The following is a 56,081-nucleotide window of genomic DNA, read 5'->3' as shown; positions in this document are numbered from 1 at the left end:
ACCGATCGACATTGACTGGCAGACAGAGCCAACGGTTGACGGGTTAAAACTGACGAAACAGAGCAATTCGGTGAGTAACGCGCAGGGACAGGTGACGGCGACCTTAACCAGTACGGCGGCGGTGAAGGATGTGCAGGTATCGGCGAAGGCGGCGGCGAACCCGTCGTGGGTCGAGGCTGATCGAAAGGTGAGCTTTGAGGAGCTGAGCCTCAGCTATCAAGTCACCGGCGTGACGGTGGAAGTGGATAAAGACGAGAAGCGCTATAACAACGGTAGTGACAGTTATACCTTCACGGCGACGGTAGTGGATGCGCATGGCAAGCCGGTAGCGGATAAGCCAATCGACATTGACTGGCAGACAGAGCCAACGGTTGACGGGTTGACCTTGACGAAACAGAGCAACTCGGTGAGTAACGCGCAGGGACAGGTGACGGCGACCTTAACCAGCACAGCGGCGGTGGAGGATGTGCAGGTATCGGCGAAGGCGGCGGCAAACCCGTCGTGGGTCAATGCTGATCGAAAGGTGAGCTTTGAGGAGCTGAGCCTCAGTTATCGGGTTACCGGCGTGACGGTGGAAATGGATAAAGACAAAGAGCACTACAACAACGGCACTGACAGTTATACCTTCACGGCGACGGTGAAGGACGGGCACGGCAATCTGGTGGTGGGTCAACCGGTCGACATTGACTGGCAGACAGAGCCAACGGTTGACGGGTTAATCTTGACGAAACAGAGCGATTCGGTGAGTAACGCGCAGGGACAGGTGACCGCGACCTTAACCAGCACGGTGGTGGTATCTGATGTGCAGGTATCGGCGAAAACGGCTACCCAGAAGACGGCGGAGAACGCGAATAGAAAAGTCAGTTTTACGGAGTACAGCGCCAGCTATTATGTCGCCAGCGTGACGGTGGATGCGGATAAAGACAAGGCGCACTACAACAACGGCAGTGACAGTTATACCTTCACGGCGACGGTGAAGGATGGGCACGGCAATCTGGTGGTGGGTCAACCGGTCGGCATTGACTGGCAGACTGACCAAACGCCAGCCGGGTTAAAGCTGACGAAACAGAATAACTCGGTGAGTAACGCGCAGGGACAGGTGACGGCGACCTTAACCAGCACGGTGGTGGTATCTGATGTGCAGGTATCGGCGAAAACGGCTGCCCAGCAGACGGCGGAGAATGCGAACGAGAAAGTCAGTTTTACGGAGTACAGCGCCAGCTATTATGTCGCCAGCGTGATGGTGGATGCGGAGAAAGACAAGGCGCACTACAACAACGGCAGTGACAGTTATACCTTCACGGCGACGGTGAAGGATGGGCACGGCAATCTGGTGGTGGGTCAACCGGTCGACATTGACTGGCAGACAGAGCCAACGGTTGACGGGTTAAAACTGACGAAACAGAACAATTCGGTGAGTAACGCGCAGGGACAGGTGACGGCGACCTTAATCAGCACGGCGGCGGTGAAGAATGTGCAGGTATCGGCGAAGGCGGCGGCGAACCCGTCGTGGGTCAAGGCCGATAGTCCGGTGAGCTTTGAGGATCTGAGCACTAGCTATCATGTTACCCATGTAACGGTGGACAAAGAGGGTCCACTCTACAACGGAGGCACTGATACTTACACCTTCACGGCGACAGTGGAAGATGCATATGGCAAGCCGGTGGTGGATAAATCAATCGATATTGACTGGCAGACAGAGCCAACGGTTGAGGGGTTAACCTTGACGAAACAGAGCAATTCGGTGAGTAACGCGCAGGGGCAGGTGACGGCGACGTTAACCAGTACGGTGGTAGCGATTGATGTACAAGTGTCGGCAAAAACAGCTACTCAGCAGACGCCAATGAATGCGGATAAAAAAGTCAGTTTTATCAGCCCTGATGAGCTTGCTTCTCTTACTGTTAGCCCAGATCACGTAACAGAAGGAGAAGGCGAGGGGCATACTTATACCTTCACTGCCACAGTAAAAGATTTTTCCGGGCAGGCGAAAAGCGGTGTTGCGGTGGCCTGGAGTGTAACAAATAGTAAGGGAGTTACCATCACTGATAAAAACCTAGTTACTCAGGTAGTGGGTGATGGTAAAACAGATGCTGATGGGAAAGCGCAATATCGGGTATATAGCAAAAGCGGCGGATTTGTTGCTGTTATGGTAACGACCAAAGTGAATGATTCATCTGTTGGTTCTAAGAGTAAAACGGTAGAAATTAAGGCTAATGAGCAGGATGTTACTGGCTTCTTTATAATGGATTATGACTCTACAGATGGAAAACCGATCGGGCCTTCGGTTCCAAAAGAAAGAATGAATTTTGCCTGGACAAAAATGCAGTTTAAACCCGAGTATTTACCTGGAAAAGTAAAAATATCTGATGATTATTTTGGAGTATATGACTCAAGTAATAGGAACGTAATTGATGTGAATGAAGAGTATTTTCAAGTTAAAAAAGCAGGAACGGCTACATTAACTGCGACGTTTACACATCCAGGATCTGGTCGGTATTTAAAATATGTTATTCCTGATGTGAAAATTAACCATTTTATAATTTTTGATCCTGACCCGATAGGGCCGGGGATTGGTTACCCTGACCTGAATAGTCGTATTGACGAGAGTCTACCTTTACCTCGTTGTACAAGAGGAAATAGAATAAAGGAGAGTGCTCTTGGTCGTTCAATTGATTATTTGGTTAAGGATTTGGATTTAAATCTTATTCAAAAGGGTATATTAGGTGATCCAACTAAGGGATTTAGTAATAACGGAATAGGAATGGGGGGGCTACAAAAAGATAATACAAGAATTCAGGCTCATTTGTTGAATAAGAGAGATTCAACTTCAAATGCTTATGTGGTTTTCTGTGAGGAGTAGGGAGGAAATAATAGGTAGTAAGCATTATTGTTGAAGCGCATTATTTTGATAGAAAATTAGGTGTTTATTGCTTATTGATGTTTAATTCTAATATTAGGTTTAATATGTTAACACTTACAGCAGATATAATTTCAGGAATGACGATTTTAGAAGAGTGCCCAGTTGCCATTACTGTGACTTATAGTGAAAACATAGCCCTACCTTCTCGTTATTTTAAGCGATTCAGTCCCTAATGAGCGATCACAGAGGTTTCTCGTGCATTAGCTGTAGCTAGAATTTTTACTCACAAAGGTCATTTAAAACTTGGATAGCGAGGCAAAATCAATTATTTAATTGTTAACTGAAATCAATATAGATGATATTATTAATGTAAGTGTTTACGCTGATGGTATTGTGTGAGAGGAGTTGGATTAAGTATTTATTACTATTGATCCTCATACATTAATCAAGGAATATGTGGAGAAAGCACTGTATCCCACTTTATGATACCTTTTGGATAAAGAATACATTGCTATTACAGTAATGGCTAAAGTAAATAGTTTATTTATGTGAGAAGTAGGGAGGATATAATAGATAGTCAGCATCATTGTAGAAGAACATTATTTTGATAGAAATTAGGTGGTTGTTACTTGTTGGTGTTTAACTTTAATATGAGGTTTAATATGTCGACACTTACAGCAGATATAATTTCAGGAATAACGGTTTTAGAGGAGTGTCCAGTTGTTATCACTGTGACTTATTCAGGCGATGATACTCATAAAGTAACGGATTCGACTGACATAGTGTACGATAACCCGGAAAATACCAGTTTCGATGAGATCCCTCGTATTTCAAGAGATGTTGAAAAAAATACCTGTACTGCGAAATTTGTTGTTACTGCTAATTCCGGTGCTGGTGATTTCACCATAACATTTTCAATGGATAGGGCTACGGACCCCGATGCTAAATTGGAAATTGCATTTCATTCTATTGATAAAAACGGTTTTTCATATGCAGCATTTGAACCTATCATTATTGGCGATGCGTTGATAAAAGATTTATCTCCGGCAGCGGATAATGAGAAACCTTCTGAATCAAATGGTAGCCTCTTTGTTAATCTATATGCGCTGAGTAGAACAAATGATCCATTACCCTATTTTCAAATTCCTCTGGTAACTGATCAGTTGGTGCGTATTTTTGGGTATGATGGAAAGAAACTTACGAAAGAAATATTTCCTTTTATTCAAGAGCTCAATAATAATAAATACTATATTAATACAGATGATAAAGGTTTTGTTGCCTTAAAGATTTTTCCCAGTCAGGAGGAGGGGAACTATGCAGTTAATATGTTCACCGAATTGCAGGGTTTTTCAAGGAAATCTTCATCAAATATTCTGTTTATTACAGAAGACATTGCTCCAACGCTTGTGATGCCAGATATAGAAGAGTTGGACGGTGATAGATTAACGCCATCAACAGGATATAGCAATACAGGTTTTCATGTGAGTATCCCGTTCTATGAAGGTGTTAAACCGAGAGATAGAATTTTCTTAATGATCAGAGAAGATAATAATGAAACGCCAAGTGCGTCCGCTGTCATTACTGATCTGAGTCAGTTGGATATACCATCTATTTTAGTTCCATATGCCAGTATTCCAAATATTGGCAATAATGGGTTATACTATTACGTAGCTGATGTAATAGGAAACATAACTATGTCATCTGCCCTCTATTTTAATTTAACGAGATCAACACCAAATATACCACCAGAGATTAAGCGTATATTAGCAAGACCTAGAATCTTTAATCATAAACGACAGAAGGAATTTAGTTGGCCAGGTAAGATTAGTTTTAAGTATATTTTAGGTGGAGGGTTGGATGCCCATATTGCTGTGGGTAAAAATAGTGAAATAGAGGTAAATAGTGTTATCAATATACGTATTTACGTCAATGGTATTGTAAATGATAATCCATTTTCGAAAATTTATTCTATTGATCCTCATACGGTAACTGCCGACGAAGCGGCGGCAGGAGAGACTATTATTCCGCTTGGTCAGGCCCCTTTTGCTAATGTAGACTCATATAGTGATGGCACGCCAGGCTTGGTTTATATCACTTATAGCGTAGGCAAAAACGAATCTAAGATTTGGTTTGGACATATTGATACTGTTCCACCTAGGTAATAAATTTAACTGATTGAGCTTTTATCTGTTTGTTGGAAAATGCTCACGCATTTTCCACTTTTCTGAACATATTTCTTATTGATGAACTGGCGATTCTTCATTACCAAGCTATAATATTTTATTAAGCGTTGTCATTTTACTTTCAACCAATGAATCACGGAGTTAATGGTGGCAGTATGAATAATGGTCAATATGGCGAAAAGTGATTTAACAATTATCGTAGTTTTAGCCCCAGATATATTTTGACTATATAGTATATACTTGGATATAAAGCTTATGTTATGAGTAGTGGGTTTATTGCTATTACATTAATAGCTAAAATGAATACTTATTTGTGTGACAAACAGGAAGGAGGTAATAGGATAATAAATAGTAAGTATCGTTGTATAAACGCATTATTTTGACAGAAAATTAAGTGTTTGTTACTTATATACCCTATGGATTTCAGGATGCATCGTGGCGGCAAGGGAGTGAATCCCCGGGAGCATAGCAAACTATGTGACCGGGGTGAGCGAGAGCAGCCAACAAAGAAGCAACTTGAAAGATAACGGGTATAGGCGTTTAACTTTAATATGAGGTTTAATATGTCAATACTTACAACAGATATCGTTTCAGGAATAACGGTTTTAGAAGCGTGCCCGGTTGTCATTACTGTGACTTATTCAGGTGATGATACACATAAAGTAACGGAAACGACTGACATAATGTACAGTCACCCAGAAAATACCCGTTTTGATAAGACCCCTCGTATTTCAAGAGATGTCGAGAATAATACCTGTACTGCAAAATTTGTTGTTACTGCTGGTTCTGACGCTGGTGATTTCATCATAACATTTTCAATGGATAAGGCTACGGACCCCGATGCTGAATTGGAGATTGCATTTCATTCTATTGATAAAAATGATTTTTCACATGCAGCGTTTGAACCTATCATTATTGGCGATTCGTTGATAAAAGACTTATCTCCGGTAGCTGATGATGAACGACCTTCTGAATTGAATGGCAGCCTGCTTATTAATATCTATGCGTTGAGTAAAACAAATGAGCCGTTACCCTATTTTCAAATCCCTCTGGTAATTGATAATTTAGTACGTATTTTTGGGTATGATGGAGAAAACATTACGGAAGAAATATTGCCTTTTATTAAAGAAATCAATAATAATAAATACTATATTAATACGGATGATAAAGGTTTTGTTGCTTTAAGGGTTTTCCCTCGTAAGGAGAAGATTGGTAATTATACCGTTGATATGTTCATAGAATTGCCGGGTTTTTTAAAGAACGCTTCATCAAATATTCTTTTCATTATAGAAGACACTGCTCCAGCGCTTTCTGCGCCAGACATTGAAGAGCTGGATGGAAATAGATTAACGCCATCAGTAGGAAATAGTAGCACGGGGTTTCATGTGAGTATCCCATTTTATAAAGGTGCTAAACCGAGAGATAGGATTTTTTTAGTAATTAGAGAAGATAATGACGAAACGCTAGGTGCGTCTACTGTCATTACTGATCTGTATCAGTTGAATAATCCATTTATTTTAGTTCCATATGCCAGCGTTCCAAATATTGGCGACAATGAATTATGTTATTATGTGGCTGATGTAGTGGGAAATGTAGCTATGTCTTCTGCTCTCTATTTTAATTTAACAGGGTCAGTACCGAATGAACCACCAGAAGTTAAGCGGACATTAGCAGTACCCAGAATCTTTGCTCATAAACAGCAGTTAGAATTTGAACAGTCAGGTAGGATCAATCTTGAAAATATTTTAGGAGGAGGGTTGAATGCCCATATTGCTGTGGGTCAAAACAATGGAATAGATGTGGATAGTGTTATTAATGTACGTATTTACGTTAATGGTATTGTAAATGATAACCCGTCCTCACGACTTTATTCTCTTGATCCTCATACGGTAACTGCCGATGAAGTGGCTGCTGGAGAAGCTATTATTCAGCTTGGCCAGGCACCTTTTACTAAGGTAGGTTCGTATTGTGATGGTACACCAGGCTCAGTTTATATTACTTATAGTGTAGACACGAAGGAGTCTGAGATTTGGAGTGGGCACATTAATACTGTTCCAGTAGGATAATAAATTTAACTGATTGAGCTTTTACCTGTTTATGGAAAATGCATAAGCATTTTCCATTTTCCCGGACATGTTGCTTATTTTGTGAATTGGCGATTTCTTCATTACCGAGCTACAATATTTAATTGAGTGTTGTCATTTTATTTTCAACCAAGGAATCATGGCACTAATGATGACAGTATGAATAATGGCAAACATGGTGAGAAGTGATTTGACAGTTATCCTAATCTTGACCAAAAAATAACGGATGAAGTAAATAATTTATTTTTGTAACAAACAGGAAGGAGGTAATAGACAGTAAGCATCGTGGTGTAAACGCATTATTTTGGTAAGAAGATTAGACGTTTGTTACTTATTGATGTTTAACTTTAATATGAGGTTTAATATGTCGATACTTACAGCAGATATCGTTTCAGGAATAACGGTTTTAGAAGAGTGCCCGGTTGTCATTACTGTGACTTATTCAGGTGATGAGACTCATAAAGTAACAGAAACGACTGATATAGTGTACAGTGACCAGAAAGATGTCAGTTTTGATGAAACTCCTCGTATTTCAAGGGATGCCAAGAATAATATCTGCACTGCAAAATTTATTGCTACTGCTCATTCTGGCGCCAATGATTTCACCATAATATTTTCAATGGATAAGACTACGGACCCCGATGCTAAATTAGAGATAGCATTTCATCCTATTGATAAAAATGGTTTTTCACATGCAGCGTTTGAACCTATGATTATTGGCGATTCGTTGGTAAAAGACTTATCTCCGGTAGAGGATGATGAGCAACCTTCTGAGTTTAACGGCAGCCTCGTTGTTAATATCTATGCGCTGAATAAAACAGATGATCCGTTGCCTTATTTTCAAATTCCCTTGGTAACTGATAGGATGGTACGTATTTTTGGTTATGAGGGAGGGCAACTTACGGAAGAAATATTTCCTTTTATTCAAGAACTCAATAATAGTAAATACTATATTAATACGAATAGTAAAGGTTTTGCTGCCTTAAGAGTTTTCCCTAGTAAGGGAGAGGGGGGTAACTATACAGTCAATATGTTTACAGAGTTGCAGGGTTTTTCAAGGAAATCTTCGTCAAATATTCTGTTTATTACAGAAGATATTGCTCCAACCCTTGTGATGCCAGATATTAAAGAGTTGGATGGCGATAGATTAATACCATCAGTGGGAAATAGTAGCACGGGTTTCCATGTGAGTATCCCATTTTATGAAGATGCTAAACCGAAAGATAGAATCTTCTTAATGATCAGGGAAGATAATGATGAAATACAAAGTACATCTACTGTCATTACTGATCTGAATCAGTTGGATATACCATTTATTTCAGCTCCATATGCCAGCATTCCAAATATTGGCGATAATGAATTATACTATTATGTGGCTGATACAATGGGAAACGTAGCTATATCATCTTCCCTCTATTTTTATTTAACGAAGTCAGTACCGAATCAACCACCACAGATTAGGCGTACATTAGCGGCAGCTAGAATTTTTACTCATAAAGATCAGAGCGAACTTAAACAGCGAGATAAGATCAATCTTGTAAAAATTTTAGGGGGAGGGCTGGATGCGCGTATTGCTGTGGGTAAAAAAAATGGAATAGATGTGGATAGTATTATCAATGTACATATTTACGTTAATGGTATTGTCAATCATAGTCCATCTTCAAAAATTTATTCTCTTGAACCTCATACGGTAACTGCCGACGAAGTGGCGGCAGGAGAGGCTATTATTCTGCTTGGTCAGGCACCTTTTACCGGTGTGGACTCGTATGATGATGGACCAGGATTGGTTTATGTCACTTACAGTGTAAGTATAAAGAACTCCAAGATTTGGTTTGGACGCATTGATACGGTTCCCCCCGGACAATAAATTTAACTGATTGAGCTTTTACCTGTTTATGGAAAATGCGTAAGCGTTTTCCATTTTCCCGGACATGTTTCTTATTTGTAAACTAGCGATTTTTTATTGTGGATTATTTTCAATCGATGAATCATGGAGTTAATGGTGACAGTATGAATAATGGCAAACATGGTGAAAAATGATTTAACAATTACCGTCATCTTAACCCCAGATATATTGTGACTATATGGGGTATACTTGAATATAAGGCTTATGCTTTGAGTGGGGATTTATTGTTATTACAGTAACGGCTAAAGTAAATAATTTATTTATGTGAGAAGTAGCAAGGGGGTAATAGATGGTAAGCATCGTGGTGTAAACGCATTATTGGCGCTTTTTACTTATTGATGTTTAACTTTAATATGAGGTTTAATGTGTCGACACTTACAGCAGATATCGTTTCAGGAATAACGATTTTAGAAAATTGCCCAGTTGTTATCACTGTGACTTATTCAGGTGATGATATCCATAAAGTAACGGAAACGACTGACATCATGTACGATTATGGCTATTTTGATGGAATTCCCCGTATTTCAAGAGATGTCGAAAAAAATATCTTTACTGCGAAATTTGTTTTTACTGTTTACTCTGGTGATAGAGATTTAACCATAATATTTTCAATGGATAAAGCTACTGATCCCGATGCTAAATTAGAGATTAAGCTTCATTCTATTAGTAAAAATGATTTTTCACACGCAGGGTTTACCCCTATAATTATGGGCGATTCATGGGTAAAAGATTTTTCTCCGGCAGAGGATGATGAAGAACCTTCTGTATTTAGTGGCAATCTGCTTATTAATATCTATGCGTTGAATAAAACAAATGATCCGCTTCCTTATTTCCAAATTCCTCTGGTAACTGATAGGGCAGTACGTATTTTTGGGTATGATGGAGAAGGAATTACGGAAGAAATATTGCCGTTTATTAGTGAAAAAGATAATTATCAATATTATATTAATACGGATAGTCGTGGTTTTGTTGCTTTAAGAGTTTTTCCTAAGAAATCTGAGGGTAATTATTCAGTGAATATGTTGACAAAACTGTCATATCTTTTAAAAAGCGCTTCATCAAGCATTTTGATGATTACCAAAGATATTGAGCCAACGCTTCCAGCGCCAGATATTGCAGAACTGAATGGTAATAAGTTAATGCCATCAGTAGGAAATAGTAGTACAGGTTTTCATGTGATTATCCCATTTTATGAAGGTGTTAGACCGAGAGATAGAGTTTTCTTAATGATCAGAGAAGGTTATGACGAAACGCAAGGTGAGTCTGCTGTCATTACTGATCTGAATCAGTTAGATATACCATTTATTTCAGTTCCATATACCAGTATTCCAAATACTGGTAGTAATGAGTTGTATTATTATGTGGCTGATGCAAATGGAAACGTCGCTGTATCATCTGCCCGCTATTTTAATTTAACGAGGTCAATACTAAATGTACCACCAGAGATTAGGCGCATATTGGCGGTACCTAGAATTTTCAGTCATAAAGACCAGATAGAATTTAGACAGTCAAGTAAGATGAATCTTGCAAGTATTTTAGGAGGGGGGCTGGATGCTCATATTGCTGTGGGGGAAAAGAATGGGATAGAGGTAAATAATGTCATTAATGTACGTATTTACATTAATGGTATTGTAAATGATAATCCATTTTCAAAGATTTATTCTGTTGAACCTCATACGGTAACTGCCGACGCACTGGAAGCTGGAGAAATTATTATTCCACTTGGTCAGGCACCTTTTACTAATGTAAATTCATATCGTGATGGTGCGCCAGGCTGGGTTTATATCACTTATAGTGTAGGCATGGAGTGCAGTGAAAGTACAAAGGACTCTAAGATTTGGTTTGGACATATTGATACGGTTCTTCCCGGACAGTAAATTTAACCGATTGAGCTTTAATATTTTATTAAGCGTTATCATTTTATTTTCAATTAATAAATCATGGAGTTAATGGTGACAATATGAATAACGGCATATCAAGTGTGATTATCACAGAAAATGCGGCAAAAAGTGATTTAACCAATTATCCTAATCTTAACCCTCAAAATATTGTGACTATATATGGTCTGCCTGGGCATAAATTCTATGCTACGACATCTATCGGTGCTTTCATTGTAGACGATAACATTAATCTAGATCAGATCATATTGACGCTAGATGAGACTGGAAAAGGACATTTTTATGTTCGTTCTCCGTTTGAACATAAAAATATTGAAAATAGCGAAGAATTTTCGGCTTTTGTGGTGATTGCCCCGCAAGAGGATATCAATAAAGTAATGTCTTTTCCGCTTACTTTTGGTAATTATCGTCAGTCTGATGAAGCTATAGTATTTACCGCCTATAATTATACTACAGGCGCTCCGGCGGATGGGAAGACGCCTTGCTCGATATATCTTTTTATTGATCGTAAAAATAATGATGATATTAATCAAATCCGTGTAAGAGTTAATAATAATGCACTCATCGATGGTTATAATAAGAACTGGGCAGATATTCCATTAAAGGAGGATGGTAGTGCGACAGTGAATGTGACGAGCAGCACAGTAGGTAAAGTTAATGTTTGGCTAACAGCGCCTGATTCAGATTCAGGCGATAGAGTCAATTTTGTTTTATCGTTCAGACCGATTCCAATGAGAGGTGAAATATGATTACCAATAACGACAATACACCTATTTCTTTATCGTCTCCAGAGTTGCCGCAAGCAGATCACGATGGCCTGATTGATGTTCCTGTTCAACAGAACCAAGATTTAATTATCAAAGTACCTTATCATGAGTGGCTAAGAATCGGGGATATGATCGTGGTAAATGTTGGGGGAATATTTTCTCGGCCCTATTATATTCAGAATATTAATCTTGATTTTTTTACTGTAACTATTCCGTTCTCTGAAATACCGGATGGTTGCTATGATGTGACTTATACATCAGCCGATGATTTCGAGAATGAAAATTTCTCTAAACCGGCTGTTATTAAAGTTATTAATTCTCCATCGATAAAATTATTACCATCAATTTACCCAGATTCAACATCTGGCGTTATTCACTATTCATCTCTTAAACAACATTATGGGTTAAATGTGCATATTAGTTATAAGCAGATGCAGAAAGGCGATAGCGTCATATTCCACTGGCAAGGGCATAATTTTGACTATGAGCCGATTGCGAGGGCAGCCTGGGATGCACAACCAATAATAGTCAGTGATGAGGATGTTAAGCAGGGTTATGTTTCTTTAGTGGTGCCGGCGGAAAACGTGCTTTGTTTGGGGCAAGAGGGCGTGGGAACAGGGTATTATGAGGTTGGTAATACTATTTCTGCTCCAGGTTCAGTGATCTTGTCATTAATGGATATGTCATCTGCCATGATATCAATTAGTGAAGGTGCGCCGATGGTATCTAATGAATATCCCAGAATAAACCCGAAAAATTTAGCTGTGGTTTATGGGCCGCCAGGAAAGAGATTATCGGCCAGTGTTGAATCAGGAAGTATTGTTGAAGGGGGTGGTGCAAAATATCAGTTTGCTCCTAATAGTTTCGGGCTGGCTTATTTTCATTTGCAATCTGAGGTAGCGGGTAGTTTTCGTTGTACTGTTTCGGCGGAGGATGGTTCTATAACACCGGGTGTAGGTCAGGCAGTATTTAGTGAGTGGAGAGATGGAGGGAATATTATCAAGGCTTATGCATTTACCTCTGAGGTACCTGCTGATGGCGTGAGTGTTTGTAGTGGTTATGTTATTGTGGACCGTACTGCCTATTCCGGCAAAAGATTACTTGTTCGTACTGATGGCTCCGCGATAATTTCAGGTTATGGTGATAATGAAAGAGAGTTGCAGGTTGCAATTAGTCAGGATGGTTGTACAACTTTCCATATAACTAATACCAAAGCAGAAAAAAATAATGTAATAATAAGTTTACCCGATAGTGATAAGTCGATTCAATTTTCTATTAATTTTAAACACTTTCCTTCTATTTAGCGTAAGGAATATTGTTAATTAGCATAATGTTATCAAGTTGAAATTATTTTGTTTTTTAACTTCAAATCGATGATGACATATATAAATATACATGATAGTGATAAATTAGGAGAAAGAAATGAATGACGAACAAGCACCAAAAGAGGCTAAAACATTAAATTGGCTATCAAGTGAAAAAACGGAAACTGCGGATAAACCGATAGATATCGGTGTAAGCGCAATCCAGGATGGTTATTTATTGCAAGGGGCGAATATAATTTTCACGTTAGATAATCAATCTATGGTATTTAAAGAGAATAATGATCGCAAAATTATCAAAGGTACAGGAGTACTGGGTAAGGTATCAGTTGAAATAATCTCTACTGATTTAACTCCATGTCGAGGGAATGTATATGCTTGCTTGGAAGATGATACTCAAATAGCAGCCCCTCCTCTCCAGGTCGAGTTTACTGTTGCTCCTCAAGTGGTGGCAGCGCTTAATCTTGATTTAGAAAAAAATAATGCATGGACTAATAGTACCGATGAGAATAAGGTAGTTGTAACGGCGCATGATCGGTTTGGTAACGGAATGAAAAACCAAGAAATAACCTTCTATGCAGATAGTGGGGCAACAGTAGTTCCGTCGTCGGGTATGACAGATAAAGATGGTAAAATAACGGTGTCAATACAATCTAATAGTGCTGGTGAAGTGATGCTAATGGCACAAGCGGGAGATGTTGCAAAGGCTATAGCTATGTGTTTCACGTATAATCCATATCAGTTAAAGATTGGAAAATCTCCGGCTGTTCTGTCTTCATTTTCAAGCGGTATTATAGCTGGATATTTATATAAGAATGGCGTAGGTGAACCTAATGTAACTATATCAGTATCTATGGGATTTTATCTGTCATTGAGTAATCAAGACAAACATATGACTACCGATAAAGATGGATATTTTAGCTTTAGAGTTTCTTCTTCTTATACACGAGGGTATTCGCCTCATAATCATGTACCTCCCATGAATGAATCCGCATCGGTAGATATAAGTTGTATTGATGGACGGGTATATTCTCAAACTTGGATAGAATTAACCCCAGGGTTATATTAGGCATTGGATATTTCGGGATGCTGATTGATGATGACTCATTAAAAAATTAGGCAGATCCCTGTTTTTAGCCGTTATCATGCAGTGTGAAAATAAGATGATTTTTATTATCCCGGTAGGAATCATTGATTAAAAATATATAACTTGGGTGGAATTTCACAACTATCATTGTTATATATCAATATTTAGTTAAAAACCTGAACTTTTCTTTAAGTGAAGTTCAGGCTACTAACTCATTATTTCTTCATGTTATTTCTTACAATGATTAGGGTGTTGTTATTAAATCTCCTTTAGTTGTGATCGCGCCCGCAATGACCTTTTATGAAATAGGGCTATACTATAAATAGACTTTATAATTATATATACCTTATGGATTTCAAGATGCATCGCGACGGCAAGGGAGCGAATCCCCGGGAGCATAGCAAACTATGTGACCGGAGTGAGTGCAGCCAACAAAGAGACAACTTGAAAGATGACGGGTATAGAGTCAATTAACGTTAACTTTTGAATTTTCGGTTCTTAGTGTTCACGGAGAGTGTGTATTCACGAAGAGTGTTGGAGGTAATATATGAAACGTCAAAGTGCTTTCATAGTCGGTAATGTATTAATGGGTGTCGGTATGTTCACCATAGTGAGTAGCCTGGCTTATACATTACTGCCTCACATCTTCGGTTTTGGCTGGCCTGAGTTTTTATCTGAAGCCGCGCTATTGGGGGTTTTTATTGGCGCGCTTGTTTGGTTGGCTGGTGCCGGTGTGGGAGGCCGGGAAGGTGTGGCAGATCGTTATTGGTGGTTAAGAAACTATGATGAGCGTTATCGTCGTGGTGATCATCGGTATCCATAACAAGAATAGAATTAGTCATAGTTTGTGCTAATGGAAAAGTATATTCCAGATAAGCAAAAAACCCGTTGAATCTCTTGTACAACGGGTTTTTTCTTAAATAGCAATATTATGAGTACAACTTATATTAGTGCTCAAACATTGCAGAAATTGATTCTTCATTACTGATACGCCGGATCGCTTCAGCTAACATACCGGACAACGTGAGAGTCCGAACTTTATTGAGCGCCTTGATCTCAGCAGACAATGGGATGGTGTCACAGACAACCACTTCATCAATCACCGAGTTTTTAATGTTGTCTACAGCATTACCGGAGAAAATCGGGTGAGTAGCATAGGCAAATACCCGTTTTGCTCCGCGTTCTTTCAATGCTTCCGCCGCTTTGCATAAGGTGCCGCCGGTATCAATCATGTCATCAACTAGCACGCAGTCGCGGCCAGCGACATCACCGATAATATGCATCACTTGAGAAACGTTAGCGCGTGGCCGACGTTTATCGATGATAGCCATATCGGTATCATTCAGCAGCTTGGCGATAGCACGAGCGCGGACAACCCCGCCAATATCCGGGGAAACAACGATCGGGTTTTCCAACTCTTTCTGTAACATATCTTCCAGCAGAATTGGGCTGCCAAATACGTTATCAACCGGAACATCGAAAAACCCTTGGATTTGCTCAGCATGCAGGTCAACGGTCAGTACGCGGTCTACACCAACGCTGGACAGGAAATCCGCAACAACTTTGGCGGTAATTGGCACACGGGCTGAACGGACTCGACGGTCCTGACGAGCATAACCGAAATAAGGGATTACTGCGGTAATACGTCCTGCGGAAGCACGACGCAGTGCATCAACCATAACGACTAATTCCATTAAATTGTCGTTAGTCGGTGCACAAGTGGACTGGATGATGAAAATATCACCACCACGCACATTTTCATTAACTTGCACGCTGACTTCACCGTCGCTGAAACGGCCGACAGCCGCGTCTCCAAGGTTGGTGTACAGGCGGTTGGCAACACGTTGTGCTAGTTCAGGAATAGCGTTACCAGCAAAAAGCTTCATATCGGGCACGAGAAAGACCTCAGGCTTGCGTCCAGAGAGATATTGTTGACCAATGCAAATAACAAATATTTATTCATTGGTTCAATAACACGGGTATCCCAGAGCGAAAACTGTGCAAAGGTGAATTGTTAACGCCACGCGCAACAAAACCCTGCAACCACTCAGGGGCTTGATTTAACACCTTACGGGCCGATGCTTCTGATTCAAACTCACCGAATACACAGGCACCGGTTCCGGTCAGGCGTGACGGCGCGTATTCTAGCAGCCATGAAAGAAGCTGTTCAACCTTACGAAAACGTTTTCTTACAAGAGATTCACAATCATTTGTGTACGGAGCCTTTAATAATGCGGTCAGAGGGCGAATTGGCGTATCACGTTTTAATTCTGGATCTGTGAAGACGCGCAGAGTTGAGATTTCAATACCGGGGTGTGCAACCAGATACCACTTTTCTGCCGGTTCTGCCATGTGCAGAATTTCACCAATACCTTCTGCAAACGCGGCGTGTCCTTTGATAAAGACTGGCACATCAGCGCCAAGACTCACGCCAAGGGTTGCCAATGTTTCGTCTGTGAAACCGGTTTGCCAGTGATAATTCAGAGCAATGAGCACGGTAGCGGCATTGGATGAACCTCCGCCTAATCCACCGCCCATTGGCAGGCGTTTGTTAATCTGGATATCAGCGCCTTTGTGAGTAATCCCGGTATGGTGTTTATCGCTGTAGGATTGTAATAGACGTGCGGCGCGAACGATCAGGTTGTTATCGTGTTCCACCCCCTCTACCGGCGTCAATAAACGGATTTCATTATCCTGACGGAGGGTAATGGTAATTTCATCACCATAATCGAGAAATTGAAATAGCGTTTGCAACTGGTGATAACCATCAGCGCGACGACCGGTGATATAGAGGAATAGGTTAAGTTTTGCCGGCGAAGGCCAAGTTAATGTCATTATTTTGTGGTCCAGTTATCCATTTTCAATTTGATGCGACGATCCCCTTGAATCAGTTCCAGGCGATTGGGAAGAGTGGGGATTGTTGAGGTATCGTAGGATTGATAATTCACCTGCCATGTCGCGCCATTTTGCTGGTAATTGACGGTTTTCAATAGATAGTTCGCATCCAGTTTAAAGTTTTTGGCATCACCGGGGAGACCCGTTATCCAATGCCGCAGATTATCTAGTGGAATATCCATATTGGTGAGCCGATAAATTATCTCTTCGGGGTTATCGCTAAAATATTTTTTGCCCTGGCTATCGGTTAATTGTGTCATGCCAGGCTGAACGAGCAGCTCTAATTCAGTGCTGCCTAGCGGGTTAGTCAGTAATAAACGGTAGCGTTCAGGATGATATTGTTGCCAGAAGAAGCGGGCATAAACTTTTTTCTCATTAGACAGATAGGCAAAAGAGCCACGTGTTTGATATTGATTTAATTGCTGTAACTGTTGAGTACGTGTTCGCCATTGGGGAGAATCTGCCGAACCTGTTCCGCCAGGTTGCGTTAATGTACAGGCGGTCAACAATACACAAGAGAGTGGCAATAGACGGAATAGTGATAATTTTTGTGTTGGTTTCATCGGCAATCTCGGTTTAATAACGTGAAAACTTTTACGTCACTTAATAATGAAGAATGAACTATTAATCCAGTTAAATTTCAAAAAAATGTTCTGAATAATGATATCAGACACTGCTGATTGTCTTTTATTGATCTGAGGTATCAAGTAGAATGCACAGTTTATAAGAGTCCTTATTAAGGGTGATGATTTCATCAATATGGAATGTTTTTTACGATGAACTGTCTCCCTGTTGATAACCCAATGAAGTTGATATGACTTTGTTAGCACTTGGTATTAACCATAAAACGGCTCCTGTATCCTTGCGTGAACGGGTCACTTTTTCTCCGGGCACGATTGGGGAAGCGCTTGATAACCTCCTCCAGCATCCCCTGGTGAAAGGGGGGGTTGTACTGTCAACGTGTAATCGTACGGAGCTTTATCTCAGCGTAGAACAGCAAGATAATCTGTATGAGCAGTTAATTGACTGGTTGTGTGGATACCATCAGCTAAATCCCAGAGATCTAAAATCCAGTATTTACTGGCATTGTGGTAATGAAGCGGTCAGTCACTTGATGAGAGTGGCGAGTGGGCTGGATTCGTTGGTACTTGGAGAACCTCAGATTCTTGGGCAAGTGAAGAAAGCATTTGCCGAGTCGCAGCACAGTCACTCTTTATCGAGTGAACTGGAGCGACTGTTTCAGAAATCATTTTCTGTTGCCAAGCGTATCAGAACGGAAACAGAGATTGGTTCGAATGCGGTTTCCGTTGCATTTGCCGCTTGTACCTTGGCGCGGCAGATTTTTGAATCACTTTCTGAACTAAATATTTTGCTGGTAGGTGCCGGAGAAACGATTGAACTGGCTGCTCGTCATTTGAAAGAGCACCGCGTGCACCATATGATGATTGCTAACAGGACGAAAGAGAAGGCACAGGTGTTGGCTGATGAAGTTCAGGCGGAAGTGATCACTTTGCCTGAAATTGATACACGTTTAGCAGAAGCTGATATTGTTATCAGCTCGACGGCCAGTCCTTTGCCGATTATTGGTAAAGGGATGGTTGAACGTGCATTAAAGTTACGTCGTAACCAACCGATGTTGCTCGTTGACATTGCGGTTCCCCGTGATATAGAGCCTGATGTAGAGAGACTGGATAACGTCTATCTCTACAGTGTTGATGATTTACAGGCAATTATTCAGCAGAATCTTGCGCAGCGCAAAGCGGCGGCGGTTCAGGCTGAATGTATTGTTCAGCAGGAAAGCCGTTATTTTATGGACTGGCTGCGTTCGCAGGGCGCAGTAAATTCAATCCGTGAGTATCGTAATCAGGCAGAACGAGTGCGAGCTGAAATGACAGCTAAGGCACTGACTGCTATCAATCAGGGAGCTGACGTAGAACAGGCCGTTAATCAATTGACTCATCAATTGGTGAACCGTCTGATACATGCTCCTACCAAATCACTCCAGCAAGCAGCCAGCAATGGTGATCTGGAACGCCTTAATTTATTACGTGACAGCCTGGGGCTGGAACATAATTAACCATATCTCGGAATAGGGTCTGAAACCAAGAATGAAGCCTTCTATTGTTGCTAAATTGGAAGCATTGCAAGAACGTCACGAGGAAGTTTTGGCTCATCTCGGTGATGCCGATGTGATTGCTGATCAGGAACGTTTTCGTGCTTTGTCACGGGAATATGCTCAACTGACTGATGTGACGAGCTGTTTTAAAGCCTGGCGTGCGGTTCAGGATGATCTTAAAGCAGCCGAAATAATGCTTGATGACCCTGAAATGCGGGAAATGGCACAGGAAGAGATCAGGGACGCCAAAGTCCGTAATGAAGAGTTAGAACAACAACTACAATTATTGTTGTTGCCGAAAGATCCTGATGATGAGCGTAACTGTTTTCTTGAAGTGCGTGCCGGAACCGGTGGTGATGAAGCGGCTATTTTCGCCGGGGATCTGTTTCGTATGTACAGCCGTTATGCTGAATCCCGTCGTTGGAAAGTTGAGGTCATCAGTGCTAACGATGGTGAACATGGTGGCTATAAGGAAATTATTGCTAAAGTTTCCGGTGAGCAGGTTTATGGTCATTTAAAATTTGAATCGGGTGGTCATCGTGTTCAACGTGTACCGGAAACCGAATCGCAAGGGCGTATTCACACGTCTGCTTGTACCGTTGCGGTTTTGCCCGAGATCCCGGAAGCCGAGTTGCCGGAGATAAGTCCAAGTGATCTGCGTATTGATACGTTCCGTTCGTCTGGGGCGGGTGGTCAGCACGTAAACACCACGGATTCAGCCATCCGTATCACTCATATTCCAACTGGCATTGTCGTTGAATGTCAGGATGAACGTTCACAGCACAAAAACAAAGCGAAAGCGATGTCTGTATTGGCGGCACGTATTCGCGCTGCTGAGGTTCGTAAACGTCAGGAAGCGGAAGCTTCTGAGCGTCGTAACTTGCTGGGTTCCGGTGACCGTTCGGATCGCAACCGTACTTACAATTTCCCGCAAGGGCGGGTGACGGATCACCGTATTAACTTGACGTTATACCGCCTTGATGAAGTGATGGAAGGCAAATTGGATATGCTTGTTCAGCCGATCGTGAATGAATATCAGGCTGATCTATTATCGGCTTTGTCAGAGCAGGATTGATGGATTATCAATCTTGGCTCAAACAAGCCACAATACAGTTATCGGCAAGTGACAGTCCTAAACGAGATGCGGAAATTTTGTTGGGGTTTGTCACTCACCGTCCCCGGACTTACCTATTGGCATTTGGTGAAACGCAGTTAGCTGCGGAACAGTTCAACCAGCTTGAGGCGTTACTCGCTCGCCGGGTGAAAGGTGAACCTATTGCCTACATCACCGGTGAGCGTGAATTCTGGTCATTGCCATTAAATGTCTCTCCTGCCACGTTAATCCCACGTCCTGACACTGAATGTTTGGTAGAAAAGGCGCTTGAACGGCTATCGCTGACTCCTTGCCGCATTCTGGATTTGGGAACGGGAACCGGCGCAATTGCACTGGCAATCGCCAGTGAGCGCCCTGATTGCCGAGTTACCGGGGTTGATATCAATCCTGATGCGGTCATACTGGCGCAGGGCAATGCTGAAAAACTCAAAATACAAAATGTGGATTTTTTGTTAAGCGATTGGTTCTCTTCGTTGAATAATCAACAGTTTGGTATGATTGTCAGTAATCCGCCTTACATAGATGAAATCGATCCACATCTATCTCAGGGCGATGTTCGGTTTGAGCCGGATAGTGCATTAATTGCGGCACAACAGGGAATTGCTGATCTGAATACCATTATTGATCTATCTCGCCATTTTTTGTTGCCTGGTGGATGGTTGTTATTGGAGCATGGTTGGAAACAGGGAAATGTTGTAAGAAGCCTGTTCTCTGAGAGTGGTTATCGGCAGATAGCTACTTTTCAGGATTATGGCGGTAATGAGCGAATAACACTGGGTCAGTGGAAAAGTGATGAAAGCCATAGCTGATTATGAATTTAATAACGCATCGTTAAGTAGCGGTATCCTGTTAATCTCCAGAACCCTCCGTTCTGATTTTCCTCAGCATTCAGTGGAGATGCAGCTCCAGGTATTGATTGATGAAGCCAGACGTGAAATATCTCCGCAGTTGAATATAGAAGAACGGCTGGAAAAATTACTGAGGCTTTTTTATCAAACCTGGAAATTCGGTGGTGCCAGGGGTGTTTATTGCCTGTCAGATACATTATGGCTGGATAAAGTACTGCAAACCCGCCAAGGTTCCTCTGTTGTTTTAGGGGCAATTCTTATTCATATTGCTCAGGCTTTAGAACTGCCGTTTATGCCGGTTATTTTTCCGACGCAGTTGATTTTGCGTGTTGATTATCCAGATAACACAGTGAAGTTCATTAATCCAATCAATGGAGAAGCGCTAAGCGAACGTGTGCTTGATGTATGGCTTAAAGGTAATATTAGCCAGACAGCGAAATTAGCGGCAGATGATTTGCAGGGAGCCGATAACGCCAGCATTGTACGTAAAATGCTGGATACGATAAAAGTCGCATTGATGGACGAAGGGCAGATGGAATTGGCGCTGAGGACGAGTGAAGCTGTGCTGATATTTGATCCCGATAACCCCTATGAAATACGTGATAGGGGGCTGATTTATGCGGAACTTGATTGTAACCATATTGCGGTTTCTGATTTAAATTATTTTGTGGAGCACTGCCCGGAGGACCCGGTGGCAGAAATGGTCAGAATGCAAATATACGCCATTAAGCAGCAATGCATTGTTTTACATTGAAATATTGTTTTACATTGAAATATCGTTTTGCGTTGCAATATTGTTTTGTATTGAAATATTGCTTTGCACTGAATAGTACACTGCACTGATTTATCTCATTAATTTATTGGTCCCTAACGGAAGGTATAAGTATGCAACAGAAAGTGGTTCATATTGGTGATATCAAGGTCGCGAATGATCTACCGTTTGTTCTCTTTGGTGGTATGAATGTCCTTGAGTCACGGGATTTGGCCATGAGTATTTGTGAGCACTATGTCACAGTGACACAAAAATTGGGCATTCCTTATGTTTTCAAAGCCTCCTTTGATAAAGCAAATCGATCATCAATTCACTCTTACCGCGGCCCAGGTCTGGAAGAGGGAATGAAGATTTTTCAGGAACTGAAACAAACTTTCGGTGTGAAAATCATCACTGACGTGCATGAGCCAACACAGGCACAACCGGTGGCGGAAGTGGTTGATGTTATCCAACTGCCGGCATTTCTGGCGCGTCAGACTGACTTGGTTGAGGCGATGGCGCGTACCGGCGCGGTGATAAACGTTAAAAAACCTCAGTTTATCAGCCCAGGTCAGATGGGAAATATTGTGGAAAAATTCAAAGAAGGCGGCAACGATCAGGTGATCTTGTGTGACCGTGGCAGCAACTTTGGTTATGACAATTTGGTGGTGGATATGTTGGGCTTCAATGTCATGGCTCAGGCAACGGGGGGGCATCCGGTAATTTTTGATGTTACTCATTCACTCCAATGCCGCGATCCATTCGGTGCCGCGTCTGGTGGTCGTCGTGCTCAGGTTGCTGAACTAGCGCGTGCGGGAATGGCTGTCGGTATTGCTGGCCTGTTCCTTGAAGCTCACCCTGATCCGGCGAATGCGATGTGTGATGGTCCATCAGCATTGCCGTTGGCAAAACTTGAGCCATTCTTGAGCCAGATGAAAGCGATTGATGATGTGGTGAAAAACTTCCCTCAACTGGATACCAGTAAATAAAGAAGCTTTCTGATGTCATGACATCAAATGATCAAGAGATTTGGCGCTGGTTTACAGCGCCATTATTTAAAAAAAGAGTTATTGGAAACAGAGCTAGCAAATTTTTATCTGGCAATTTCAGCTATCCATTTTGCCATTGAAATTCAATTCTTCCATTGCTCGTGGCAATGTCGCATGGAAGCTAAGGTGATTTTCAACCAATTGTATCCTGGCTCTGGCCAATGTTTTTAACGGCTGAAATGGAATATCACAAACCGCGATATATTTATCTTTTCCCACTTCATCAATAAAGCGTTGAAAAGCGTGCAGCCCACCGGCATCCAGCACAGGAACGGCATCCCACTGCATAAGAATTGTTTGATAGCTGACGCTTTTTTCCTTTAATTCTGTAAAGATACGTTCAGCGGCGGCAAAGAATAGTGGGCCATTGATACGGACAACTAGCAGAGCTTTATCGACATTGGTTTGTGGCAATTGACTGATGCGAGTCATATTGGCGATTCGACGCATAAACAGCAGTGAAGCTAATACGATACCGATCGTAATTGCGATAACCATATCAAACAGCACGGTGAGCGACATGCAAAGTACCAACACAATAATGTCATCCTTTGGTGCGCGGCGCATTAGGTCGATAACTTTATGTATTTCGCTCATATTCCAAGCGACCATAAGCAACAAGGCAGACATGGCGGCCAGAGGAAGATCGGAGAGCATGGGGGCCAATGCCAGTAAAGTCAATAACACGAGCAGAGAGTGAACAATGGCTGAAACCGGTGATGTTGCTCCGGCTCTGATGTTGGCGGCTGACCGGGCGATGGCGGCGGTAGCCGTAATACCGCCGAAGAATGGTACGACAATATTTCCCAAGCCTTGACCAATTAATTCACTATTTGAGTGATGCTTCTTACCGGTCATACCATCCAAAACCACGGCACAAAGCAGTGACTCAATAGCGCCTAACATTGCCATTGAAAAAGCGGCGGGTAATAGGGCTGAAATTGTTGCCCAACTTATATCAACCTGATGAGAACCCATATCAGGTAAATGCCACGGTAAAACAAGTTGCGGCAGAATAGGGGGAATGCCTTGCCCTTGAGTACCGTCGTTCAATATATAACTGAATTCAGAACCAATGGTAGCAGCATGTTGACCGAATGAGTTCATGATCCCCATTACAGCAGTTCCTGCAATGAGGGCGGGAAGATGCCCGGGTAATTTCAGCCCAAGCTTGGGCCAATAAATCAGAACGACAAGCGTTGTTAGGCCAATCAGCGTATCACTCAAATACAGCGTTGGCAGCGCTTGAAACAGTGTTGCAACCTTATAGATATAATTCTCTGGCATATGTTCCAATTGCAGACCAAAAAAATCTTTTACTTGCATGGTTGCGATAGTAATCGCGATTCCAGAAGTAAAACCGAGAGTGACGGGTAGTGGGATATATTCGATCAATTTACCAAAGCGGGCTAATCCCATCACCAGCAAAATAATGCCTGACATTAATGTTGCAATGAGCAAACCACTCAGACCAAATTGTTGAGAGACCGGATAGAGAATGACAACGAAAGCGGCGGTAGGGCCGGAAACACTATAACGTGAGCCGCCGGTTATCGCGATGACCATCCCGGCGATAGCGGCGGTGTAAAGCCCATATTGTGGTGGGACCCCACTCCCGATTGCTAGCGCCATAGCGAGCGGAATGGCGATAATACCGACAGTAATACCGGCAATAATATCTTTAATTAAACGAGTAAAAGAGTAAGGTTCTTTCCAACAAGCATCAATTACAGCACTAAACGGCCGTATGCCGTTCATTCTACGAGTTTTCATCTGTGCATAAACCAAAAATATAGAGGGAAAAAGCAATAGGGTTGTTACAGCCGAATTGCAAGACCAATTACAAAACTAAATTGTAAAAATAGTGCTTTTAGTTCAAAGCGATAGCACTATAGAGCAAACTTAACATTAATAGCTTAACGACAGGAAAGTGAAAAGTAAAAGGGAGAATAGTGCTCTTATCACCATAAAATAGGCTGAAATCGATTTCTGTTAAGTATCTATTCTTATTGGTGAATATCATTGAATTAACTTAATAAAGAGTTTAATTAATTTTTTTAAATTTGAAGCTATATGTTTGTTCTATTAATTATAAAATTATAATGTTTTATCTTTATAATAAATTAACAGAATTAATTACAATTTTTAATTGTTATTGTCAGAAAGTTAAATAATTAATTATGCATTCACCACATGTATTGATTATGACTAGATTAAATTAGCTGTATTGGATATTTTTACGCATGATGGTTTTTATTTAATTTTTGGATGTAATTTAACCAATGCTTTGATATTTCTTAAATATTAGATTAATAATTTGACAGATATAAGAACTCACCCTATTATTTAGAGTGACTCATAGAATTAGATGGATTAAATGAGTTGAAAATAGGTAAGCTAAAAATATATGCGTTAAAAGTACATGTGTTTAAAAGTATATATATCTGTAAATATATGAGTTAAAAATGTTTTCTTGTTTAGATAATATTTATTCTGAATGCTTTATTTAAAGTAGGGTTTACTGTTGGAAAATAACTTTTAGATAAGGTAGGAATGTTTGAATGCATAAATATAACAGCAAGATACTTATTATTGGTTCATCAAGTGAAATTGGGAATGCAATTTGCCGACATGCGGTTGCCAGCGGCTATGAAGTATTAGGTACTTCACGTAAACCGTGTAATGAAGAAATTTATTTAGATGTTATGTCGGATAACAGCGTTAGAGAAGCCATTGGCATTGCGGTTGAGAAAATGAAATGTATTGACGCGGTTATCTATACACCGGCAATGTCATTGGATGGTTTATTGCATGCTCAGGATATTGAGGGTTGGCATGATGTTTTTAATGTCAACTTGTTTGGTGCCGCAAGAGTAGCAAAATATTTGCTGCCGCATTTTATGAAGAATCGTAATGGCGTGATGCAATTTATTTCTTCTACAGCAAGTTTACGTGGGGAGACAGGCGCTACTGCTTATTCTTGTTCAAAAGCCGCCATGAATGCATTGGTGAAAAACATCTCAAATGACTACGGCCGTTTTAATGTTAGGGCTTACACTGTAATGCCGGGATATGTTGATGGTGGTATGTTACGTCATATTTCTCCAGAAAAAAAGATGGAATTCGCCAGAAGCACAGCATTAAAACGAATGGCAGATGTCGATGAAATTGCCAGTTTTTGTGTGGGGACATTGAGTACATCAACCTATATCACAGGAACATCTCTTTGCATTGATGGGGGATTAAGTGGTTAATAACAATATCATAAATCGTGATCTACAATCATGTTTTTATCAATTAACTGGAATATTGGGTTGGGTATATGATAAATGTATTTCTTCACTTGGCCTAATATTGCCAATCGCTGTAATGAGAAAAGGTTATTGGTTATTATTCCAATTTTGGGTACGTTATTTGGAATAGGAACCAAAACTGATTATCAGATACCTCTGCTTTTATATCGGTTATGAATTATTTTCTTGGGTAAATACCTATCCCAATAGGCGTAATTGTTGCTGGCCGTTAATTGGAATGCGTTTTTCGATATATGTATGGGGGAAACGATTTATGAGAAATTTATATATACCCTATGGATTTCAAGATGCATCGCGATGGCAAGGGAGTGAATCCCCGGGATCATAGAGAATTATGTGACTGGGGTGAGCGAGAGCAGCCAACAAAGAGGCAACTTGAAAGATAATGGGTATAAAAACCATTAGATCTGAATAGACATCATTGGGGATGTGATATGGATAATATTGATATGGTTAATGAAGAATTAGCAAGTATTTTGGTGAATGTTGCTGAGTTAGACCCGGATTTTAAAATAACGTCGAATAAATTGTTGAAGAGTGATCTCGGTATTGACTCATTAAAGTTAATTGATGTCATTTTGTCAGTTGAGCGAACTTTTGGTAAGGAGGTTTCTGAAGATGCGCTTGCCCGTATTCAAACTGTAGGTGAGTTATGGGAGGAAATAAAAAATAACCTGCAATGATCGGGTTGACTTAATCAATAATTAAAAACTCTCTATTTTTCAAATAATAAGTTGAGGGAAAATGTTGACTTTTAACGTGGGAAATTTAGCTATTTACCCGAATATATTTCGGAATGAGAGAGAGGGGGAGTTTTCTCTTCCTGCTGATATTTCTGAATTTGTAAGCAATAAAGGTGATCGTTTTCGTGATGACTTTAGCCGCGTTTGTACCTATCTGGCGAATCAGTTTATTGCAGAAGATAGAAATGGAAAAAATGAATCTGTGATTGTGGGTACAGAATATGGCAACCTTGAAGCAATGCTTCGTTTTCAGCGGCAGGTCATGAACAATGATAAAATGGTATCTGCTCAACAATTCCCTTATGCTACCACCAGTTCAGCTTCAACCTTTATTAACATTGACAAAAAGGTAACGGGAGGAAATTGTACATTAAATGCAGGTAGTAAAACCCCTGTAATGGTATTCATGCAAGCGTTGCTTAATCTGCATAATAGATCAATAGGTGCCAGCTACCTCTTTTTCGGTGATGTTTATTGCACAGAAGCACTTGATGATATACGAAAGAAAGTCAGCAATCAGAAGTCAATATCTTCTGGTGTGATGTGTGCGACACTATTGAGTGGAAAACAATTTACGGCAGATTTTTTCTTCGGGTTAACGGCGGGAGAGATAAAAAAACGGTGTGATGCTTTGTCACCGGATACGAAGATATTTATATATAATACGTTGGATCAGAATGACGCATTAATTCATGTTGTTAAAGATAATAATGCAATTGAATACCAAGAATATAATAGCGCTTTTCTGTTTCATAAGTTTATGGGGGCGATTAAGCACAGTAAAAAAGGAGATGCTGTTGTATTTATTGTGATCGATAACATGAATGCTTCAGGCGTAAGGGTTATACACAATGATGATTAATCGTATTAACCATGTTTTTTCACCTCAAGATGAAATATTCAAATATCATTTTCCCGGTAATCCTGTTGTGCCAGGGATCTTGCCAGTCGCCGCTTTTTGTAAAGAGATGGCTGATGCATCTGCCGATTTTATCAGTTTAAGAAATCTATTTTTTCATCAATTTATACGTCCTGATGAAAATATCCAATATCGCCAAGTGGAAAATAAAATTTCTGCAATGGTATCGGAACAACGCTGTTTTTCTTTTCTTCTGAATTATTCTGACAGAGATACAAAAGGTGAAAGTAAAAAAATTTTTTACGCATCTTCTCTATTATCACCATCATTGCGTGAACCAGAATTTTGGTTTTTGCCGAAAATAGTCTATGTTAATGATGGATTAAACAGAGCGAATTGCAGCCTGGATATGAAATCATTGCGCGGTGAAGCGGCTTATTTGCAAAAATATCATTATTTCCCTTTGATTATTCTTGTCGAGGCAATGGGGAATTTAGCATTAATTTTGCAGCATCAGCAACAGAGTATTTCAACAGCAGGCGATTATGTTTTTGCCAAATTTGGCGAATTGGCCTTCAATCCTGATATCGAACATATTAATTCTCCTGTGTTTATTGAAACTAAAGTAACCCGATTTGGCTCAATAATGTGTTGGGATGCCAGGGCATATTGTGAAGGGGAAAAATTACTTTGGATAACTGACGCAGTATCAATTAAGAGGAAGGAGAACGATGTTAGATAAAATATATGTTACAGGTCTTGGCGTCGTTACTCCAATTGGTATAGACGTCGAAAATTATTGGAAAAACTTATGTGCTGGCGAGTCAAATTTTACTCGACTGGAACCGATCTATCCTTCTTTGAAGCCAAATTTTGTCGCGGGAAGAATTTCCGCTGAGCGGCGTCTGGATATAAAAGCCAGAGCACCGAAATGTACCGGTATACAGCTCCCTGATTCTTCTTTGTATGCTGTCGATGCCGCACTTCAAGCGATAGCGGATGCAGGATTACAACCAGGGTGTGCTGAATTGCGTAATGCCTTGGTGTGTGTGGGTAATAATGAGGCTGAGGCGGATATTCTTGATCAATTAGTTGAAGGTATGCCGGTAAATTGGCATTCGAATATCTATTCGAGTCATGCGGTTTCCGATAATGTTGCTCGTGCAATTGGTTCATTCGGGCCTTCCATGACGATACATAATACTTGTGCGTCAGCAAATATTGCGCTTGAAACAGCACTACGCATGATGAATGCGGGAATTATCTCGACATCCATCATTGGCGGTGGAGACGCCTTTTCAAAAAAGGTGTGGTCAGGTTTCTACATGCTTAATGCATTAGGTGCGGAACAATGCCGTCCGTTTTCGAAATTAAGGCGCTTTATTACGATATCTGAGGGTGCCGCTTTTTTGGTGTTGCAGAATAGAAAACACGTTGGTGAATATCAATCGCCTTATGCTGAATTGATCGCTACTGCTAGTAATAATGACGCATTACATCCGACCAATCCTGATATTAACAGTGTCACCCAGTGCCATAAGAAATTATTAGATTTGGCAGGCGTGGAAGCCGGAGATATAGGTGGCATATATGCACACGGTACTGGGACTAAGGCCAATGATGCAGTAGAAGCATCGATATTCTCTGAATATTTCCCGCATTCGGCGGTTTCAGCAATTAAAGGGACTATCGGACATATGATGGCGACAGCGGGAGCAATTGGCGCAGTCAGTGCTTGCTTATCTTTGAGAGATCAAATGATGCCGCCAACAAATATCTTGCAGGAGGATTTTGAATATCAATTTAATTTAATTACTCGTCAAATGGAAATGAAGAATAATTTAAAATATATACAAAACAATGCATTTGGTTTTGGTGGTAATAATGCCATTACTTTATTTGGCAAGGTGACTTGATTCCTGGTAATGCAAAATGGGCTATTGGTATAAAGTGCATAGTCTAATTCTTATGAAAGAAAAATAACAATTTGGAGGTGAAGAAAATGGTTATATTAGGTATCAGTGGCCTTCCCAATTCGCAACATTTTATGCGAGAGAATTACCCAGGTATAGGTAAATTAGACGAGCGTATTTGTCAGGGAGTTGATAGTGCAGCCTGCGTAATTGTTAATGGAAAAATTATTGCAGCGGCTGCGGAAGAGCGCTTTACCGGAGAAAAAGGAACCGGCCGGTTTCCTGCTAATGCTATTAACTACTGTTTGGCGGAAGCGGGTCTTACGCAAGATGATATACAGGTTATTGCCCACGGTTTTAATTATGATAAATATCGCCGTTTTTTCATGTCGAATGAAAAAATGTTTGAGGAGGCTTTTAGCGGAAAAACCGTGATTAATGCATTGGCTTCAGAAGGGTGGCAGAATATTGAATCACGTTTTCAAGGGGTAGATCATCATCTGGCTCACGCCGCATCAACCTTTTATCCCAGTGGCTTCCCATCGGCACTATGTGTCATTTCAGACGGTATGGGTGAAATAGAATCTTTAAGTGTTTATCTTGCTAAAGACCAGCAATTCCAGAAATTGTACAGTCAGCCAATTAGTTCTTCATTAGGAATATTTTATTCTATCTGTACCCGGTTCCTTGGCTTTGTATTTAATAGTGATGAATATAAAGTCATGGGACTTGCCGCATATGGTAATCCTGAGCGATATCGCGATATTTTCAATAAATTGACTCAATTCGATGCAGAGAGTGGAACGATACAGATAAACTGGTTACCGCAAGCATTTGACAATTCGGAATATGGTTTTCCCGGTGCAATGGCACAACTGAGCGATATGTTTGGTTTGACACCAAGAAATGAAGATGATCCTTTGCTGGATGTTCATCAGGATTTTGCTGCCGGATTACAGGAGAAATTTACACTGTTGCTGAAACAGTTAGTGGCCTATTGGCTGCAAAAAACCGGTGAAACATCACTCTGCCTTGCTGGAGGATCGTTCTTAAACTGCAAAGCAAACCAGGCCCTTTGTCAGCTTGATGGTGTTGAAAACGTCTTTGTTCAACCGGCATCGGGTGATGATGGTTCGGCCTTGGGCGCTGCGCTTTTTGTGGCTGGCGGATATAACAATGGCGCAGATCCTTGCTTTAATCCTTATCTCGGTCCTCGTTTCTCCACTGATGAAGTCCGTAATGTATTATTCCGACATGGTGGCAATGCGGGCATGAAATGGCGTTATTTGGGGCTGAATGATGATTATTTTGCGTCTGCGGCTAAAGATATCGCAGAAGACAAAATCATTGCTTGGTTCCATGATCGAATGGAATTTGGCCCAAGGGCACTTGGCAACCGTTCGATTTTAGCTCTGCCAGCAGGTGAAAAAATAAAGGATAGAATTAATAGCACAGTAAAATTCCGTGAGGCTTTCCGGCCATTTGCCCCGGCAATATTGGATGAGGATTGCGACACTATTTTTGAGACACGTAATTTAATGCCGACTCGATATATGCTTTGCACCGCCAAAGTAAAACCAGAGATGATGGAGCCGGTGTCAGGTATTGTTCATGCTGATGGAACGGCGCGTATTCAGCTTGTTGAGCGTACTTTTAACGCAACTTTTTGGCGATTATTGAAAGAGGTACAGAAGATAACGGGTTATGGCTGCCTGGTGAATACTTCATTTAACGTTAGGGGACAGCCGCTTATTATGTCACCAGAGGTTGCAGTAGAGACATTTTTGAAAACCTCATTGGACAAGCTTTATATTGAAGGGTTTGTCGTATGGAAAGAATAACCCTGATGGCGTCCTGATTAAAATGTCAGTTAATTGATTTTGGGATCAAATGTGTTTCTTTATCATCTTAGAAAAATATCTGGAGATGATATTTGATGATATGGAAACACATCCTTTCTATTTATAGAACAGAGATTGTTTACTGGGCAGCATAACGTAACCATCGATCAGCAAAGGTAATATAAAAATATGATAAAAGAACTTCAACAGCGTAAGCTGCTATCAATTGTGCAATCGCAGAATGGCCTTGTCGGGTACCGGCTCTCTGACAGTTTATATGCTGCTGCTGAGTTCCTTGATGAGACACTTTTGCAAGTTTTAAGTAAGGGAATATCTGTTACTTCACACTCATGTACCACATTGTTACCTCGATCCACGTTAGAGCGTATCAGTTTCTTTGACAAATTGCCTAGCAATCCATTGCATGTTTATCCTCATTTAACTCACGATGTCATGAGTGAAAATAGCGGGGATGCATGGGTATTGAGCCCATCGACTTGTTATCATACCTTCGCTCATTTAGCAGAGAGTACCCATGATTGGGAACTGAAATATTTTACAGCTAAAGGGCAGTGTCATCGATATGAACCGGCTAAAGATGAGCCTACCCGTATGGGGAATTTTACCATGCGTGAATTAATATTGGTGGGGCTACAGGAAAAAGTAGAAACACATTGTGAAATGATATTTGGGCAAGCGGTTAAATTCTTACGTTTACTGTTTCCTTCTCTTTCGGTAGAAAAAGCCAGTGATGTATTTTATGGAGAGCATTCTAAAGTGACTCGTAAAGTACAATTATCAATGGGCGTCAAGTGTGAAATACTTATTCCTTGGTTTGATAAATATAACGTTAGCGTTGGTTCCCGAAATTTACACCGAGATTTATTTACCACCAACTTCAATATTATCAGCCGTGCTAGCGATCGTGCTATGCATTCCGCTTGTATTGCTTTCGGAATGGAGAGATTACTTTTGGCGCTGTTAGCACATACTTTGAATTATGAACCTGATTTACTTATCGAAAATATAGCACAAGCAGCCACAATAATATTGGAGGAAAATAACCGTGATTACAGGGCATAATATATCTGGTCTGCTATTCATAAATTAGCCCATTGTATCTAGGTGACAAAATGCTCATGGAAAATGTGATGGATAAATCATACGCAAATGTCGCGATAAATAATGTCGCAATAAATTGTTTTACCGGTAGCCTGACAAGATTACTTAATTTACAGGGTAAAGAGATTTTTGAGGCAGAGATCTTTGAAGCGGGTAATGGTTATTTATTTCGTAGTGGTTATGATGCACTGAATATGCCTGAATATACTTTCTCAGTTGAAACTGTTGGACTAACTGGTGCGGCGACTTTGGGCGCAAATATAATTTCATTACCGATAGATTATGCTCAGTGGTGTCGTCAATTGTATGAATTACTGTGTCAGAGGAAAGGCGTCGTTGCTTGGGTTAATTCGGCACATTTATCTTATTCTGAGGTTTATACCAATAAACCGGAATACCTGCATGCTGTGTTGATCTCCGCTATTACGGATGATTATTCACAAGTGCGTATCTTTGATTCTTTGGTGGTTGATCGGGAATCTTATGCTTGTGAGGCATGGATGCCATCTGAGCAATTTTATTTAGCGCTTTCTGATAAAGTGCCCAATGAAACTTATGATCATATGGGTAATTTTTATATTGTTGATTCACTGAGCGAGCATGAAACTATGCCGGTAAGGGAATTACTGACTCGTCAGGCAGAATTATTTAATACCTTGCCTGAATATTATGACGCATTGAAAAATTATGGCAAATTATGTCTAAATGCATTTCAACAGGCAGAAGAAAAAGCTTGCCGGGCGGCTAAAAGATTGTTTGATCACATTAGCGTATTGTATGTAATACCCAGTTTGAATTTGTTAAAACATTCTTTAATCAGAGCTGATATTGCACCTTCTTTGATTGAGCGTTGCACGGAATTGATTGATCACTGGAAAGCTTTATCTATTTTAGCGTTGAAGTTTGAAGCCACATTATCACCGCAAGTGTTGGAAAAAATAGCCGGGCGTTTTGATCATATTGAGCAAATAACTAATATGATGTGGGGGGAGTTATATCGGTATAAAGGTTGAGTTTGAACATCTTGTGGCGGCGTTGGGAAAACTAATCAGGATACGCCGACAGGGATTAGCGCCGGGACGCTCGATGAACTGGTTAAAGTCACTGGTATGAGTAAAACTGAAATCGCACACCTTGCCTTGCGCAACTTTGCAGACCGCTACTTACCGCACTACGAGAAAGATGACGGACCATTGAGCGATGAACAGATCTGTACCATCCGTGAGGCGAGTGCAGCTAGCGACATCGCGGATGATAACTTTACACTTGCTATTTCAATGTATTCTGTGGGTATTTGAAAAATAGCATAAAACATCTTGAATGCATAAGCAGACTAATAATTTACATAAATATCATTACGCATAGAGAAGAGCGTGACTCTTTTAATTTAAATTTTTCATTAACAAATCTTGTTGATATGAAAATTTTCCTTTGCTATTTTAGCAGGTATTGAAACTAGGGGAGAGATTATTATATTGATGATCCGCCCAGTCACATTAATAGCTTTGAGCAGAAAATTCAGAGTATTACCATATTCTGACGAAAGTTACAGGTTAGATGTCCCGTAATCAGAAGCTTATTTGCTGGATATTTTGTTATTTACATCGTCGTAGCACAAAAATACAAGAAGCAAATATTGGTACGACCAGTTTGCAAGATGGCTAAACAACAACTTAAGTTGAAATTACCCCATTAAATGGATGGCTAATATGACTAAAAAAATTTCATTCATTATTAACGGCCAAGTTGAAATCTTTCCCGAAAGTGATGATTTAGTGCAATCCATTAATTTTGGTGATAATAGTGTTTACCTGCCAATATTGAATGACTCTCATGTAAAAAACATTATTGATTATAATGAAAATAATGAATTACGGTTGCATAACATTGTCAATTTTCTCTATACGGTAGGGCAAAGATGGAAAAATGAAGAATATTCAAGACGCAGGACATATATTCGTGACTTAAAAAAATATATGGGATATTCAGAAGCAATGGCCAAGCTAGAGGCTAATTGGATATCTATGATTTTATGTTCTAAAGGTGGCCTTTATGATGTTGTAGAAAATGAACTTGGTTCTCGCCATATCATGGATGAATGGCTACCTCAGGATGAAAGTTATATTAGGGCTTTTCCGAAAGGTAAGTCTGTACATCTATTGGCAGGTAATGTTCCATTATCTGGGATCATGTCTATATTACGCGCAATTTTAACCAAGAATCAGTGCATTATAAAAACATCGTCAACCGATCCCTTTACAGCTAATGCATTAGCGTTAAGCTTTATCGATGTAGACCCTAATCACCCGATAACGCGTTCTTTGTCTGTTGTATATTGGCCACACCAAGGTGATACATCACTCGCAAAAGAAATTATGCAACATATGGATGTCATTGTCGCCTGGGGAGGGGAAGATGCGATTAATTGGGCTGTAGAACATGCACCACCTTATGCTGACGTGATTAAATTTGGTTCTAAAAAGAGTCTTTGCATTATCGATAACCCAGTTGATTTGACGTCCGCAGCTACCGGTGCGGCTCATGATGTCTGTTTTTACGATCAGCGCGCTTGTTTTTCCGCCCAAAATATATATTACATGGGAAATCATTATGAGGAATTTAAGCTAGCGTTGATAGAAAAACTGGATCTATATGCACATATATTACCAAACGCCAAAAAAGATTTTGATGAAAAGGCGGCCTATTCCTTAGTCCAAAAAGAGAGCTTATTTGCTGGATTAAAAGTGGAGGCGGATGCTCATCAGCGCTGGATGGTTATTGAGTCGAGTGCGGGTGTGGAGTTTAATCAACCACTTGGCAGATGTGTGTACCTTCATCACGTTGATAATATTGAGCAAATATTGCCTTATGTTCAAAAAAATAAAACGCAAACTATATCTATTTTTCCTTGGGAATCAGCATTTAAGTACCGAGATGCATTAGCATTAAAAGGCGCGGAAAGGATTGTAGAAGCAGGAATGAATAACATATTTCGAGTGGGTGGATCTCATGATGGAATGAGACCATTACAACGATTAGTGACATATATTTCTCATGAAAGGCCATCTAACTATACTGCTAAGGATGTTGCGGTTGAAATAGAACAGACTCGATTTCTGGAAGAAGATAAGTTCCTTGTGTTTGTCCCGTAATAGGTAAAAAGTATGGAAAATGAATCCAGATATAAAACCATCGACCATATTATTTGTGTTGAAGGAAACAAAAAAATTCATGTTTGGGAAACGCGACCAGAAGAAGATAGCCCAAAGAGAAATAATACCATTATTATTGCGTCGGGTTTTGGCCGAAGGATGGATCATTTTGCTGGTCTGGCAGAGTACTTATCGCGGAATGGATTTCATGTGATCCGCTATGATTCGCTTCACCACGTTGGATTGAGCTCAGGGACAATTGATGAATTTACAATGTCTATAGGAAAACAGAGCTTGTTAGCCGTGGTTGATTGGTTAACTACACGAAAAATAAATAACCTCGGTATGTTGGCTTCAAGCTTATCTGCGCGGATAGCTTATGCAAGCCTATCTGAAATCAATGTTTCGTTTTTAATCACCGCGGTCGGCGTCGTTAACTTAAGATATACGCTTGAAAGAGCTTTAGGATTTGATTATCTCAGTTTACCCATTGATGAATTGCCGAATAATCTAGATTTTGAAGGCCATAAATTGGGTGCTGAAGTTTTTGCGAGAGATTGTCTTGATTTTGGCTGGGAAGATTTAGCTTCTACAATTAATCACATGATGTATCTTGATATACCGCTTATTGCTTTTACTGCAAATAACGATAATTGGGTGAAGCAGGATGAAGTTATCACATTGTTATCAAATATTCGTAGTAATCGATGCAAGATATATTCTTTGTTAGGAAGTTCGCATGATTTGGGTGAAAACTTAGTCGTCTTGCGCAATTTTTATCAATCGGTTACGAAAGCCGCTATTGCGATGGATAATGATCGTCTGGATATTGATGTTGATATTATTGAACCGTCATTTGAACATTTAACTATTGCGACAGTCAATGAACGCCGAATGAAAATTGAGATTGAAAATCAAGCAATTTCGCTGTCTTAAAACCTATTGGGATAGATAGTTAATTCTATCACTCAAATAGAAATATAAGGGCTCTCTATGAAATTTGGAAACTTTTTGCTTACATACCAACCCCCTCAATTTTCTCAAACAGAGGTAATGAAACGTTTGGTTAAATTAGGCCGCATCTCTGAGGAGTGTGGTTTTGATACTGTATGGTTACTGGAGCATCATTTCACGGAGTTTGGTTTGCTTGGTAACCCTTATGTCGCTGCTGCGTATTTACTTGGTGCAACTAAGAAATTGAATGTGGGGACTGCCGCGATTGTTCTTCCCACAGCCCATCCAGCACGCCAACTTGAAGATGTGAATTTATTGGATCAAATGTCAAAAGGACGATTTCGGTTTGGTATTTGTCGGGGGCTTTACAACAAAGACTTTCGTGTATTTGGCACAGATATGAATAACAGTCGCGCCTTAGCGGAATGCTGGTACCGGCTGATAAAGAGTGGAATGACAAAGGGATATATGGAAGCTGACAATGAACATATCAAGTTCCATAAGGTAAAAGTAAACCCCACGGCGTATAGCAGAAGTGGCGCACCTGTTTATGTGGTTGCTGAATCAGCCTCGACGACTGAGTGGGCCGCTCAACATGGTTTGCCGATGATATTAAGTTGGATTATAAATACTAACGAAAAGAGAGCACAACTTGAGCTTTATAACGAGGTGGCTCAAGAACATGGGCACGATATTCATAATATCGACCATTGCTTATCATATATAACATCTGTAGATCATGACTCAACTAAGGCGAAAGAAATTTGCCGGAAGTTTCTCGGGCACTGGTATGATTCTTATGTGAATGCCACGACCATTTTTGATGATTCAGACCAAACGAGAGGTTATGATTTTAATAAAGGGCAGTGGCGTGACTTTGTATTAAAAGGACATAAAGATACTAATCGCCGTATTGATTACAGTTACGAAATCAATCCCGTGGGAACTCCGCAGGAATGTATTGACATAATTCAAAAAGACATTGATGCCACAGGAATATCAAATATTTGTTGTGGATTTGAAGCTAATGGAACGGTAGATGAAATTATTGCTTCCATGAAACTCTTCCAGTCTGATGTCATGCCGTTTCTTAAAGAAAAACAACGTTCGCTATTATATTAGCTAAGGAAAAAGAAATGAAATTTGGATTGTTCTTCCTTAACTTCATCAATTCAACAACTGTTCAAGAACAGAGTATGGTTCGCATGCAAGAAATAACGGAGTATGTTGACAAGTTGAATTTTGAACAGATTTTAGTGTATGAAAATCATTTTTCAGGTAATGGTGTTGTCGGTGCTCCGCTGACTGTTTCTGGCTTTTTGCTCGGTTTAACGGAAAAAATTAAAATTGGCTCATTGAATCACATCATTACAACTCATCATCCTGTCCGCGTAGCGGAGGAAGCTTGCTTATTGGATCAATTAAGCGAAGGGAGATTTATTCTAGGGTTTAGTGATTGCGAGAAAGAAGATGAAATGCATTTTTTTAATCGCCCTGTTGAATATCAACAGCAACTCTTTGAAGAGTGTTATGAAATCATTAACGATGCTTTAACAACCGGCTATTGTAATCCAGATAACGACTTTTATAGTTTCCCAAAAATATCGGTAAACCCCCATGCTTATACGCCCGGCGGGCCTCGGAAATATGTCACGGCAACCAGTCATCGCATTGTAGAATGGGCGGCTAAAAAAGGCATTCCTCTCATCTTTAAGTGGGATGACTCCAATGATGTTAGACATGAATATGCTGAAAGGTATAAAGCCATTGCTGATAAATATGGCGTTGACCTATCAGCGGTAGACCATCAGTTAATGATATTAGTTAACTATAACGAAGATAGTAACAAAGCCAAAGAAGAGACGCGTGCATTTATCAATGATTATGTTCTTGAAATGCACCCTAATGAAAATTTTGAAGATAAAATTGAACAGATAATTGCAGAAAATGCTATCGGAAATTATACAGAATGTATAACTGCGGCTAAGCTGGCAATTGAAAAGTGTGGTGTAAAAAATGTATTGCTATCCTTTGAACCAATGAGTGATTTGATGCACCAAAAAAATGTAATTAATATTGTTAATGATAATATTAAGAAGTACCACATGTAGTCAAAGAGTATGACAGCAGTGCTGCTGTACTCTCTAATATTATCTGGAGGAGTAAAACAGGTATGACTTCATATGTTGATAAACAAGAAATCACAGCAAGCTCAGAAATTGATGATTTGATTTTTTCGAGCGATCCATTAGCTTGGTCTTACGATGAACAGGAAAAAATCAGAAACAAACTCGTGCTTGATGCATTTCGTAATCACTATAAACATTGCCAAGAATACCGTCACTACTGTCAGGTACACAAAGTAGATGATAATATTACGGAAATTGATGACATACCTGTATTCCCAACATCAGTTTTTAAGTTTACTCGTTTATTAACTTCTCAGGAAAACGAGATTGAAAGTTGGTTTACCAGTAGCGGCACGAATGGTTTAAAAAGCCAGGTAGCACGTGACAGATTAAGTATTGAGAGACTTTTAGGCTCTGTGAGTTATGGCATGAAATATGTTGGTAGCTGGTTTGATCATCAAATGGAATTAGTCAACTTGGGGCCAGATAGATTTAATGCTCATAACATTTGGTTTAAATATGTTATGAGCCTGGTGGAATTGTTATATCCTACGACATTTACCGTAACAGAAGAACGAATAGATTTTGTTAAAACATTGAATAGTCTTGAACGAATAAAGAATCAAGGAAAAGATATTTGTCTTATCGGTTCGCCGTATTTTATTTATTTACTTTGCCAGTATATGAAAGATAAAAATATCTCATTTTCTGGGGGTAAAAGCCTTTATATCATAACGGGAGGAGGTTGGAAAAGTCACGAAAAAGAATCCCTGAAACGTGATGACTTTAATCATCTTTTATTCGACACTTTCAATCTTAGTGATATTAGTCAGATTCGCGATATATTTAATCAAGTTGAACTCAACACTTGTTTTTTTGAAGATGAGATGCAACGTAAACGTGTTCCACCGTGGGTATATGCACGAGCACTTGATCCTGAAACATTGAAACCTGTACCTGATGGAACGCCGGGTTTGATGAGTTATATGGATGCGTCGTCAACGAGTTACCCGGCATTTATTGTTACCGATGATGTCGGGATAATTAGCAGAGAATATGGTCAATATCCTGGTGTACTTGTTGAGATTTTACGTCGCGTCAATACAAGGGCGCAGAAAGGGTGTGCTTTAAGCTTAACCGAAGCATTTGATAGTTGATATACCCTATGGATTTTAAGATGCATCGCGACGGCAAGGGAGTGAATTCCCGGGAGCATGCGAAAAAATTCTCCAAAACATCCACACTTGGGGACTTGATAGAGGTTTATGGGGTTGGCTTAACACTGTTCTCATTGTTATCATTGCGTTAAGCAAAAGGAGATAACATGAAAAAATTAGCAGTTATGCTTGCATTGGGAATGATTAGCTTTGGTGCAATGGCAGTTGATGGATATAAAGATGCAAAGTTTGGCATGACAGAAGAAGAGTTTCTCTCGAAGAGGTTATGTGATTTTGAAAAATTTGAGGGAAATTCTCAAATAGAAGAAGTATCACTTTATTCATGTTCTGACTTTTCGTTTGCTAACAAAAAGCGTGAAGCAATGGCATTTTTTTTAAATGGAAAATTTAAAAGATTAGAGATTAATATTGGTCGCCTCGTGAAGCCAGTAAGCAAATCGTTAACGAAAAAGTACGGAGATGAGTCATCGTATCCATCACAAGAAGAATTTGAAAATGCGCTAAAATACAATGGAACTATGTCTATAGGTTATGATAATAATACGGTATTAGTTGATATACATATAATGTGTGGCAAAGAAGGCATAGAAACCAGTCAACTGATTTATACGAGTCAAGATGTTCATACGATCCCAGATTTCGAGAATAAAATCCATGAATTAAGAGGATTAAAGGAATTCCAAGAATTACTGGAATTAGATCGTGAAAAACTGGATGAAGATGTTTGAGACGACAATAGCCACCTTCGGGTGGTTTTTTATATCTGTTAAGTCCCAACATTTGATAGTTAACATTCTTTGTCCAATGCTTTCTAGGTAAATATATTGCTGTTTTGGTGTTATGAAAGTAAAAAGCCCAGTTGGTAACCTGAGCTTAGGTTGTTGACTTTTAGGTGTGAGATAAATGGACAGGCTTAAATAACGGAGTCAGTTTGGAAATATCAACTGTCTTTTCTGCTTTATCGAGGCTATAAGTTTCTTGCAGTTTTAGCCACAGCCGTGGAGAGCTACCAAGTACTTTTGACAGTTTTATTGCCATCTCTGGCGTGACTGCTGCTTTGCACGATACTAAACGTTGAGCCGTAGACGGAGCAACATTCAATGCTCGCGCTAGATCACGAATTCCTAAACCTAGTTCTTCCAAAGAGTCAGCAATAATTTCGCCTGGGTGAGGTGGGTTAAACATTTTCATTAGTGATAATCCTCGTAGTTAACGATGTACGCATCACCATCGATAAATTCGAATGCCACACGCCAATTTCCTGAAATAGTAATTGTAATGTCCATATAAGTAAAAAACCTAGGTATTTAACCTGAGCCTCTTTTTAAATTTGGAGGAGAAGAAAGGATAGATTCGCTGCGCTCACCCTACGGGCCGCCGTTGGCGGTCCAAAACGGCAGGCCGTTTTGTCGAACCCTGGTTGAGGGTTCTCGACCCTCCCTGCATCGGGGGTATACACAAGCAAAAAAGCCCAGGTGGTAAACCTGAGCTTTCTTTCGAATTTGGCGGTGAGGGAGGGATGGATTCGCTACGCTCACCCTACGGGCCGCCGTTGGCGGTCCAAAACGGCAAGCCGTTTTGTCGAACCCTGTTCGAGGGTTCTCGACCCTCCCTGCATTGGGAGCGATATGCAAGCAAAAAAGCCCAGGTGGTAAACCTGAGCTTTCTTTCGAATTTGGCGGTGAGGGAGGGATTCGAACCCTCGATACGTTTTCACGTATACACACTTTCCAGGCGTGCTCCTTCAGCCACTCGGACACCTCACCATCTTTTTTTCGTTCCAGCAACTTTGTTTAACATCGTCGCTGCAACGGGGCGCTACTATAGGGAAAACCGTTACAAGCGTCAACACTCTTCTGATATTTTTCTTTGGTTTTTTGATTGCTTAGCTAAATAAGAGTCAATTCGGTGAATTGGCATCCAACCGATGCCGCTAAATAGATAGGTACAAGCCCTTCGATAAGAAAAAAACAAATTCGTTAACTACTTAACATTCTCAAAATTTTCGTAATGATGACTAACAAAGGGACTTGCAACCTACACTCAATCATCAGATAACCCTGTATGAAAATGTAAGATGAGGATAAATAGTCATGGAAATTATCTTTTACCACCCCTTTTTTGATGCTGCTCAGTGGATTCAAGGTATGCAGCAACGACTGCCCAATATTAATATCCGCGCATGGAAACGCGGCGATAATAAGCATGCGGATTATGCAATGGTTTGGGTGCCTCCCTATGAGATGTTGGCAAATCGCTCCGAATTGAAGGGGATTTTTACTTTAGGTGCAGGAGTAGAGGCCATTTTGAAACAGGAGCAACAAAGACCAGGAATGTTACCCGCCGGTGTGCCACTGATGCGGCTCGAAGATGCGGGGATGGGACGGCAAATGCAAGAGTATGCGGTAGCAATGGTTTTACATTATTTGCGGCGCATGGATGAGTATAAGCTGCAACAAGGGCAGAGGATGTGGAAACAACTCGTACCCCATGCTCGCAAAGATTTTGTCGTGGGTGTGTTGGGTGCCGGTGTTCTGGGACGCAGTGTTGCAGAGACGCTAGTGGAGCTTGGCTTTACTGTGCGTTGCTGGAGCCGTACTCCAAAACAGGTTAATAATATAGTTAGTTTTCACGGTGAAGATCAATTGGGCGATTTTCTTTCCGGGAGTAAGGTGCTTATCAATTTGCTGCCCGATACATCAAAGACCCGTGGTATTCTGAATTTATCGCTGTTTAGCCAGCTAAAACCAAAGTCATATCTGATTAATATCGCACGAGGTGCCCATTTAGTAGAACATGATCTGTTGGTGGCGATTGATAAAGGTTATATCGCCGGGGCGGCATTGGATGTGTTTGTTGAGGAACCATTACCTGAGATGCACCCTTTCTGGACTCATCCCCGTATAACGGTGACGCCACATATTGCGGCTATTACTATTCCCGATATTGCTATGGATACGATTAGTGAAAATATTCGACGAATTGAAAAAGGGGAATTACCAACCAGTGTTGTGGATATAAAACTAGGATATTAATAACGTCTCTTTACAGTAGGGGCAGCTATTGGAGACAATAATGACAAAATTGCTATTTGTTTGGAAACTGAGATGAATGAATTTTCAATAGTCTGCCGTATTTTAGGGACTTTATTTAATCGTCAACCGCAAGACCCGATTCTGAAACCACTTTTGACGGTGATTGTCGAAGGTAAATTGAAGCAATCATGGCCATTGGAGCAAGATGCGTTGTTGGATCGCCTGCAACAAAACTGTGATCTATCGGCAATCCAAGCTGATTATATGGCACTGTTTTATGGCGATAATACGAGTGTACCAAGCCGCCGTTTTGACTATACCGGGGAGAGTGAAAACGATATTCGTCAATTTCTGACTGAACGAGGCATGCCATTGTCAGATGGGCCAGTCGATCAGTTTGGTTCCCTGCTATTAGGTGCTTCATGGCTGGAGGATCAGGCGGCAGAAGATGAGGTTCAGGGGCAGATTGAGCTGTTTGATCAATATCTTCTGCCGTGGTGCGGGCAATTTCTGGGGAAAGTGGAAGCTCACGCCACAACCGGTTTCTACCGGACATTAGCAATGATTACTCGTGAGGCGTTACAAGCGTTAAGAGAAGAGCTGGATTCTTAATTTTAACATGATAAAAAGGCAAATAACTTCGAATTATTTGCCTTTTTGCTATATCTCGATGAAAGTTATTTATCGGTCAGAGTAATAACTAATTTGCCAGGTTTCACTTCTAACCTTTCTGCTAATGTTTTAGCTGCGGCTTCAGCTTTGCTGTGATCCGGCTTTAATACATAAACCGGGTGAGTGTCAAAGAAAGCGCTGAGTGATTTATTCAGATAAGGAACTAATGCGTTAATCGGTTTTTCCATTTTTTCCTGTGTGATTTGGTAATCAACGATTTCCAATGCTTTCAGGAAAATAGCCCCTTTTTCCTGCTCAAAAACAGGTTGTGCTTTCAGGGTGAGTTTCATATCGGCTTTTGCCAGGCCAATCAGGGAGGTAATATTTACGTTTGCACGGCCGGTTAACGCTATTTTGTCAGGTTCTGCCCGGCCAATTTGGCTGGATAGTTCTGTTAATTCAATATCTGCGATGGCGATACTATGTAATTCAATCTGTTTCTGGTAATGGACGTGTTTTGCCAGATAACCATTAATTAGCTCTTCGCTGATACTGACACTTTTGAACTGATCGCAACCACTGATTAGCCCCGCTAGCAGCAATACTGCCCCCAAGAAAAATTTTCTCATATCGACTCCTTTATTTTGGAGGGCAGATTTTACCTCATTAATTGCCACTCAGCATGGCAGATTCAATTTTACGTTGGTTGAATTGACGGTGCAGGGCGTACAGCGTTATTAAGCCAATAATCCCAAGCAGGAACCAGGGTAATTGCGGCATATGCAGCGCATGACCGGTATCATATAACCAACCACCGCCGGTATAACCCAAAGCGCCGCCCAGAGCCAATCCAAGACGGCTAAATCCCATATAACTACCACGCGCGCGCGGATCAGCCAGTGAAGCACTTAATGTTTCACGGGCAGGTTCAGCGGTGATGGTACCGAGATAGAACAGACAAATAAGGCCAAACAAGGTATTGATTTCACCAATCAAACCGACTGGGAACATGCTCAGGCTCATCAGGAAAAGCCCGGCCATTAGACGCTGTTCTAACCGGAATCGTTTTTCACTCCAGCGGGCGATCGGATACAGTAAAGTGAGTGATAGGGCTGCTTCAATCGCGTACATCCATTTCACCGCAGCGGGTGTTCCGGCGATTTCGTTGACGATAATCGGGAACATCAACATCACTTGGACAGATAGCATAAAGTAACCGGTCAACGTCAATACATAGGTAAAGAAGCGGCGATCTTTAATAACCCGCTCCATCCCTTCCCAGATCGGGGTGCGGGTAGTGGAAATCCGGTAGGCAGGGAGGAATAATGCATTCCAGATGGCTGCCAGAACGAAAACACCGGCACCTGTCCAGCAGACAAGTTGGAAATCGTATTGCAGCAGCCAGCTACCAATCAGTGCGCCGATAACCGCGCCAGCGCTGTCCTGCATCAACAGCAGAGAGAAGAAACGGCCGCGCTCGTGTGGTCGGGTTAGTTTGATGACCAGTGCGGTCCGGGGAGGATCAAATAAGGTTCCTCCCAGTGCGGATAATATGCAGGCAAACCACAGTATCCACGGTTCGGTGGCTAAGGCGATTAAAGCAAAACCAAGGGCGCGTAATAGCATGCCGGTGACGATCATCGGTTTCGCGCCGAAACGGTCTGCAATTGCACCACCGAAAATGCCTAAACCCTGTTGTACAAATTGGCGTAAACCAAGCGCAAAACCGACAATCAGCGCGGCCCAACCCAGTTGCTCAACAAAATGTATTGATATTAAAGGAAATACGACGAAGAAACCCAGAACGACCAACAAGTTATCGAATAACAGGAAGTACTTACCCAGGCTACGTGCTTGTGAAACCAGTGACATTGCTCACCATTGGAGTAGTAAAGAAGAGAGGACAATATGGTTGCTTTATATTTTGTACTTAATTTGATAATTAGGGTAGTGAATTATGGATAATATTTTTTTATTGTAAGGTAATGACTGGAAGCTGTTTTTTACAGATGAATAGCTTAAATTTTTAACGGATAAATTAATATAGTTAGGGAGAAATAATGTTTGGTTATCGTTCCACTTTACCGAAAGTTCGTCTGATAACAGAACGAATGGTGGTGCGTTTGGTGTACGAGCGGGATGCTTATCGTTTGGCTGAGTACTATGCAGAAAATCACGAGTTTCTTAAACCTTGGGAGCCGACCAGAGATAGAAGTCATTGTCAGCCTTCCGGTTGGATAAACCGATTGAATTTAATCATAGAAATGCAAAAACAGAATGCGGCTTTTCACTTTCTGCTACTTGATCCAAATGAAAATGAAGTTATTGGTGTTGCCAATTTCAGTAATATTCTGCATGGGGCTTTTCATGCCTGTTATTTGGGATATTCGCTTGGTGAAAAGTGGCAGGGAAAAGGGATGATGTACGAAGCTTTACAACCAGCTATCCGTTATATGCAACGTCAACAGGGGATGCATCGGATTATGGCTAATTATATGCCGGATAATCATCGTAGTGGGAAATTGTTGGAACGATTGGGTTTTGAACGTGAAGGTTATGCCAAGAAATACCTGATGATTAATGGAGTCTGGCAAGATCACGTATTAACCGCATTGACAGATGACAAATGGAGTGGAAAAAGTTGATTATCGGGTTGTCTGTCTTCAGTGGCTAATGAGATTACGGCGTAATTGAGTTGAAATGATTTCGAGGATAAGTTCAGTAAGTATAATACACCCTTAATTGATACTAAGTTTTAGCGATATAATAATCCGTATTTTTGGGATGGGAATAAACTAATAATGAAGCGTCTTTTTGCAATATTTCTTTTAGTGGTAACTCTTTCTGGGTGCCAAACTCCTCCACCACTTAATTTCTCGGTACCAAATGTGGGGGGCAGCGGCCATAAAATTGATGCGGAACTAAAATCAATAACAATTGTGCTTGCAAGACCTGAAGAACAAAAAGGGGGTATTCAGGCTGGAATGGAAGAAGTTCCTCAGTTCTGGAAAGCATCCCTTGAAGAAGCTCTGGGAAGAATGGCTATATTTAAAGATGATGCTAATAAGAAAGTCAATCTGGCTGTTAAGATTTTGGCAATTGACATGCCTCTTTTTGGGACATCTATGACCACAAAGGCAATAGCTAGGTATGAATTAATTGATCGCAGCGATGGTCGTATAATTTATAGCGAAGATATATCGTCAAACGGTACTGTACCATTTAATTACGCTTTGCTGGGTTATATAAGAGGTAGAGAATCAATTAACAGGGCGGCACAAAATAATATCACTCAATTTTTGCAATCTTTAGGAACAGTAGATAATAAACTTATGCCCTTTGTGGTAAATAAGTGAGAGAATTGCCATTGAGCTAATACCCCGATTTATAATTGATAGCGTGTGCTCCAAATATGTCGCTGAATAGTTACTCAGTTGATGTTGTTGGGGACGCGCTTGTTAGATGGGATTGTTGGTTCCGTGGTGAAAAGTAGTGTGACTAAGTGACAGAAGGATGGAACTCGTTATAGAAACATTGAATAGCAATGTGGTGACAATTGTTTAGGACGTTACTCTTCTTAGTTTTGACCCTTTTTTTATGGTCAATTTTAACTGATTGATTTTTAATGAAATATTACTTCTCTTGTAAAAAAGGGTTTTTTCGTTATTTAATAAATATATGCTTTAACTGTCAGTAGGTTAACGTTAATATATAACAGTTCACTGCCGTACAGGCAGCTTAGAAATAGCGTTTAATACTCGCATGTCAGCGCGTGAAGTTCACTGCCGTACAGGCAGCTTAGAAATTACCGGCTTTCGCGGCCTGGCTACGATACCGGTTCACTGCCGTACAGGCAGCTTAGAAACGATAAAAGCTATACAACGTAATAAAGATAAGGTTCACTGCCGTACAGGCAGCTTAGAAATGAAAGAGTCAGGGATGATACGCAGCAGGTACGTTCACTGCCGTACAGGCAGCTTAGAAACAAAGCCGATTGAAAAATCAGCGCGACGCCGGGTTCACTGCCGTACAGGCAGCTTAGAAATGCACGCAATAATGCTGCTTGCTCATTTGCCCGTTCACTGCCGTACAGGCAGCTTAGAAACAAGAGTTTTATCCTGAGTAAGCTTTAATGAGTTGACTTATTTGACGCACTGACTTCGGTTGGTGCGTTTTTTGAAGTGGCTATTTCAGCTTTTTGTGGTAAGGCTAGTTCAATGCTCCATCATCTAGGCCAAATACGATGCTCATTGGCAGCTCATAAATGCTAATGAGTTCTAGTGCATAAGCGTGAATTTATGTATACTCGCCGCTTTTGTTAGCAAAGTGAATAATTAACCATGAATAATATTGCTGCCTTGTCTTTGGCTGCTGTAATGTTTACTAGCGGTTGCGCTACGATTGTGGGTGATAAAACTCAGCATGTTCAGGTTGATAGTAATCCATCAGGGGCCATATTCTCTATCAAAGATGAATTAGGTAGGGTTGTTGCTCAAGGGAAAACGCCCCAAGATGTGATTTTAGAAAAATCTGATGGAAGTTATTTCGGTAAAAAAGACTATCTGGTCACTTTTACTAGTGAGAATTCTGAATCTGTAACGTTACCAATTAAAGCGAGCGCCAATGGTTGGTACATTGGAGGTAATTTTTTCTTTGGTGGTTTAATTGGTTGGCTGTTATTTGATCCATTTAATGGCGGGATGTATACGTTGCATCCAAAAGCAGTGAATGCCCAGTTACCTCAGAAAGCAGTAAATGCCCATTTACCTGAGAAAGCAGTGAATGCTGGCTCATCTCAGAATCAGGTAACAAATACAATTATTCTGATGGTAGACCCTAATAAGGCGGTAGATCCTAGTAAGATATTAGACGCTAATAAACAGGTAACACCGTTAGGGTAAGCCAAAATGTCCGGTTGGACAATCTGGTAAGTATATGACCATAAGCCCTCTCATTTTCTGAAAGGGCTTTTTAATTCTGTTTTGTCTGTTCTTATGGTAAATAACAGTTAAGATTTTATTATTTTTGAAATTATAATGAGTGATAAAACAATTTATTGACTGATTATCATGAAAATAGATATTATTATGATTGGCCTGATTAATAAGTGTTGAAGTTCTATTTCATAATTATTTGATAAATACCAACTTCGATTTTATATTTTCTGGATAATGGCAATTGAATTGAAAAAAATAGATAAATAAAGGGTGAGTGAAAATAAATATACCCTATGGATTTCAAAACTATGTGACCGGGGTGAGTGAGTGCAGCCAACAAATACGCAATTTGAAAGATAACGGGTATATTCATATAACTTGAGTCCGTACATGACTTTATGTTAAATAATAATTTATTGATTTTAAAGAAATATTACTTATCTTAAAAAAGGCTTTTTTATTGTTTATTAATATATGTTTTAACTGTCAGTAGGTTAAAGTTAATATCTAACTGTGCACTGTTGGATAGGTAGCTTAGCAAGCTGGATTAAGATGGTGTGATTTGGTGGTTTTTTGCACTCGCATAGGCGGCCTAAAAAGTACAGACAGCTTACAAGTATCTCAGTCGTGTATAATTCATTTTCCATTTTTGCACTGTCGTACAGACAGTTCAGAAATCAACTAACATGATTTTGAGATAAATACGATGAATTTATTGAAATCGCTGGCTGCGGTTAGCTCCATGACCATGTTCTCTCGGGTTTTGGGCTTTATCCGGGATGCCATTATTGCCCGCATATTTGGGGCAGGTGTTGCAGCGGATGCTTTTTTTGTTGCATTTAAACTGCCTAATTTACTGCGTCGTATTTTTGCCGAAGGTGCCTTTTCTCAGGCGTTTGTGCCTATTTTGGCAGAATATAAGAACCAACAAGGTGATGAAGCGACCCGGACGTTTATTGCTTATGTTTCCGGTATGCTGACGTTAATTCTGGCCATTGTTACTGTGTTGGGGATTTTAAGTGCGCCTTGGGTGATTTATGTTACTGCACCGGGTTTTACCGATACCGCCGATAAATTTACTCTGACAACAAATCTGTTGAGAATTACCTTCCCTTATATTTTTCTGATATCGCTGGCCTCGTTGGCAGGTGCGATATTAAATACTTGGAATCGATTTTCTGTTCCAGCTTTCGCTCCGACGTTACTCAATATCAGCATGATTGTGTTTGCGTTATTTGTCGCCCCTTATTGTCATCCGCCGGTAATGGCGTTGGGTTGGGCGGTAGTTGCAGGGGGAATTTTACAGCTCTTATATCAGCTTCCTCATTTAAAAAAGATTGGCATGCTGGTGTTACCGCGTATTTCTTTCCGTGACAGCGGTGTATGGCGGGTTATGCGGCAGATGGGGCCAGCACTTCTTGGGGTGTCAGTCGGCCAGATTTCATTAATTATTAATACGATTTTCGCTTCATTTTTGGTGTCCGGTTCTGTCTCCTGGATGTATTACGCTGACCGTTTAATGGAATTGCCTTCTGGTGTATTGGGGGTTGCGCTTGGGACCATTCTTTTGCCTTCACTGGCGAAAAGTTTTTCCAGTGGAAATCATGAGGAGTACACCAAATTAATGGATTGGGGGCTGCGGCTCTGTTTTTTGTTAGCACTGCCTTGTGCTGTTGCTTTAGGTATGCTAGCGGAACCTTTAATCGTTTCTCTGTTTCAATACGGTAATTTTACGGCATTTGATGCAGTAATGACCCAAAAAGCATTAATTGCTTACTGTTTTGGACTGATGGGGCTAATTATTGTTAAGGTGCTGGCACCGGGTTTTTATTCTCGTCGAGATATTAAAACCCCGGTGAAAATTGCGATTGCTACTTTAATTCTGACTCAGCTAATGAATCTTGCCTTTATTGGTCCACTAAAACATGCCGGGTTGGCCTTGTCTATCGGTCTGGCATCTTGTTTCAATGCCAGTCTGCTTTACTGGCAATTACGTAAGAAAAATATTTTTAAGCCGTTAGCGGGTTGGGGGGTGTTCTTATCTAAACTGGTGGTGGCAATTGCGGTAATGATTGCTGTATTGGCGGTTACTTTGTGGTTGATGCCAGCATGGGAGCAGGGAAATATGGCTATGCGTCTGTTGCGATTAATGGTGGTGGTTATCGCCGGGGCAAGCAGCTATTTTGCTGCGCTGATGCTGATGGGTTTTCGGCTAAAAGATTTTGCTCACCGAGGTTTTCAATAAATTGAGATATCCCGGTAATTATTATGAGATCAAACTGGCTTGAGTTTTCTGAGATTACCGGGATATCAGCTAATAAGTATATATTCTATGGATTTCAAGATGCATCGCGACGGCAAGGGAGTGAATCCCCGGGAGCATAGGTAATGATGTGACCGGGGTGAGCGAGTGCCGCCAACAAAGAGGCAACTTGAAAGATGACAGGTATACTAAATTTCCTGTTCGGCCAAGAGTTAGTTTAAATGATGCTAATTGAAGTTTAATCGTGTTTTTATCTACGCCATAATTGAATAATTCTGTATGACATTATGAGATATTATGGGGGGATAAAGCGTTATATCGGTAAAATAATATACTTCCACCTTAAGTTAAATAATTAAATGCCAGATGGCGATTTTTTATAAATAATATATTGATTGTTTGTGATTTATTATTTAACTATTCATGGTTATTATAGTAAATGATTTAGTTTTCCCTAAAAATTAACGCTATATCTATTCATTATTTATATCTGTTAGCCAAGTTATTTTACCATGTTTATATTTCTTCGATTTGAAACTATTAATTTGCTAAAGTTTACAATTTAATTTTTGTTTGAATTCGTTTCATGAATGAAAAATTAATTATGTGTGTTAGATCGTGTTTTTTCACAAATAATATAAAAAATGTTGGGACTAAGCAGTTTGCTGGCTACTATGTTTGCTGGAGAAGTTATTGATTATCTGGCAAAACATGATCTGGTGCAGATAAATATTAATAAACAGGCGCTATTATTTGACGATGAATAGGGGAGAGGAGCGGTATTTATGTCAGAAAAGTTGACGGATTGGTTAGATTCAATTGAGCAGGTAAATAATGCGGAAGTGAGCATTGAATTATCTCAAAAGTAAATAATGAGCAGTGTTCAACCGGTCATTCATGAGTGATATACCCTATGGATTTCAAGATGGATTGCGGCGGTAAGGGAGTGAATCCCCGGGAGCATAGGTAACGATGTGACCGGGGTGAGCGAGTGCCGCCAACAAAGAGGCAACTTGAAAGATGACGGGTATAAATTAATCGTCTGACTTTGACAGATTTAATTGGGAGGGAGTAATTTATGTGGTTTGAAAAATTAAGTCATATTCAATCAGATAAAACGGAACATATCTTATTTTGTTTTCCTTATGCTGGTGGTTCAGCAGAAGTTTTTCGTAGCCTGAGTAACTGCTTAGCAAAAAATATCGCAGTATATGCACTGCAATTACCGGGTGGCGGCAGCCGTTTTGATGAAGCATTAAGTCGAGATGTGGAAAATATTTTGCAAGCAGTACATGAAGAAATGAAGCGTTTGATTAATGGTAAGCGATTCTCTTTATTTGGGCACAGCAACGGCGGCTTATTTGCTTATGAATTAGCTAATCGATTGAATGATGAGAATCAGTCCCCGGCAAACGTATTTATTTCTGCGGAAGCGGCTCCACATATTACCAGTTTTAAAGAAGATCCGTTTAATTTTTCCGATACTCAATTGAGAGAGCTATTGGTAAGATACGGTGGAACACATGATGAGATCATCAATGATAAAGATTTTAAGGCGGTGTTCTTTCCTGTTATTCGTAATGATCTTTCGCTTAATTACCATATGAAACGTTACTTGTTGCCAAAGCAAAGTGTATCAGAACTCGTTTTAATTTATGGGCAACAGGATAAAACGATGTCAAAAGAGGATATGTTGGCGTGGGAAAATTATACTTGTGGCGAGATTGATATTCACCTTGTGGATTCTGATCACTTCTTTATCCAGCATATTCCACAAGTGGTTGCAAATATCATCCATGCAAGAATTGAATTGAGCGCCAAGCGGGAACGTACTGCTGTGTTATAGATCAAAGTTTAATCGGCGTGATAAGGCAAAATATATATGCCCGATCACGCCAATTTTCAGAAAACAGCGATTATCCGGTTACATCCGTTCTACCGTCTCAATGCCCAAAGTATTCAGACCTTGCTTCAATGTTTTTGCGGTCAGGAGTGCCAGTTTCAGGCGGCTTTGACGCAACTCTTCACTTTCAGCATTAAGGATCTGACAGTGTTCATAGAAGCCAGAGAACAGACCGGCTAGATCATACAGGTAGGCACACATGACATGTGGTGTACCTTCACGAGCAACGGTGGTGATGGTCTCTTCAAATTGTAACAAGCGGGTGGCTAACGCTTGTTCACGCTCCTCATTTAGGATAACGGGTAGTGTCAGGCTGTTTTCATCAATTTCGGCACGCTTGAAGATGGAGGCAACACGGGTGTAAGCATATTGCATATAAGGTGCGGTATTGCCTTCAAAAGCGAGCATATTATCCCAATCGAAGATGTAATCTGTGGTGCGGCTCTTGGAGAGATCAGCATATTTCACCGCGCCGATACCTACAGCTTCCACCACTTTTTTCAGTTCATCTTCTGGCATATCCGGGTTCTTTTCACGGATAAGGGTATTGGCGCGTTCGATGGCTTCGTCCAATAGATCGGTCAATCTGACCGTGCCGCCGGTGCGAGTTTTAAATGGTTTGCTATCTTTACCCAACATCATGCCGAACATATGGTGTTCCAGAGACACGGATTCTGGCACATAACCAGCTTTACGGACGATGGTCCAAGCCTGCATCAAATGTTGATGTTGACGGGAGTCGATGTAGTAAAGAACGCGGTCGGCGTGCAAGGTTTCATGACGGTATTTCGCACAGGCGATATCTGTTGTGGTGTAAAGATAACCACCATCTTTCTTTTGGATAATAACGCCCATCGGTTCACCTTCTTTATTTTTATACTCATCAAGGTAAACCACGGCTGCGCCATCGCTTTCTACTGCTAATCCTTGCTGTTTCAGATCAGCGACAATACCGGGCAGTAGATCGTTGTACAGACTTTCACCCATAACAGAATCTTTAGTCAGCGTGACATTCAGACGATCATAGGTTTGTTGATTTTGGGCCATCGTGATATCCACTAGCTTGCGCCACATGGTACGGCAATATTCATCACCGCCTTGCAGCTTCACCACATAGCCACGGGCGCGGATGGCAAACTCTTCGTCTTCATCGTAATGTTTTTTCGCTTCGCGATAGAAAGCTTCCAGATCGGATAATGCCATATCGCTGGCATTTTCATTTTGCACTTTTTCCAGATAAGCAATCAGCATACCAAACTGGGTTCCCCAGTCACCCACATGGTTAGCGCGAATAACCTTATGACCGAGGAATTCCAGTGTACGGACGGCAGCATCACCAATAATCGTGGAGCGTAGATGACCAACGTGCATCTGTTTTGCTACATTAGGCGCGGAATAATCGACAACAATAGTTTGTGATTCGGTTGGAGTAACGCCCAGTTTCTCATCTTTCAGGGCAGTTTCGATATTCGCTGCAATCCATGCTTTATCAAGGAAAATATTAATAAAGCCGGTGCCGGCGATTTCAACTTTACTGGCGATACCTTGCAGATCTAGCAGGTTAACAACTTTTTCTGCCAGTTGTCGGGGGGGCATGCCCACTTTTTTCGCGGCGGCCATCACTCCGTTGGCCTGGTAGTCGCCAAATTGCGCTTTCGCGGATTGGCGGATGTGAGCTTCGCTATCGGCTGGAGCACCTGCTGCAATCAGCGCTTGGCTGACTTTTTCTGAAAGAATCGCCTGAATATTCACCTGGTTACCTTAAATGACGAATGAGAATAGGTATTATTGTAGCAAACAATACCCTCTGCAAAATGATTCATAAGAAGAAACGGCAGGTTTTATACCATATTCAACACATGACATACCACTTTACTGTTGCTTTGTGCCAAGTTACGAAGATAAAAAACGCATTTCCGCGAAAAATCATGATCGTGACTATAATGCCGTAGTGAATATACGGCATAAGGAGGAAGGTGGTTATGGAAGTATGGCAAACGAGCGAACAGGAAAACCAGAGGCTTTTTTAGGTTTGGCCACGATATTAAAAATGACTGCGCCACGTACAGGGACTTGGTCCAAATTAGCCAAAAGTTCTATCTGATAAGTATCTTGCTTTAAGACATAATCTTCACCCAACAAAGCATTATTCTTTCTAAAATCTTTAGCGGCGTCGGTATCAAATGTTTCATGCCCAATGGCTTTAACATGACGCTCCTCAAATAAAAATTTAAGGGCATCTACTCCCCACCCAGGTATTTGGTTATTGCCCGAGTCATCTTTATTATCCATTTTTTCCTGAGATGGCCAGCGTTTACTCCAATCAGTTCGGAGCGCAACGAAAGTACCTGCCTCAATAATGCCATATTCTTCTTCAAACTTAAGAATATCTTCTTTAGAAAGTGAAAAGTTAGGGTCCTGTTTTGCTCTTGCTGATTGATCAAGTACGATTAGAGGTAAAACCAATTCTTTTAATTTCAGTTCATCAACATAACGGGCATTAGGAACAAAGTGGCAGGGAGCATCAACATGAGTTCCATATTGGCCGGGAAAAGAAAATTGCTGAACAAAAAAGCCATCTTTGTAATCAAACAGTGTTTTAAACTCTGCTGAATTAAGCATAAAAAAATGTGGAGAATCTTTATCGAAGCTATGCGTCAAGTCAACCCATTTTTTTGACTTCAATAAAGTGAGAGCTTGTAAAATGCTATTTGACATAAAAAACCTCATTTTTGATAATTTATTGATGTTATTTTTACCACTATTACATGATTAATGCTGTAAGATTTTTTACCGTAAATAGTGATGTTACTCATGTTTTATACCTTATGGATTTCAAGATGCATCGTGACGGCAAGGGAGTGAATCCCCGGGCGCATAGGTAACTATGTGGCCGGGGTGAGCGAGTACAGCCAATAAAGAGGCAATTTGAGAGATGACGGGTATATTCACTTTTATTGTTTCAGTAATGAACATACGGCATAAAGGCATGTTTGTGTTAGGTTCGTCGGGTACGAGCACATCAGATTATTTTTTTATAAACGGAAAATTATAAAGAAATAACAGGGAATAATATAATTGATTTTTACGTTAGTTAAAATTCAAAATTAAATATAATAGGCGGATTCGACTAATAAGCGCAATTTTTCAGAAAGGCGGTCAGTTGCTATAGTAGGCATCTTTCCCGCCACAGGAGAATGCGCTATGGCCTATACACAACTGACCGAGACAGAAAGATATCAGATT

General features: G+C 40.6%; 45 protein-coding genes, 1 tRNA gene, 1 other RNA gene, 2 pseudogenes and 1 CRISPR repeat array. Of the genes and pseudogenes, 37 read left to right on the top strand and 12 right to left on the bottom strand.

Going from position 1 to position 56,081, the window contains the following annotated elements; genetic code table 11:
• The 9 genes from EAE91_RS20095 to ychH form a co-directional block, all read left to right on the top strand.
• Window positions 1–2,860 (top strand): Ig-like domain-containing protein (locus EAE91_RS20095; protein ID WP_214090034.1); only part of this gene is annotated, 2,860 nt, incomplete at its 5' end.
• A gap of 662 nt (window positions 2,861–3,522) precedes the next feature.
• Window positions 3,523–5,022: a hypothetical protein gene (locus EAE91_RS20090; protein WP_214090033.1), complete on the top strand. Its 1,500-nt coding sequence runs from the start codon at window positions 3,523–3,525 to the stop codon at window positions 5,020–5,022.
• Window positions 5,023–5,606: 584 nt separating this feature from the next.
• Entirely contained in the window at window positions 5,607–7,109 is a 1,503-nt protein-coding gene (locus EAE91_RS20085; protein ID WP_214090032.1) for a hypothetical protein, read from the top strand.
• Window positions 7,110–7,491: 382 nt separating this feature from the next.
• A complete protein-coding gene (locus tag EAE91_RS20080; RefSeq protein ID WP_244868957.1) occupies window positions 7,492–8,994 on the top strand; it encodes a hypothetical protein in 1,503 nt (500 codons plus the stop codon).
• A gap of 377 nt (window positions 8,995–9,371) precedes the next feature.
• Window positions 9,372–10,910 (top strand): hypothetical protein, encoded by a 1,539-nt coding sequence (locus EAE91_RS20075; RefSeq protein WP_214090035.1) that lies wholly within the window; start codon window positions 9,372–9,374, stop codon window positions 10,908–10,910.
• Between the two features lie 83 nt (window positions 10,911–10,993).
• A complete protein-coding gene (locus EAE91_RS20070) occupies window positions 10,994–11,680 on the top strand; it encodes a hypothetical protein (RefSeq protein ID WP_214090030.1) in 687 nt (228 codons plus the stop codon).
• Window positions 11,677–13,002: a hypothetical protein gene (locus tag EAE91_RS20065; RefSeq protein ID WP_214090029.1), complete on the top strand. Its 1,326-nt coding sequence runs from the start codon at window positions 11,677–11,679 to the stop codon at window positions 13,000–13,002. Before EAE91_RS20070 ends, EAE91_RS20065 begins: the two co-directional genes overlap by 4 nt.
• Window positions 13,003–13,120: 118 nt before the next feature.
• Window positions 13,121–14,089 (top strand): Ig-like domain-containing protein, encoded by a 969-nt coding sequence (locus EAE91_RS20060; RefSeq protein WP_214090028.1) that lies wholly within the window; start codon window positions 13,121–13,123, stop codon window positions 14,087–14,089.
• A 565-nt stretch (window positions 14,090–14,654) separates the two neighbouring features.
• The gene (gene ychH, locus EAE91_RS20055) at window positions 14,655–14,930 is read left to right on the top strand and encodes a stress-induced protein YchH (protein WP_036778679.1); all 276 of its coding nucleotides are present in this window, start codon (window positions 14,655–14,657) and stop codon (window positions 14,928–14,930) included.
• A gap of 124 nt (window positions 14,931–15,054) precedes the next feature.
• On the opposite strand, the gene prs is transcribed toward ychH, so the two are convergent.
• From prs to lolB, 3 genes are all read right to left on the bottom strand, one after another.
• Window positions 15,055–16,002 (bottom strand): ribose-phosphate diphosphokinase, encoded by a 948-nt coding sequence (gene prs, locus EAE91_RS20050; protein WP_011146321.1) that lies wholly within the window; start codon window positions 16,000–16,002, stop codon window positions 15,055–15,057.
• A 64-nt stretch (window positions 16,003–16,066) separates the two neighbouring features.
• Window positions 16,067–16,942, bottom strand: a complete 876-nt coding sequence (ispE, locus tag EAE91_RS20045; RefSeq protein ID WP_214090027.1) for a 4-(cytidine 5'-diphospho)-2-C-methyl-D-erythritol kinase — start codon at window positions 16,940–16,942, stop codon at window positions 16,067–16,069.
• A complete protein-coding gene (gene lolB, locus EAE91_RS20040; protein ID WP_214090026.1) occupies window positions 16,942–17,565 on the bottom strand; it encodes a lipoprotein insertase outer membrane protein LolB in 624 nt (207 codons plus the stop codon). Before lolB ends, ispE begins: the two co-directional genes overlap by 1 nt.
• Window positions 17,566–17,816: 251 nt before the next feature.
• Here lolB and hemA point away from each other — a divergent pair, with 251 nt between their 5' ends.
• The 5 genes from hemA (at window position 17,817) to kdsA (ending at window position 22,820) form a co-directional block, all read left to right on the top strand.
• Window positions 17,817–19,079 carry a glutamyl-tRNA reductase gene (gene hemA, locus EAE91_RS20035; RefSeq protein ID WP_214090025.1) on the top strand — a complete coding sequence of 421 codons (1,263 nt, stop codon included), beginning with the start codon at window positions 17,817–17,819 and terminating at the stop codon, window positions 19,077–19,079.
• Between the two features lie 31 nt (window positions 19,080–19,110).
• Window positions 19,111–20,193 (top strand): peptide chain release factor 1, encoded by a 1,083-nt coding sequence (prfA, locus tag EAE91_RS20030; protein ID WP_214090024.1) that lies wholly within the window; start codon window positions 19,111–19,113, stop codon window positions 20,191–20,193.
• A complete protein-coding gene (prmC, locus tag EAE91_RS20025; RefSeq protein WP_214090023.1) occupies window positions 20,193–21,041 on the top strand; it encodes a peptide chain release factor N(5)-glutamine methyltransferase in 849 nt (282 codons plus the stop codon). The genes prfA and prmC overlap by 1 nt, the downstream gene beginning before the upstream one ends.
• The gene (gene sirB1, locus EAE91_RS20020) at window positions 21,025–21,834 is read left to right on the top strand and encodes an invasion regulator SirB1 (protein ID WP_214090022.1); all 810 of its coding nucleotides are present in this window, start codon (window positions 21,025–21,027) and stop codon (window positions 21,832–21,834) included. Before prmC ends, sirB1 begins: the two co-directional genes overlap by 17 nt.
• 131 nt (window positions 21,835–21,965) lie before the next feature.
• Complete coding sequence (gene kdsA / locus EAE91_RS20015) at window positions 21,966–22,820, top strand: 3-deoxy-8-phosphooctulonate synthase (RefSeq protein ID WP_214090021.1); 855 nt, start codon at window positions 21,966–21,968, stop codon at window positions 22,818–22,820.
• 117 nt (window positions 22,821–22,937) lie between these two features.
• On the opposite strand, the gene dauA is transcribed toward kdsA, so the two are convergent.
• Window positions 22,938–24,653 carry a C4-dicarboxylic acid transporter DauA gene (dauA, locus tag EAE91_RS20010; protein WP_214090020.1) on the bottom strand — a complete coding sequence of 572 codons (1,716 nt, stop codon included), beginning with the start codon at window positions 24,651–24,653 and terminating at the stop codon, window positions 22,938–22,940.
• Window positions 24,654–25,441: 788 nt separating this feature from the next.
• Here dauA and EAE91_RS20005 point away from each other — a divergent pair.
• The 15 genes from EAE91_RS20005 to EAE91_RS19935 all read left to right on the top strand — a co-directional run bounded on the left by EAE91_RS20005 (window position 25,442) and on the right by EAE91_RS19935 (window position 40,813).
• Window positions 25,442–26,134, top strand: a complete 693-nt coding sequence (locus EAE91_RS20005) for an SDR family NAD(P)-dependent oxidoreductase (RefSeq protein ID WP_214090019.1) — start codon at window positions 25,442–25,444, stop codon at window positions 26,132–26,134.
• A 494-nt stretch (window positions 26,135–26,628) separates the two neighbouring features.
• Window positions 26,629–26,877, top strand: coding sequence for an acyl carrier protein (locus EAE91_RS20000; RefSeq protein WP_214090018.1), 249 nt, complete (start codon window positions 26,629–26,631; stop codon window positions 26,875–26,877).
• Window positions 26,878–26,953: 76 nt separating this feature from the next.
• Window positions 26,954–27,799, top strand: coding sequence for a hypothetical protein (locus tag EAE91_RS19995; RefSeq protein WP_214090017.1), 846 nt, complete (start codon window positions 26,954–26,956; stop codon window positions 27,797–27,799).
• Window positions 27,789–28,538: an ApeI family dehydratase gene (locus EAE91_RS19990; protein WP_479687625.1), complete on the top strand. Its 750-nt coding sequence runs from the start codon at window positions 27,789–27,791 to the stop codon at window positions 28,536–28,538. Before EAE91_RS19995 ends, EAE91_RS19990 begins: the two co-directional genes overlap by 11 nt.
• Window positions 28,528–29,712: a beta-ketoacyl synthase N-terminal-like domain-containing protein gene (locus EAE91_RS19985; RefSeq protein ID WP_214090015.1), complete on the top strand. Its 1,185-nt coding sequence runs from the start codon at window positions 28,528–28,530 to the stop codon at window positions 29,710–29,712. Before EAE91_RS19990 ends, EAE91_RS19985 begins: the two co-directional genes overlap by 11 nt.
• A gap of 86 nt (window positions 29,713–29,798) precedes the next feature.
• Window positions 29,799–31,550: a carbamoyltransferase family protein gene (locus tag EAE91_RS19980; RefSeq protein WP_214090014.1), complete on the top strand. Its 1,752-nt coding sequence runs from the start codon at window positions 29,799–29,801 to the stop codon at window positions 31,548–31,550.
• Window positions 31,551–31,739: 189 nt separating this feature from the next.
• On the top strand, window positions 31,740–32,633 hold the full coding sequence (locus EAE91_RS19975) for a class-II aminoacyl-tRNA synthetase family protein (protein WP_214090013.1): 894 nt from the start codon (window positions 31,740–31,742) through the stop codon (window positions 32,631–32,633).
• Window positions 32,634–32,701: 68 nt separating this feature from the next.
• On the top strand, window positions 32,702–33,685 hold the full coding sequence (locus EAE91_RS19970) for a hypothetical protein (RefSeq protein WP_214090012.1): 984 nt from the start codon (window positions 32,702–32,704) through the stop codon (window positions 33,683–33,685).
• A gap of 96 nt (window positions 33,686–33,781) precedes the next feature.
• Window positions 33,782–33,970, top strand: coding sequence for a hypothetical protein (locus tag EAE91_RS19965; protein ID WP_244868956.1), 189 nt, complete (start codon window positions 33,782–33,784; stop codon window positions 33,968–33,970).
• 411 nt (window positions 33,971–34,381) lie between these two features.
• Entirely contained in the window at window positions 34,382–35,824 is a 1,443-nt protein-coding gene (gene luxC / locus EAE91_RS19960; protein WP_214090011.1) for a long-chain-fatty-acyl-CoA reductase LuxC, read from the top strand.
• A 12-nt stretch (window positions 35,825–35,836) separates the two neighbouring features.
• Window positions 35,837–36,760 (top strand): acyl transferase, encoded by a 924-nt coding sequence (locus EAE91_RS19955; RefSeq protein ID WP_214090010.1) that lies wholly within the window; start codon window positions 35,837–35,839, stop codon window positions 36,758–36,760.
• Window positions 36,761–36,817: 57 nt separating this feature from the next.
• Window positions 36,818–37,900, top strand: a complete 1,083-nt coding sequence (gene luxA, locus EAE91_RS19950) for a luciferase subunit alpha (protein WP_214090009.1) — start codon at window positions 36,818–36,820, stop codon at window positions 37,898–37,900.
• Between the two features lie 14 nt (window positions 37,901–37,914).
• Window positions 37,915–38,889 carry a luciferase subunit beta gene (luxB, locus tag EAE91_RS19945; protein WP_214090008.1) on the top strand — a complete coding sequence of 325 codons (975 nt, stop codon included), beginning with the start codon at window positions 37,915–37,917 and terminating at the stop codon, window positions 38,887–38,889.
• A 62-nt stretch (window positions 38,890–38,951) separates the two neighbouring features.
• Window positions 38,952–40,064: a long-chain-fatty-acid--protein ligase LuxE gene (gene luxE, locus EAE91_RS19940; RefSeq protein ID WP_214090007.1), complete on the top strand. Its 1,113-nt coding sequence runs from the start codon at window positions 38,952–38,954 to the stop codon at window positions 40,062–40,064.
• 167 nt (window positions 40,065–40,231) lie between these two features.
• Window positions 40,232–40,813, top strand: coding sequence for a hypothetical protein (locus EAE91_RS19935; protein WP_214090006.1), 582 nt, complete (start codon window positions 40,232–40,234; stop codon window positions 40,811–40,813).
• A gap of 160 nt (window positions 40,814–40,973) precedes the next feature.
• Here EAE91_RS19935 and EAE91_RS19930 read toward each other — a convergent pair whose 3' ends face one another.
• The 4 genes and pseudogenes from EAE91_RS19930 to EAE91_RS19920 all read right to left on the bottom strand — a co-directional run bounded on the left by EAE91_RS19930 (window position 40,974) and on the right by EAE91_RS19920 (window position 41,851).
• On the bottom strand, window positions 40,974–41,276 hold the full coding sequence (locus EAE91_RS19930; protein ID WP_011146340.1) for a HigA family addiction module antitoxin: 303 nt from the start codon (window positions 41,274–41,276) through the stop codon (window positions 40,974–40,976).
• Window positions 41,276–41,362, bottom strand: a pseudogene (locus tag EAE91_RS25085) (type II toxin-antitoxin system RelE/ParE family toxin); the annotation flags it as partial. The gene EAE91_RS19930 and the pseudogene EAE91_RS25085, both read right to left, overlap by 1 nt.
• A gap of 226 nt (window positions 41,363–41,588) precedes the next feature.
• Window positions 41,589–41,712, bottom strand: a non-coding RNA gene (locus EAE91_RS19925) — RtT sRNA.
• Between the two features lie 49 nt (window positions 41,713–41,761).
• Window positions 41,762–41,851, bottom strand: a tRNA-Ser gene (locus tag EAE91_RS19920).
• A gap of 327 nt (window positions 41,852–42,178) precedes the next feature.
• Between EAE91_RS19920 and ghrA the strand changes: the two genes are divergently transcribed.
• Both ghrA and EAE91_RS19910 read left to right on the top strand, forming a co-directional pair.
• A complete protein-coding gene (gene ghrA / locus EAE91_RS19915; protein ID WP_214090005.1) occupies window positions 42,179–43,120 on the top strand; it encodes a glyoxylate/hydroxypyruvate reductase GhrA in 942 nt (313 codons plus the stop codon).
• 72 nt (window positions 43,121–43,192) lie between these two features.
• A complete protein-coding gene (locus tag EAE91_RS19910) occupies window positions 43,193–43,732 on the top strand; it encodes a TorD/DmsD family molecular chaperone (protein ID WP_214090004.1) in 540 nt (179 codons plus the stop codon).
• A gap of 65 nt (window positions 43,733–43,797) precedes the next feature.
• Here EAE91_RS19910 and EAE91_RS19905 read toward each other — a convergent pair whose 3' ends face one another.
• Both EAE91_RS19905 and mdtH read right to left on the bottom strand, forming a co-directional pair.
• On the bottom strand, window positions 43,798–44,361 hold the full coding sequence (locus tag EAE91_RS19905; protein WP_214090003.1) for a lipoprotein: 564 nt from the start codon (window positions 44,359–44,361) through the stop codon (window positions 43,798–43,800).
• Window positions 44,362–44,398: 37 nt separating this feature from the next.
• Entirely contained in the window at window positions 44,399–45,604 is a 1,206-nt protein-coding gene (gene mdtH / locus EAE91_RS19900) for a multidrug efflux MFS transporter MdtH (RefSeq protein WP_214090002.1), read from the bottom strand.
• 188 nt (window positions 45,605–45,792) lie between these two features.
• Between mdtH and rimJ the strand changes: the two genes are divergently transcribed.
• The 6 genes and pseudogenes from rimJ (at window position 45,793) to EAE91_RS19875 (ending at window position 52,778) form a co-directional block, all read left to right on the top strand.
• A complete protein-coding gene (gene rimJ, locus EAE91_RS19895; RefSeq protein WP_214090001.1) occupies window positions 45,793–46,377 on the top strand; it encodes a ribosomal protein S5-alanine N-acetyltransferase in 585 nt (194 codons plus the stop codon).
• A gap of 156 nt (window positions 46,378–46,533) precedes the next feature.
• The gene (locus EAE91_RS24360) at window positions 46,534–47,088 is read left to right on the top strand and encodes a lipoprotein (RefSeq protein WP_244868955.1); all 555 of its coding nucleotides are present in this window, start codon (window positions 46,534–46,536) and stop codon (window positions 47,086–47,088) included.
• Window positions 47,089–47,449: 361 nt separating this feature from the next.
• Window positions 47,450–47,837: direct repeats of the CRISPR family, unit length 28 nt; unit sequence GTTCACTGCCGTACAGGCAGCTTAGAAA.
• A gap of 235 nt (window positions 47,838–48,072) precedes the next feature.
• A pseudogene (locus EAE91_RS19885) lies at window positions 48,073–48,471 on the top strand (hypothetical protein); the annotation flags it as partial.
• 904 nt (window positions 48,472–49,375) lie between these two features.
• Window positions 49,376–50,914 carry a murein biosynthesis integral membrane protein MurJ gene (gene murJ, locus EAE91_RS19880; RefSeq protein WP_214090000.1) on the top strand — a complete coding sequence of 513 codons (1,539 nt, stop codon included), beginning with the start codon at window positions 49,376–49,378 and terminating at the stop codon, window positions 50,912–50,914.
• A gap of 662 nt (window positions 50,915–51,576) precedes the next feature.
• Entirely contained in the window at window positions 51,577–51,699 is a 123-nt protein-coding gene (locus EAE91_RS24620; protein ID WP_280520296.1) for a hypothetical protein, read from the top strand.
• A gap of 311 nt (window positions 51,700–52,010) precedes the next feature.
• Window positions 52,011–52,778, top strand: a complete 768-nt coding sequence (locus tag EAE91_RS19875; RefSeq protein ID WP_214089999.1) for a thioesterase II family protein — start codon at window positions 52,011–52,013, stop codon at window positions 52,776–52,778.
• Between the two features lie 78 nt (window positions 52,779–52,856).
• Here EAE91_RS19875 and argS read toward each other — a convergent pair whose 3' ends face one another.
• The gene (argS, locus tag EAE91_RS19870; protein ID WP_214089998.1) at window positions 52,857–54,587 is read right to left on the bottom strand and encodes an arginine--tRNA ligase; all 1,731 of its coding nucleotides are present in this window, start codon (window positions 54,585–54,587) and stop codon (window positions 52,857–52,859) included.
• 228 nt (window positions 54,588–54,815) lie between these two features.
• Window positions 54,816–55,553 (bottom strand): cyclase family protein, encoded by a 738-nt coding sequence (locus tag EAE91_RS19865; RefSeq protein ID WP_214089997.1) that lies wholly within the window; start codon window positions 55,551–55,553, stop codon window positions 54,816–54,818.
• Window positions 55,554–56,081 lie beyond the last annotated feature (528 nt).

Origin of the sequence: Photorhabdus noenieputensis, assembly GCF_018448935.1 — a bacterium.
Lineage (GTDB): Bacteria > Pseudomonadota > Gammaproteobacteria > Enterobacterales > Enterobacteriaceae > Photorhabdus > Photorhabdus noenieputensis.
This window is presented reverse-complemented; position numbering and strand designations above follow the sequence as displayed.

What these genes read in the sequence shown, in the direction of transcription:
- EAE91_RS20090 (WP_214090033.1), top strand. Translation starts at nt 3,523, where the DNA reads ATGTCGACACTTACAGCAGATATAATTTCAGGAATAACGGTTTTAGAG.
- EAE91_RS20085 (WP_214090032.1), top strand. Translation starts at nt 5,607, where the DNA reads ATGTCAATACTTACAACAGATATCGTTTCAGGAATAACGGTTTTAGAA.
- EAE91_RS20080 (WP_244868957.1), top strand. Translation starts at nt 7,492, where the DNA reads ATGTCGATACTTACAGCAGATATCGTTTCAGGAATAACGGTTTTAGAA.
- EAE91_RS20075 (WP_214090035.1), top strand. Translation starts at nt 9,372, where the DNA reads ATGTTTAACTTTAATATGAGGTTTAATGTGTCGACACTTACAGCAGAT.
- EAE91_RS20070 (WP_214090030.1), top strand. Translation starts at nt 10,994, where the DNA reads ATGAATAACGGCATATCAAGTGTGATTATCACAGAAAATGCGGCAAAA.
- EAE91_RS20065 (WP_214090029.1), top strand. Translation starts at nt 11,677, where the DNA reads ATGATTACCAATAACGACAATACACCTATTTCTTTATCGTCTCCAGAG.
- EAE91_RS20060 (WP_214090028.1), top strand. Translation starts at nt 13,121, where the DNA reads ATGAATGACGAACAAGCACCAAAAGAGGCTAAAACATTAAATTGGCTA.
- ychH (WP_036778679.1), top strand. Translation starts at nt 14,655, where the DNA reads ATGAAACGTCAAAGTGCTTTCATAGTCGGTAATGTATTAATGGGTGTC.
- ispE (WP_214090027.1), bottom strand. Translation starts at nt 16,942, where the DNA reads ATGACATTAACTTGGCCTTCGCCGGCAAAACTTAACCTATTCCTCTAT.
- lolB (WP_214090026.1), bottom strand. Translation starts at nt 17,565, where the DNA reads ATGAAACCAACACAAAAATTATCACTATTCCGTCTATTGCCACTCTCT.
- hemA (WP_214090025.1), top strand. Translation starts at nt 17,817, where the DNA reads ATGACTTTGTTAGCACTTGGTATTAACCATAAAACGGCTCCTGTATCC.
- prfA (WP_214090024.1), top strand. Translation starts at nt 19,111, where the DNA reads ATGAAGCCTTCTATTGTTGCTAAATTGGAAGCATTGCAAGAACGTCAC.
- prmC (WP_214090023.1), top strand. Translation starts at nt 20,193, where the DNA reads ATGGATTATCAATCTTGGCTCAAACAAGCCACAATACAGTTATCGGCA.
- sirB1 (WP_214090022.1), top strand. Translation starts at nt 21,025, where the DNA reads ATGAAAGCCATAGCTGATTATGAATTTAATAACGCATCGTTAAGTAGC.
- kdsA (WP_214090021.1), top strand. Translation starts at nt 21,966, where the DNA reads ATGCAACAGAAAGTGGTTCATATTGGTGATATCAAGGTCGCGAATGAT.
- dauA (WP_214090020.1), bottom strand. Translation starts at nt 24,653, where the DNA reads ATGAAAACTCGTAGAATGAACGGCATACGGCCGTTTAGTGCTGTAATT.
- EAE91_RS20005 (WP_214090019.1), top strand. Translation starts at nt 25,442, where the DNA reads ATGCATAAATATAACAGCAAGATACTTATTATTGGTTCATCAAGTGAA.
- EAE91_RS20000 (WP_214090018.1), top strand. Translation starts at nt 26,629, where the DNA reads ATGGATAATATTGATATGGTTAATGAAGAATTAGCAAGTATTTTGGTG.
- EAE91_RS19990 (WP_479687625.1), top strand. Translation starts at nt 27,789, where the DNA reads ATGATGATTAATCGTATTAACCATGTTTTTTCACCTCAAGATGAAATA.
- EAE91_RS19985 (WP_214090015.1), top strand. Translation starts at nt 28,528, where the DNA reads ATGTTAGATAAAATATATGTTACAGGTCTTGGCGTCGTTACTCCAATT.
- EAE91_RS19980 (WP_214090014.1), top strand. Translation starts at nt 29,799, where the DNA reads ATGGTTATATTAGGTATCAGTGGCCTTCCCAATTCGCAACATTTTATG.
- EAE91_RS19975 (WP_214090013.1), top strand. Translation starts at nt 31,740, where the DNA reads ATGATAAAAGAACTTCAACAGCGTAAGCTGCTATCAATTGTGCAATCG.
- EAE91_RS19970 (WP_214090012.1), top strand. Translation starts at nt 32,702, where the DNA reads ATGGATAAATCATACGCAAATGTCGCGATAAATAATGTCGCAATAAAT.
- EAE91_RS19965 (WP_244868956.1), top strand. Translation starts at nt 33,782, where the DNA reads ATGAGTAAAACTGAAATCGCACACCTTGCCTTGCGCAACTTTGCAGAC.
- luxC (WP_214090011.1), top strand. Translation starts at nt 34,382, where the DNA reads ATGACTAAAAAAATTTCATTCATTATTAACGGCCAAGTTGAAATCTTT.
- EAE91_RS19955 (WP_214090010.1), top strand. Translation starts at nt 35,837, where the DNA reads ATGGAAAATGAATCCAGATATAAAACCATCGACCATATTATTTGTGTT.
- luxA (WP_214090009.1), top strand. Translation starts at nt 36,818, where the DNA reads ATGAAATTTGGAAACTTTTTGCTTACATACCAACCCCCTCAATTTTCT.
- luxB (WP_214090008.1), top strand. Translation starts at nt 37,915, where the DNA reads ATGAAATTTGGATTGTTCTTCCTTAACTTCATCAATTCAACAACTGTT.
- luxE (WP_214090007.1), top strand. Translation starts at nt 38,952, where the DNA reads ATGACTTCATATGTTGATAAACAAGAAATCACAGCAAGCTCAGAAATT.
- EAE91_RS19935 (WP_214090006.1), top strand. Translation starts at nt 40,232, where the DNA reads ATGAAAAAATTAGCAGTTATGCTTGCATTGGGAATGATTAGCTTTGGT.
- EAE91_RS19930 (WP_011146340.1), bottom strand. Translation starts at nt 41,276, where the DNA reads ATGAAAATGTTTAACCCACCTCACCCAGGCGAAATTATTGCTGACTCT.
- ghrA (WP_214090005.1), top strand. Translation starts at nt 42,179, where the DNA reads ATGGAAATTATCTTTTACCACCCCTTTTTTGATGCTGCTCAGTGGATT.
- EAE91_RS19910 (WP_214090004.1), top strand. Translation starts at nt 43,193, where the DNA reads ATGAATGAATTTTCAATAGTCTGCCGTATTTTAGGGACTTTATTTAAT.
- EAE91_RS19905 (WP_214090003.1), bottom strand. Translation starts at nt 44,361, where the DNA reads ATGAGAAAATTTTTCTTGGGGGCAGTATTGCTGCTAGCGGGGCTAATC.
- mdtH (WP_214090002.1), bottom strand. Translation starts at nt 45,604, where the DNA reads ATGTCACTGGTTTCACAAGCACGTAGCCTGGGTAAGTACTTCCTGTTA.
- rimJ (WP_214090001.1), top strand. Translation starts at nt 45,793, where the DNA reads ATGTTTGGTTATCGTTCCACTTTACCGAAAGTTCGTCTGATAACAGAA.
- EAE91_RS24360 (WP_244868955.1), top strand. Translation starts at nt 46,534, where the DNA reads ATGAAGCGTCTTTTTGCAATATTTCTTTTAGTGGTAACTCTTTCTGGG.
- murJ (WP_214090000.1), top strand. Translation starts at nt 49,376, where the DNA reads ATGAATTTATTGAAATCGCTGGCTGCGGTTAGCTCCATGACCATGTTC.
- EAE91_RS24620 (WP_280520296.1), top strand. Translation starts at nt 51,577, where the DNA reads ATGTTGGGACTAAGCAGTTTGCTGGCTACTATGTTTGCTGGAGAAGTT.
- EAE91_RS19875 (WP_214089999.1), top strand. Translation starts at nt 52,011, where the DNA reads ATGTGGTTTGAAAAATTAAGTCATATTCAATCAGATAAAACGGAACAT.
- EAE91_RS19865 (WP_214089997.1), bottom strand. Translation starts at nt 55,553, where the DNA reads ATGTCAAATAGCATTTTACAAGCTCTCACTTTATTGAAGTCAAAAAAA.